Source organism: Burkholderia sp. NRF60-BP8 (genome assembly GCF_001522585.2).
GTDB lineage: Bacteria > Pseudomonadota > Gammaproteobacteria > Burkholderiales > Burkholderiaceae > Burkholderia.
On record NZ_CP013372.1, the window covers coordinates 228,488 to 286,158 of the forward strand.

Here is a 57,671-nt window from a genome sequence, read left to right on the forward strand (position 1 = left end):
ACGTGACCGCGTGCAGTCGCGCCTTCTGGCGGCTCGGATCGGGCGCCTTGTCGACCAGTTCGAGGTTGCCGAGCATCGCGTTCAGCGGCGTGCGGATCTCGTGGCTGATCGTCGTGAGGAACGTCGACTTCGCGCGGTTCGCGCTGTCGAGCGCGCGCTCGGCGTCGGCACGCGTCGTGATGTCGGAGAAGCTGCACAGCAGCGTGTCCTTGCCGCGATAGCGGCCGCGCACGAAGTTGACGACGAGGTCGCGCGCGCGGCCGTCGGCGAGCGTCACGGACAGTTCGACGTCGAGCAGTACCGGCGCGCCGTTCGCCCGTGCGCGGTAGCACGCGAGCAGGCGCTCGTGCAGCGGCGGCGCGCCGGCCTCGCGTTCATACAGTTCGAGCATCCGGTTGCGCAGCATCACGTCGTTCGTGGCGAGCGACATGAGCGCGATGCCGAACGGCGACGTCGCGATGATCGCGCGGCTCAGCTGCTCGCTGTCGTACACGCGGCGCGAGCGGCGGAACAGCGGTGCGAACACCTTCAGGTCGAACGCGACGACGAGCGTCCACAGCACCGCGAGGATCAGCGCGGCCACGCCGAATTCGCGCATGATCGTCGGCCAGATCGCGATCGCGATCGTGCGCCACGAATACGCATACACGATCGCGAGGCCCGAGTCGGAGAGCCGGTCGCTGATCGTGAAGATGCCGTGCAGATAGCTTTCGTCGAACCGGTCGAGGCCGTGTCGCCAGCCGTTTTCGGCGAGCGCGTGGCGCATCAGCGTACCGCCGTCGATCGATGCGCGCGTGCGGTCCGCGCTCAGCAGCACGCGGCCGCTGTCGTCGACGAGCATCACGACCGCGTCCTCGGGCGCGTGCTTCAGTCGGTTCGCGATCACGTCGACATCCAGATCGCTGACGAAGGTGATGAAGTGGCGCTCGCCGGCGAACGCCGGTTCGACGAGCCGGAACACGGTCTTGCCGGTCAGCGGATCGGTTGCTGGCGCCTGCCACGCGACGCGGCGCGTCTCGCGCCAGTAGCGCGCGACGGCCGGGTTCGACCAGTCGGCGATGTCGTAGGCGAGGCGGTGAATCAGCGTGCTCGTGTTCGGCGCGCCGATGCGGGCGAGCAGGTCGCGATAGGGAATCGACGGCGGCGGCGTGATCGCGATCAGGTCTCGATCCGGGCTGTAGGCGTAACCCGACATCGGCAGGCCGGATTGCCGCTCGGCGGCGGCCACCGACACGGTCAGCCGCTCCATCAGCTGCACGTATTCGTCGATTTCGTGGTTGGCGGACGCGGCCGGCGTGGCAGCCACGAAGATCTCGCTCACGTTGCGCAGCGGCGCGAGCACGACGCTGCCGTCGCGCACGAGCGCTTCCGCGGCGTTGTGCGTATGGCGCGGATGACCGTTCCACAGCAGTTCGGCATTGATCACCGCGCGCCGCATCGATGCCTGCTTCGCGTCGATTTCGAGCTGGACCAGCGACTTGTGCGTCGCGAACAGTTCGCGACGCTTCGATACGTAGTCGCGCACCGATCCCGCGAGCAGGATGCTCGTCGCGATGAGGATCACGATCGACAGCACCGCGGCGCCGCCGTACAGCGTGAAGCGCTGATAGCGGTTCAGCAGGCTCAGGTCGCGCGCTTCGCCGTCGATCGACGCGAACGGCGCGCCGGCGTCCGTCTGGGACGCGAAGAGTTTTCGGATGGGCATGGAACGAATACCGTTAAATCAATGCGCTAATCAATGACGCGTGCGGTTCGGGCGGCCGTGGCCGCGTGTTGTCGAAGCGGAACGCGTAGCGATATCCGTGAGCCGTGTGGGAGGGCAGGCGTTGGCACTGCCGGCTCGGGGAACGAGCCAATTATCGGGATGGCAACGCCTTCGGTATGTAGGGCAGTCCGAAGCAATGCGGGCAGGATGGTAGGACCAGTCCTATTTTTGAAGGTCGCCGCGAGTTGCGTTTATACGGCCCGTCGTGTGTTCATGTCAAACGGAACGACGCTGCGAATGGGCGGTATACCCGCAGAATTGTCAGGCATCGTCATATTCAGACCAGTCCTACCAATTTAGTTTCGGGGGCTCCCCGTGTCTGATTATCGAAACCCCGCGCGAAAAATATATTGCCTCAGGTAACTAAAGGTATTTCGTCTCAATCTTTTTTGCTTAGAGGCAATCGATATGAACAAGTCTTATCGGACCGTCTGGAACGCCACGACGGGAACGTGGGCAGCAGCCGAAGAAACGGCGCGCGCACGCGGCAAATCGACTTCGCACGTGAAGTCGGCGATCGCAAGCGCGGTCGCGATGATGGCGGGTGTGGGCGGCGCGATGCCGGCCGATGCATTGGCGCAGGCGGCGAACGGCGCCGGCGGGTTGACCCTGTGCGGTGCGACGGGCGGCGTCAACGGGATGGCCTATGGGTCCGGTACCAGCACGGGCACCGCGCTGACTGCAGCTTGTACCGCGAACTCCAGCCGTCTGAGCCTGAATCATCCGATGGCGTTTCAGCTCTATAACAACACGACGACGACAGGTGGCGGAACCGGTGTGCCGACCGCGGCGACCGAGGTCGGCATCGGCGGCAGCAAGGACGGGCACCTGATGCTGGTGGGTGGGTCGGGCGTGCACATTGCAGGCGCGACGGACTTTGCGAATAACGTCAGCATGACGAACAACCGTATCCAGAACCTCGCGGCAGGTACGGCCGGGACGGATGCGGTCAACGTCAATCAGTTGAATGCGGCGATTTCGGCAGCGGACGATCCGTATGTGGCGTTCCAGACTGGCACGTACGCACCTGGCGTGGCGTCGCAGGCGGTGGGTAGTAGTTCGACCGCTATCGGCCCCGGTGCAACGGCCGGATCGACTTCCGCAGTTGCGCTTGGCGGCGCTGCGAGCGCAGGCTACAACGCCGTGGCGCTCGGCACGATTTCGGCTGCAGGTTACGAAGGAACGGCGGTCGGCGTGCAGGCTAACTCCGGCGGGAATCAATCGGTCGCGGTAGGCCGTGCGGCGAATGCTTCGGCTGCCGGTGCGGTGGCGCTGGGTTCGTTCTCGATTGCCAATCGCGCCAATACCGTTTCCGTGGGCAGTGCCGGCGCAGAGCGCCAGATCGTCAACGTGGCGGCCGGCACGCAGGGCACCGATGCTGTCAACCTCAGCCAGATGAATGCGGCAATCGCGGCAGCGGATCCGTATGTGGCGATCAGCACGGGCTTGTATGGTGCTGCGGCTCCCGCAACTGTGGCGGGTGTCAATAGCGCGGTGGCCGTGGGCGCAAATGCGAGCGCGACCGGTGTATCGGCGGTGGCACTGGGTGGTAATACCGTTGCGAATGCCGATAACGCGATGGCCCTTGGGACGATATCGCGGGCGACTGCTGCCAATACCACCGCGATCGGCGTGGGCAGCAGTGCGACGCAAACGGGCGCGGTGGCGGTTGGGCGTTCCGCGGTCGCCTCGGCTGCCGGCGCAGTCGCGCTGGGGCAGGGTTCCGTTGCGAATCGCGCCAATACCGTTTCTGTCGGCTCTGCCGCCGTTCAGCGCCAGATCACCAACGTCGCCGCAGGCACGGCCACGACGGATGCCGTCAACCTCGGCCAGCTGAACGCCGCCATCGCGGGTGTCGGCGGTACCTCGAACCCGTATGTCAAGGTCAACAGCGGAGGCGCTGCGGCTGCGGCGAACGGCGTGGATTCGATCGCGATCGGCCAGGGCGCCAACACGCGCACCGGATCGACGAACAGCATTGCGATCGGCAATGGCGCCGGGGTGACCAACAACGGCCGGTTTGTCCCCGTCAACGGTATCGCAATCGGTAATAGCGCGCGCGTGGCTGACGGCGATATTTCCGGTGCGACCGGCGCGATTGCGCTGGGTGACTCGGCATTTTCGGTCGGCGGTGGCGGGATCGCGATCGGCGCGAACAGCCGTAACACGAATTCCAATACGGTTGCGCTGGGTAACAATAGTTATGCGACAGGTCCTGGAACCACGGCAATGGGTTCCGGCGCCACAGCGAATTCGGGGTATTCGGTCGCACTGGGCTTGAACGCAACGGCTGCCGGATCGAATGCCGTCGCGTTGGGCGCGAATAGCGTTGCAACGCGCGGTGATGCGGTTTCGATCGGTTCGTCCTCGCTGCAACGCCAGATCACCAACATGGCCGCCGGTACGCAAGCAACCGACGCCGTCAACGTCAGCCAGCTGACGGGCGTGACCCATGCGCTCGGCGGCGGCGCGGCCGTGGGCGCGGATGGCAGCATCACGCAGCCGAAGTATTCGGTCGGCGGCAACGACTACGACAACGTCGGCGACGCACTCGATGCGCTCGCCCAGACGGGCGGCGCGAATGCCGTGAACTACGACGACGCGACGCGCGACACCGTGACGCTGGCCGGCGCGAACGGCACGACGATCACGAACGTGAAGGCGGGCACGCTGTCGGCGACGAGCACCGACGCGGTGAACGGTTCGCAGCTGTTCGCGACGAACCAGAACGTGAGCGACCTGAGCGATGCACTGAAGAATGGCGGCGTGATCGACCCGGTCACGGGTCAATCGCTGGCGGTCGTATACGACGGCGCGGCGAAGGACACGGTGACGCTGGCGGGCGCAAACGGCACGACGCTGACGAACGTGAAGGCCGGCGTGGCCGACATGGACGCGGTGAACGTGAGCCAGCTGAAGGACGCGGGCCTGATCGATCCGACGACGGGCAAGCCGATCGCGGCCGTGACGTACGACCTGAAGGCTGACGGTTCGCCGGACTACGGTTCGGTGACGCTGGGCAACGGCAATGGTCCGGTGAAGGTGACGAACGTGGCTGACGCGACCGGCGACAGCGACGCGCTGAACCTCGGCCAGTTGAAGAAGTCGGGCCTGGTGGGCGACGACGGTCAGGGCAACCTGACGTCGCTGGCGGTGACGTACGACGATGCAACGAAGTCGGGCGTGACGCTGGGCAACGCGGGTACGCCGGTGGCGATCCACAACGTGGCTGACGGCGCGCTGTCGGCGACGAGCAAGGACGCGGTCAACGGTTCGCAGCTGTTCGCGACGAACCAGAACCTGGGCGACCTGAGCGACTCGCTGAAGAATGGCGGCGTGATCGATCCGGCGACGGGTCAGTCGCTGGCCGTGGTGTACGACGGCACGGCAAAGGACACGGTGACGCTGGCCGGCGCAAACGGCACGACGCTGACGAACGTGAAGGCCGGCGTGGCCGACATGGACGCGGTGAACGTGAGCCAGCTGAAGGGCTCGGGCCTGATCGATCCGGTGACGGGTCAGTCGATCGCCGCGGTCACGTACGACCGTAATGCCGACGGCACGCCGAACTACGGCTCGGTGACGCTGGGCCAGGGCAATGCTCCGGTGACGGTGTCGAACGTGGCCGACGGTGCACTGTCGGCGACGAGCAAGGACGCGGTGAACGGCTCGCAGCTGTTCGCGACGAACCAGAACCTGGGCGACCTGAGCGATTCGCTGAAGAACGGCGGCGTGATCGACCCGGCAACGGGCCAGTCGCTGGCCGTGGTCTACGACGACGCGGCGAAGAACCACGTGTCGCTGGGTGGCGCAGGCGCGTCGGCCCCGGTGACGGTGTCGAACGTCGCGGCCGGTGTCGCCGCGACCGACGCGGTCAACGTGCAGCAGATGCAGCAGGCCGTGGCGACGGGCAACCCGTACATCGGCGGCCGCGGCAATGGCGTGGCAGCGCAGGCGACCGGCATCAACGCGGTGGCGCTCGGCCTCGGCTCGCTCGCGAACGAAGTCAACACGATCTCGGTCGGTAACGGCGCGACGGGTCTGCAACGCCGTATCACGAACGTTCAGGACGGTCAGGCCGACAGCGATGCGGCAACCGTCGGCCAGATGAACTCGCTGGTGGGTGCCACGACGTCGTCCGTGCAGACGGCGATCGACGACGCCGGCACGAAGACGCGCTCGGCCATCCAGGCGATGAACGACCGGATCGACGCGATCGGCACGAACGCGGTCGTCGGGACGGATCCGTACGTCAAGGTCGACGGCCAGGGCGACGGCAGCGACAACGCGTTCGTCGGCGCAAACACGGCAGGCGTCGCGATCGGTGCGGAAGCCAGCGCGACCGGTACGACGGCGGTGGCCGTGGGTGCGCAGTCGGTGGCGTCGGGGAATGCGTCACTTGCGTTCGGTGCGGGCGCATCGGCCACGTCTGCGGGCGCGGTTGCCATCGGCGGCGCCAAGGCGACCAGCGCGAACGCGGTCGCACTGGGCAACGGGACGAGCGCGGCGGGCACGGGTGCGGTCGCACTCGGCTTCAACACGGTCGCGGGCGGCAGCAACGCGCTTGCGTTCGGCAACACGGCGCGCGCCAACGGGACGGATTCGGTCGCGTTCGGCCGGCTCGCGCAGGCCAACGTCGCCAACGCCATCGCAATCGGCAGCCAGGCAACGGCCGCGCAGGCGAACTCGATCGCGCTGGGCTCCAGGTCGGTCGCGGACCGCATGGATTCGGTCGCAGTCGGTTCGGCGAATGCGCAGCGCCAGATCATCTACGTGGCAAAGGGTACGGCCGATACGGACGCGGTGAACGTGAGCCAGCTGCGCGATGCGGTGTCCGCGTTCGGCGGCAACGCGTCGGTCCAGCGCGACGGTTCGATCGCGAATCCGACCTACACGGTCGGCGGTACGGCCTATCACAACGTCGGCGATGCGATCGACGCGCTGAGCCAGCTGGGCGGCGGCGGTTCGAATCCGTTTGCCGTGACCTACGCGAAGAACCCGGATGGCTCGGCGAACTTCGAGCTGGTCTCGCTGGCCGGCCCGAACGGCACCAAGATCACGAACGTGCAGGCCGGTGACGTGAGCGCCACCAGCACGGACGCGGTCAACGGCTCGCAGCTGTACAGCACGGCGAAGGGCGTGGCCGATTCGCTCGGCGGCGGCGCGACGGCGAACAGCGACGGCAGCTTTGCTCCGCCGGCGTACACGCTGACCGATCCGGCAGGTACCGGCACGGTTACCTACAACAACGTGGGCGACGCACTGGACAACCTCGACAGCCGGACGGTCGTGAACACCGGCGCCATCGCCGACGTGAAGGACCAGCTGGCGGATAGCGGCCTGGTCGATGCGAACGGCGATACGCGTGCGGTCGTCACGTACGACAAGAACGCGGACGGCTCGCCGAACTACGGTTCGGTGACGCTGGGCGACGGCCATGGTCCGGTGAAGGTGACGAACGTGGCGGACGGCACGCTGTCGGCGACGAGCACGGACGCGGTGAACGGTGCGCAACTGTTCGCGACGAACGAGCAAGTGGGCCAGAACACGACCAACATCACGAACCTGACGAACAACCTGAACAACGGGACGATCGGTCTCGTGCAGCAGGATCAGGCGTCGCGCGACATCACGGTGGCGGCCGCAACGGACGGCACGAAGGTGAACTTCGCCGGTACGGCGGGCAACCGCGTGCTGACGGGCGTGGCGGCGGGCGCCGTGAATGCGACGAGCGTCGACGCGGTGAACGGTGCGCAGCTGCATGGCGTGTCGAGCAGCGTGGCGGCATCGCTGGGCGGCGGTTCGAGCGTGGGCGCGGACGGTTCGCTGGTGCAGCCGTCGTACACGGTCAACGGCAATACGTACAACAACGTGGGCGACGCGATCGACGCGGCAGCACGCTCCGGCTCGACGGATCCGAACTCGGTGCAATACGACGGCGCGGCCCATGACCGGGTGACGCTGGGCGGTACGGCTTCGACGACGCCGGTGACGCTGACGAACGTGGCGGACGGTACGCTGTCGGCGACGAGCACGGATGCTGTCAACGGTTCGCAGCTGTTCGCGACGAACCAGAACGTGAGCGACCTGAGCGATTCGCTGAAGAACGGCGGCGTGATCGATCCGATCACGGGTAAGTCGCTGGCGGTCGTGTACGACGGCGCGGCGAAGGACACGGTGACGCTGGCCGGCGCGAACGGCACGACGCTGACGAACGTGAAGGCCGGCGTGGCCGATATGGACGCGGTGAACGTGAGCCAGCTGAAGGGTTCGGGCCTGATCGATCCGGTGACGGGTCAGCCGATCGCGGCCGTGACGTACGACCAGAAGGCGGACGGCACGCCGGACTACGGTTCGGTGACGCTGGGCAACGGCAATGGTCCGGTGAAGGTGACGAACGTGGCTGACGCGAAGGGCGACAGCGACGCGCTGAACCTCGGCCAGTTGAAGAAGTCGGGCCTGGTGGGCGATGACGGCCAGGGCAACCTGACGTCGCTGGCGGTGACGTACGACGACGCAACGAAGTCGGGCGTGACGCTGGGCAACGCCGGTACGCCGGTGGCGATCCACAACGTGGCCGACGGTGCACTGTCGGCGACGAGCAAGGACGCGGTGAACGGCTCGCAGCTGTTCGCGACGAACCAGAACCTGGGCGACCTGAGCGATTCGCTGAAGAATGGCGGCGTGATCGATCCGGTGACGGGCGAATCGCTGGCGGTCGTCTATGACGGCAAGGCGAAGGACTCGGTGACGCTGGGTAATGCCGGTACGCCGGTGGCGATCCACAACGTGGCGGACGGCGTGCTGTCGGCGACGAGCAAGGACGCGGTGAACGGCTCGCAGCTGTTCGCGACGAACCAGAACCTGGGCGACCTGAGCGACTCGCTGAAGAACGGCGGCGTGATCGATCCGATCACGGGTCAATCGCTGGCCGTGGTGTACGACAACGCGGCGAAGAACCACGTGACGCTGGGCGGTGCGGGTTCGACGGGCCTGGTGACGCTGTCGAACGTGGCGGAAGGCGCGGTGGACACGGATGCGGTCAACTTTGGCCAGTTGAAGGACTACGTTGCCAAGAACCCCGGCGGCCCGGGCAATCCGCTTGCAGTCGCCTACGACGACGCAACGCGCGGCACGGTGACGCTGGGTGGCGGCGCGGCCGGCACGACGGTCACGAACGTGAAGGCGGGCACGCTGTCGGCGACGAGCACCGACGCGGTGAACGGTTCGCAGCTGTTCGCGACGAACCAGAACGTGAGCGACCTGAGCGATGCACTGAAGAATGGCGGCGTGATCGACCCGGTCACGGGTCAATCGCTGGCGGTCGTATACGACGGCGCGGCGAAGGACACGGTGACGCTGGCGGGCGCAAACGGCACGACGCTGACGAACGTGAAGGCCGGCGTGGCCGACATGGACGCGGTGAACGTGAGCCAGCTGAAGGACGCGGGCCTGATCGATCCGACGACGGGCAAGCCGATCGCGGCCGTGACGTACGACCTGAAGGCTGACGGTTCGCCGGACTACGGTTCGGTGACGCTGGGCAACGGCAATGGTCCGGTGAAGGTGACGAACGTGGCTGACGCGACCGGCGACAGCGACGCGATGAACCTCGGCCAGTTGAAGCAGGCCGGCCTGGTGGGCGAAGACGGCCAGGGCAACCTGACGTCGCTGGCCGTGACGTACGACGACGCAACGAAGTCGGGCGTGACGCTGGGCAACGCCGGTACGCCGGTGGCGATCCACAACGTGGCGGACGGCGTGCTGTCGGCGACGAGCAAGGACGCGGTCAACGGCTCGCAGCTGTTCGCGACGAACCAGAACCTGGGCGACCTGAGCGATTCGCTGAAGAACGGCGGCGTGATCGATCCGGTGACGGGTCAGTCGCTGGCAGTCGTGTACGACAGCGCGGCGAAGGACACGGTCACGCTGGGCGGCGCGAACGCATCGGCCCCGGTTCAACTGAAGAACGTGGCAGCCGGCGCGGACGACACCGACGCGGTGAACGTGGCCCAGCTGAAGGACGTGGGCCTTGTCGCGCCGATCGATCCGACGAATCCGGGCGCAGGTCTGGCCTCGCTCGCGGTGACGTACGGCAAGCACGCGGACGGCTCGGCGAACTTCGACGAAGTCAAGCTGGCCGGCGCGAACGGCACGACGATCACGAACGTGAAGGCGGGTGCGGTGACGGAAACGAGCACGGACGCGATCAACGGTGCGCAGCTGCACGGTGTGTCGCAGAGCGTGGCCGATTCGCTGGGCGGCGGCTCGACCGTCGGCGCGGACGGCACCGTGACGAACCCGACGTACTCGCTGGCCGATCCGGCGGACGCATCGCAGAAGCAGGACTACCACAACGTGGGCGACGCGCTGGCGAACCTCGATGGCCGTACCGTGGACAACACGAAGAACATCACGGTCATCAAGAACCAGCTGTCGGACTCGGGCCTGGTGGATCCGGTGACGGGTCAGTCGATCGCGGCGGTGACGTACGACCGCAAGGCGGACGGCACGCCGGACTACGGTTCGGTGACGCTGGGTAACGGCAACGGCCCGGTGAAGTTGTCGAACGTCGCGGACGGCGTGGCGCGCAACGACGCGGTCAACGTCGGCCAGCTTCAGGACGCAGGTCTTGTCGCGCCGATCGATCCGAACAAGCCGGGCACGATGACGTCGCTCGCGGTGACGTACGGCAAGAACACCGACGGTTCGGCAAACTTCGACCAGGTGATGCTGGCCGGCAAGAGCGGCACGACGATCTCGAACGTGAAGGCGGGCGCGGTGACGGCCACCAGCATGGACGCGGTCAACGGCGCACAGCTGCACGGCGTCGCGCAGAGCGTGGCCGATTCGCTGGGCGGCGGTTCGACGGTCGATCCGGACGGCAAGGTGACGAGCCCGACGTACGTGGTCAACAAGCAGACGTTCAACAACGTCGGCGATGCGATCACGAACATCTCGAACAGTCTCGTGGACGGTTCGATCGGTCTGGTCCAGCAGGACGCGACGACGCGCGACATCACGGTCGCGAAGGACACGGACGGTACGACCGTGGACTTCACCGGCACCGCGGGCGACCGCGTGCTGACCGGCGTGGCCGCGGGTGCGGTGAGCGCGACGAGCCACGACGCGATCAACGGATCGCAGCTGTATGGCACCGCGCAGAGCGTCGCGGACACCATCGGCGGCGGCACGACGGTCGGCGCGGACGGCAAGCTCGCGAACACGGCGATCGAAGTGAACGGCAACAAGTACTCGACCGTCGAGCAGGCGGTGCAGGCCGCGGCCGCGTATGGCGCGACCGATTCGCTGGCGGTGCGTTACGACCTGAACCGCGACGGCTCGCCGAACTACGGTTCGGTGACGCTGGGCGGCACGGGTGCGGCACCGGTGATCCTGACCAACGTCGCGGACGGTGTGAACAAGTACGACGCCGTCAACTTCGGGCAGTTGTCCGAGCTGAACGACAAGATCGGCGACATGGACGGCCGCGTCGGTGCGCTCGAGCAGAACCCGGGCAACGGCGGCGGTTCGGGCGACAACCCGTACTTCGCGGGCACGGACGTCACGGCGGGTTCGTCGACGGCGGCCAATGCCGGCACCGGCACGGGCAACACGGCGGCCGGCTCGGGCGCGAACATCGGCAGCGGCGCGAACAACGCGACCGTGATCGGTTCGAACGCGAGCGCCACGCAGGACAGCGGCACGGCGATTGGCTCAGGTGCGAAGAGCACCGCCGAAGGTGCGGTCGCGATCGGTGCCGGGTCGGTGGCGAACGAAGCCAATACCGTCTCGTTCGGCAACGGCACGGATGACGGCAACCGCCGGATCGTCAACATCGCGGACGGTATCAACGCAACCGATGCGGCGTCGAAGGGTCAGCTCGATCGCGCGGTCGGCGGTCTGCAAGGGCAGATCAACGACGTGTCGAAGAACGCGTACTCGGGTATCGCGGCAGCGACTGCGCTGACGATGATTCCGGGCGTCGATGCGGGCAAGACGCTGTCGTTCGGCGTCGGCGGCGCGACCTACAAGGGCTATCAGGCAGTGGCGTTCGGCGGCGAAGCCCGCATCACGCAGAACCTGAAGATGAAGGCCGGCGTGGGTCTGTCGAGCGGCGGCAACACCGTCGGCGTGGGTGCGTCGTACCAGTGGTAAGGCGCCAGGGCGGGGCGTGAGCCCCGCCCGCGCCACACCGCATCGTTCCATTCATTCATAACCATTCTGGCGTCCGCCTCCGGGCGGACGACTCATCATGACCATCAAATCCTTGTTCTTGCGCGCCACGTCGATCGGCGCGATCGCGCTGGCGCTCGGCGCGTGCACGACCCAGTCGGGGCCGACCTACGACATCCGCGCGGTGTCGATGCCGGGCAAACCGGACAACATTTTCCGCGTGAGCTGCGACGGGCTGCTCGGCAGCGCGAATTCGTGCGCACGCGCGGCGGAGGAATTCTGCCGCGGCCAGGGCTTCACGCCGCTCGAGATGATCGACCGCGTGCGCTCGGGCGCACCGATGAAGGACCCGCGCGAGATCACGTTCATGTGCGGCAAGCCGCAGCCGGCCCCACAGCCCGCGCCGCAACCGCAAGCCCAGCCGCAACCCGCGCCGCAGCCGGCGCCGGCGCCGCAGCGCCAGGTGCTGCTGCAGGGCGACGCGAACTTCGCGACCGACAGCGCGGTGCTCACGCCGCAAGCGCGCCGCGATCTCGACCGCTTCCTCGACATCAATCGCGGCGTGACGTTCTCGCGTGTCGCGATCACCGGCTTCACCGATTCGACGGGCAGCGCGGCGCACAACCGCGCGCTGTCGGAAGCGCGTGCGCGCACGGTCGTGAACTACCTGCGCTCGAACGGGCTCCAGGCTCGCGAGTTCGCGGCCGAAGGGCTCGGCGCGGCGGATCCGGTCGCGTCGAACGCGACGCCGGACGGCCGCGCGCAGAACCGCCGCGTCGAGATCCGTCTCGACGTGAAGTAACGCAATACGGAATACGCAGCGCCGGCATGCCGGCGTTGTCGATGCCGGCGCCGGCCACGAACCGGCGCCCGGGCGGCGCGTAACGGATCATGGTGTACGCGCGTTGACGGCAGGCTTCAGGCCGCCGGCTCCAGAAGAGCCGGCGGCCTGTTTCTTTTGGGGCGGGCAAAACGCGCCGGCGGCCGGCCGCGGTCCGCGGATGGAGTCGGCTCTCGGTTTCATGCGAAGATAGCGCCCAATCACGATCCGGAACGGCGCGCACGCGCCGTCACCGGCAACCGGGCGGCCGTTCGGCCGCCGCGCCTCGCGGGGACAACCGGACGACTATGGGAAGCTATCAAATTCGTGTGGTATTGGCCGACGATCATCCGGCGCTGCTCGCCGGCGTCAAGCACGGCCTGTCGTCGGTGCCGACGATTCAGCTCGCCGGCACCGCCGGCAATTCGGACGAACTGGTCGCGCTGCTCGACACCGGCGCGTGCGACGTCGTCGTGTCCGACTATGCGATGCCTGGCGGCGGTCACGGCGACGGCATCGCGCTGTTTTCCTACCTGCAGCGCCGCTATCCGGACGTCAAGCTCGTCGTGCTGACCATGCTCGACAACGCGGCCGTGGTCGGCGCGCTGTTGCGCCTCGGTATCGTGTGCATCGTCAGCAAATCCGACACGACCGACCATTTGATTCCGGCGATTCATGCCGCCGCGACGGGCGGTTCCTACTATTCGCCGTCGGTCGAAACGGTTGTGCGCACGCTGGGCACGCATTCGAGCGCGCGCTTCGCCGACCAGGCGCCGGAACTGAGCAACCGCGAGATCGAGGTCGTGCGGATGTACGCGTCGGGCATGACGGTCAACGAAATCGCGGAGAAACTGAGCCGCAGCAAGAAAACCATCAGCACGCAGAAGGCGCGCGCGATGCAGAAGCTGGGCATCGACAAGGACATCGATCTGCTGCGCTATGCGATCGAGCACGGCATCGTGGCCGCGTCGGGCAGCGAAGGGAAGGGCACGGAAGAAGCGGGCGGGGAGCGGCACGACGGCGCGTGAGCGCCGCCGGCACTTGCGCGCGGTCGGCCGGGCAAGCCGGCGGCCGGCGCGGGCAGGATGGAATCCGGCTCGAAATCAGGGTGCCGGATCGACCGGCAGCATCGCGCTGCCCGGATCGGCCACCAGCCCACACGCGATCGCGTAGCGCACCACGTCGACATCGCGCTCCAGACCGAGCTTCTGCATGGCCGAGCTTTTTTGCGTGCTGATGGTTTTCTTGCTGCGATTGAGCTTGTCCGCGATCTCGTTCACCGACAAACCCGACGCGAACAGGCGCACGACTTCGGCCTCGCGTACCGACAGCGTCGGCGTCTTGTTCGGCGTCGTGCCGATCTGGCGCAGCGCGCGGTCCATCGACGGCGACAGGTAGCGGCCGTTCGTATAAGCGGCATGGATCGCCATCGTCAGGTGATTGGTCATGTCCGACTTGCTGACGAGGCAATGGATGCCGAGGTCGATCAGGCCGCGCAGCGCGACCGCGTTCTCCAGCATCGTCATCACGACGATCTTCAGGTTCGGGTGGCGCTTCAGGACCGCGCTGAACAGCGTGATCCCGTCGCCGTGTTCGGTGCCTGGCATCGCATAGTCGGACACCAGCACGTCGCACGGATGGGCAGCGAGCGCTTCCATCAGCGCGGTCGAGTCGTGCGCGGTCGTGACGACGGACACGGTGTGCGATGCCGACAGTTCGTATTGCGCGCCGACGACGATCGCCGGATGGTCATCGGCAATGATGATGCGGATGGGGAAGCTTCTCATGATGTAGGTCTCGGTTGTCGCGCGGCATAACCCGGCGCGCGTGTATTCATGCCCGATGCATTGCGGGTAAGAACCGGTGCGCATGCGTGACGGAGCCGGCCTCGCGGCCCGGCGCCCGCAGATGCGCCCGACGACCGGTGGCGGCTCGCTGGGAACCGCCACCGGTCGTCGGACGAAGCAGCGGGGGGAATTGCTCCCCCCGCTTGCGTTGCAAGGCGCCGCGGGCAGCGGCGCCGTGCGGTCAGAACTCGTAGCCGACTTGCGCACGCACGCCTGCATCGCCCGTCGACGTGACGGACAGCGCGCCGTTCATCAGCCACTTGCCGTCGCGCGTCCGGTAGGTCGCGCCGGCCGCCACTGCCGAGCCGCTCTTGTAGTTCGCGGCGCCCACGGCCACCACCGTCTTGCCCGGCTGCGACGGCGCCAGGTTCGGCATCGCCATCGCCGCGGCCACACCGGCGTACGCGTTTTTCGCGACGTCGTTGATCATGCGGTTGGTTTCGCCGAAGCGTTGATCCATCTGGCGCACGTTCACGGCGTCGGTCGGCGCGGTGCCGTCCGCGACGTTCGTGATCTGACGTTCGTTGCCGGCCGAACCGACCGACACCGCGTTGTCGCGATCCGCGACCGAACCCTGGCCGATTGCGACCGAGCCGCTGCCGGTCGCGACCGAGCCCTGGCCGATCGCCGTGCTGTCCGAACCCGACGCGACGGAGCCCTGGCCGACGGCGGTGCCGTTCGAACCCGATGCGGCCGACCCTTGCCCGATCGCCGTGCCGTTGCTGCCGGTCGCGGCAGAACCCTGACCGAAGGCCGAGCCGTTGTCGCCGGAAGCAACCGAGCCCTGGCCGACTGCCGAGCTGTTGCTGCCCGACGCGTTCGCGCCGTCGCCGACCACCAGCGAACCGTCGCCGCCCGTGCCCGTGCCGGGGCCCATGCCGCCGCCCGAGCCGCCGCCGTTGCCGGGGTTCTGCTCGAGTGCGCCGACACGGCCGTCCATGGCTGCATACTGCTGCGCGAACTGCTGCTGCAGGTCGTACAGCTGGCCGCCGTTCACCGCGTCCATGCTGCCCGACGCGATCAGCCCCGGCGCGACGTTGTGCAGCGCCGTGCCGCCCGAGCCGCCGAAGGTCACGCTGCCGAGCGTGATGTCGTCGTAGGTCACGGCCGCGATTTCCTTGCCCGTGTAGTCGATCAGGCCCGTCGCCTTCAGCTGCGCGATCGTCACGGCGTCGTCGTCGTTCACGCCGTTGGCGACGCCGCTCAACGTCCGTGCACCGCCGGTGCCGGCGAAGCTGATCGACGAACCGCCCGTCGTCGCGCCGACCGTGATCGCACCCGTTGTCGGGTCCTGCTGCACGAGGCCGATCTGGCCCGCCGCGAGCTGCTGGTTGATGTTCGTGATGTCGCCTTCGTTGATCGTCACGCGGCCGTCGAGGTTCGTCACGGCGTCGCCGACGTTATGAACCGCGGTCGTGCCGCCATTGCCGTCGCCGACCGTGAAGCTCGGTGCCGTGATCGAGCCGTCCGGGTTGACTTGCGAGCCTGCGCCGATCGCATCGGCGACGCTTTGCGACACGCCGTGCAGCTGCGAACCGTTGATGGCTTCGTTGCTCGTCGCCGACACTTCACCCGCGTCCACGCCGGCCAGCTTGCGCACGCCGTCCGTGCCGGTGAAGTCGACAGCCTTGCCGTCGGTGCCCTTCGCGACCGTGATGTCGCGCGTCGTTACGTCCTGCTGGACGAGGCCGACTGTGCCGTTGCCGATCTGGTCGGCGAGGTTCTTGATGTCGCCTTCGTTGACGGTTACGCGGCCGTCGAGGTTCGTCACGACGTCGCCGACGTTATGAACCGTGGTCGTGCCGCCGTTGCCGTCACCGACGGTAAAGCTCGGAGCGGTGATGGAGCCGTCCGCGTTGACTTGCGAACCTGCGCCGATGGCATCGGCGACGCTTTGCGACACACCGTGCAGTTGCGAGCCGTTGATCGCTTCGTTGCTCGTCGCCGACACGTCGCCTGCCGCCACGCCGGCCAGCTTGCGGTCGCCGGCCGTGCCCGTGAAGTTCACCGTCGTGCCGTCGGTGTGCTGAGCGACCGTGATGTCGCGCGTCGTTACGTCCTGCTGGACGAGACCGACAGTGCCGTTGCCGATCTGATCGGCGAGGTTCTTGATGTCGCCTTCGTTGACGGTTACGCGGCCGTCGAGGTTCGTCACGGCGTCGCCGACGTTATGAACCGTGGTCGTGCCGCCGTTGCCGTCGCCGACCGTGAAGCTCGGAGCGGTGATGGTGCCGTCCGGGTTGACCTGCGAGCCGGCGCCGATCGCGTCGGCAACGCTTTGCGACACGCCGTGCAGCTGCGAACCGTTGATGGCTTCGTGGCTCGTCGCCGACACTTCGCCCGCGTCCACGCCAGCCAGCTTGCGCACGCCGTCCGTGCCGGTGAAGTCGACAACCTTGCCGTCCGTGCCCTTCGCAACCGTGATGTCGCGCGTCGTTACGTCCTGCTGGACGAGGCCGACGGTGCCGTTGCCGATCTGGTCGGCGAGGTTCTTGATGTCGCCTTCGTTGACGGTTACGCGGCCGTCGAGGTTCGTCACGACGTCGCCGACGTTATGAACCGTGGTCGTGCCGCCGTTGCCGTCACCGACGGTAAAGCTCGGAGCCGTGATCGAGCCGTCCGCGTTGACCTGCGAGCCTGCGCCGATCGCATCGGCGACGCTTTGCGACACGCCGTGCAGTTGCGAACCGTTGATCGCTTCGTTGCTGGTCGCCGACACGTCGCCCGCGTCCACGCCGGTCAGCTTGCGCACGCCGTCCGTACCGGTGAAGTCGACAGCCTTGCCGTCCGTATCCTTCGCGACCGTGATAGTGCGCGTCGTTGCATCCTGCTGGACGATACCGATCGTGCCGCTCGCCAGGTCGCCGAGCTGGTTGTTGATTTTCGTGATATCGGTCGTGTTCTGCGCGATGTTGCCCTTCGCGGTGGTCAGTTCGCCGTCGAGCGCGCCGAGCGCGCCGCCGACCGTCGTCTGCGTGCCGCCGTTCACGAGCGTGTACGTCGGGCCGGTCACGGCGCCCGTGTTCGGATCGATCGCTGCGCCACCGCCGAGTGCGGTCACGACCGGCGTGAGCTGCGACACGTTCACGGCGTCGGTTGCCTTCGTACCGGCGGCCATGTTGGTGATCTGGCGTTGCAGCGTGCCGTTGCCGACCGATACGCTGTTGTCGCGATCGGTGGTCGAGCTGACGCCGATCGCAACCGATTCGGCATGCCCCGCCGATGCGGCAACGCCAAGCGCGATCGCGTGTTCCGCCGTCGCTTCCGCATAGGCGCCGATTGCGGTGGCTGCGCCGCCCGAAGCCGACGTAAAGAAGCCGAGGGAGGTCGTGTTCCGGGCGGTCGCGACTGCGTCGTTACCGAGAGCCGTTGCGCCGCCGAAGGTGGCTTGCGCGTTGCCGCCGATGGCCATTGCCCCGCCGGTGGCTACCGCGGCGGTGGCTGTGGACGGATTGATCTTGACGTACGTGTCGTCGATCTTGGGCGCGAGCGCGGCGTTCATCTGGCCGAGGTTGACGGCGTCGGTGTCTTGCGTGCCGGCGGCCATGTTGACGATCTGGCGGTTGAAGCTCTTGCCTGTCAGATCGCTACCGACCGATACAGCCGCCGCCCGATTCGTATACGACATGGCGCCAAGTGCCACCGACGCACCGCTTGCATCGATATTGTTCGTCACGCCGACGCCAGCGCCACCACCGATCGCCACGTTGCCGCCACCATTCGTATAGCGGGCAAGCACGAGGTTGGCGGTGGTCGCGCCGGATGCTGACGCATATTCACCGATGGCAATCTGGCCGCTCTCCGCGGCACGTGTCGAGACCCCGGATGCCACGGCACCGATCCCGCCGGCAATCGCGTCACCGCCGAGTGCGATTGCACCGTTACCGGAAGCGGTCGCACCGCCACCCAGGGCGGTAGCGGCGCCACCCGTCGCGCTCGCATTGCCCATTGCCTTGCCGATGGCAGTGGTGCCGTCGGTCGCGGCAGCAGGAACCGCGATCGCCGCCATCGTGCCGATGGCATCGGTGCCGATCGAGCGGGTATCGATGGCAACCGTGCCAACCGTCTTCACTTGGCACACGCCGGCAGCGTCCAGCGTGCCGCTCTTGTCGTCGTCCGTGGTGCACGCGTCGGCCGCAAACGCACCGCCGATCGAAGCACCGCCCAGTGCGAGCGCGACCACGGCCTGACGTGCCGCACGCGCCGAGCCCTTCGAACGCGACTTCGCCGTTTCGGCCACCGCCGTCCACGTGCCCGTCGCCGCGTTCCAGATATTCCGATATGTCTTGTTCATTTCCCTACTCCTTTCAGTTTGTCGGGGTACTGAAAGAATGGTAGGGATTGGGCCTGTCCTAATCTGTCGTCCGAGGCTGAATCGCCGAGCGGTGTTCGTAAGGCGAGTCCTACACGCCAGAACGACGGGACGGCGCGGCGCGCGCAGTGGCTGCCGGATCGAGCCGGCGCACGCGGGCACGCCGCGGCGATGTGAAATGGAACAGGGAGGAGACGGTCGCACCGCACGCATGTCGCGTACTACTCGAAGCGCCGGGGTGACGAAACGCGGATTGACCATTCGAGCGGAAGTTCGATGCAAGGCGGCCGGATCGCCGCGACTCACGAGCGCGCCGGTGCGGCGCGGACAGGCGTGAAAGCGCGTTTGCGTCCGCGTGCACGGAGACGACGGATTGCGGGGCGGGCGCTCGGTGTTCGCATCTGGCAGCGTTTGCGTATCGATACCAACACCCATCTCTGTCATGGCCGCGCCCACCGGCCATCACCGAACGCCCGCGCCGCAATCCGCAGCCGAAACGCGCGTGCCGTGCAACATAGAACGCCGCCGGCATCACGTCAGGACAGCTTACCGGTAACATTCGCGGCAACCAATCAGACTGGGCTGATTCTTGAACCGGATTCGCAGGTGCTTGCGTATCGCGGTATCGATGCGCGAGCGGCCTGCGGACGGCCATAAAAAAGCGAAGGGATTGCTCCCTTCGCTTTTGTCGCGACGATTGCGCGGCCGACCTCGACGCTTACCAGTAGAACCCGCCGCCGACCACCGCGCCGACCGTGCCGCGGCTGCTCGTGTTCGCCGATGCCTTGATCGTCCACTTGCCGTCGCGGGTCATGTACGACACGCCGAGCGCGCTGCCGTACTCGCCGCCGTAGGTGCTGCCCGCCATCGCGACGAACGTGCGTCCCGGCTGCGTCGATTGCGGCAGCCCGGCCACGGCCATCGCCGCGGCCACGCCGCCCATCGCATCCTGGCGCGCGCTGTGCACCGAGTTCTGCATCTGCTGCACGTTGACCGCATCGGTCGGCGCCGTGCCGGCCGCGACGTTCGTGATCTGCCGTTCGTTGCCGGCCGAGCCGACCGACACCGCGTTGTCGCGATCCGCGAGCGAGCCCGCGCCGAGCGCCACCGCGTTGTTGCCCGACGCGTTCGCGCCCTGGCCGACGGCCGTACCGCCGTCGCCGCTCGCGATCGAGCCCTGGCCGATGGCCGTGCCGTTGTTCCCGCTCGCGTTCGATCCGGCGCCGATGGCGGTGGCGTTGCCGCTCGACGCGGCCGCGCCGTTGCCGAGCGCCGTGCCGTTGCTGCCGGATGCATCGGCGCCCGCGCCGAGCTGCACGCTGCCGTCACCGCTGCCGACCGGATCGAAGCTGCCCGAGCCGTTGCCGGGGCCGCCCGGATTGCCCGGCACGCCGCCCGATTCCAGCCCCGTCACGCGATCGTCGATGTCGGAGAAACGGCTCTCGAAATCCTGCTGCATCGCGTACAGCTGGCCGCCGTTCACCGCATCCATGCTGCCTGCCGCGATCAGCCCCGGCGCGACGTTGTGCAGCACCGTGCCGCCCACGCCGCCGAAGGTCGCGCTGCCGAGCGAGAGGTCGTCGTAAGTCACGGCCGCGATTTCCTTGCCGGTGTAGTCGATCAGGCCCGTCGCCTTTAGCTGCGCGATCGTCACCGCATCGTCGTCGTTCACGCCGTTGGCGACGCCGCTCAACGTGCGTGCACCGCCGGTGCCGGCGAAGTTCACCGACGCGCCGCCCGTTGCCGCGCCGACCGTGATCGCGCCCGTTGCCGCGTCCTGCTGGACGAGGCCGATCTGGCCCGCCGCGAGCCGGGCGTCGAGGGTAGCAATGTCGGTCTGGTTGGTCGCGATGTCCGACGCGTTTCGTGCAACGGCCTCGTTCGTCGTGTGAAGCTGGTCGCCCGTGACGGCGTCGGTGCTGCCTGCCGCAACGTCGCCGTTCGACAGACCCGTCAGCTTGCGCGCACCGGCCGTGCCGGCGAAGTTCACCGCCGCGCCGTCGGTGTTCGCGCCGACCGTCAGGTCGGCACCCGCGCCCGCCTGCTGGACGAGGCCGATCGAGCCGCTGTTCATGTCGCTGCGGATCTGCGTGATCGACGTTTCGTTGCTCGTCACGCGTTGATCGAGGCTGGCGACGTTGACGTTCGTCGTGTGCAGCTGGTCGCCCGTGACGGCGTCGGTGCTGCCTGCGGCGATGTCACCGTTCGCGACGCCCGTCAGCTTGCGCGCACCGGCCGTGCCGGTGAAGTTCACCGCCGCGCCGTCGGTATTTGCGCCCACCGTCAGATCGGCACCCGCGCCCGTTTGCTGGACGAGACCGATCGTGCCGCTCGACAGGTCGCCGAGTTGCGTGTTGATCGTGTCGATGTCGGTGGTGTTCTTTGCGATATTCGCTTCGTTTACCGTTACGCGGCTGTCGACTGCCGTCACGCGGCCGTCGACGGCGGTCACACGACCGTCGATGTTCGTCACCTGCGTGCCGAGGCCCGCGATATCGGAAGCGTTCTGTGCCACGTCCTGATTCGTCGCATGAAGCTGGTCACCCGTGACGGCGTCGCTGCTGCCCGCGGCGATGTCGCCGTTTGCAAGGCCCGTCAGCTTGCGCGCGCCGGCCGTGCCGGCGAAATTCACCGCCGCACCGTCGGTGTTCGCGCCCACCGTCAGATCGGCACCCGCGCCCGCTTGCTGGACGAGACCGATCGTGCCGCTCGACAGGTCACTGAGCTGCGTGTTGATCGTGTCGATGTCGGTGGTGTTCTTTGCGATGTTTGCTTGGTTCACCGTTACGCGTCCGTCGACTGCCGTCACGCGACCATCGATGGTCGTCACGCGGTTATCGACGTTCGTCACCTGCGTGCCGAGGCCGGCGATGTCGGAGGCGTTCTGTGCCACGTCCTGATTCGTCGCATGAAGCTGGTCGCCCGTGACGGCGTCGGTGCTGCCCGCGGCGATGTCGCCGTTTGCGAGGCCCGTCAGCTTGCGCGCGCCGGCCGCGCCGGTGAAGTTCACCGCTGCACCGTCGGTGTTCGCGCCGACCGACAGATCGGCGCCTGCGCTTGCCTGCTGGACGAGACCGATCGTGCCGCTCGACAGGTCGCCGAGTTGCGTGTTGATCGCCGTAATGTCGGTGGCGTTCTTCGTGATGTTCGCTTCGTTCACCGTTACGCGGCTGTCGACTGCCGTCACGCGGCCGTCGACGGCGGTCACACGACCGTCGATGTTCGTCACCTGCGTGCCGAGGCCGGCGATGTCGGAGGCGTTCTGTGCCACGTCCTGATTCGTCGCATGAAGCTGATCGCCGGTGACGGCATCGGTGCTGCCCGCGGCGATGTCGCCGTTTGCGAGGCCCGTCAGCTTGCGCGCACCGGCCGTGCCGGCGAAGTTCACCGCCGCACCGTCGGTGTTCGCGCCGACCGCGAGATCGGCATTCGCGCCCGCTTGCTGGACAAGACCGGCCGCGCCGCTCGACAGGTCGCCGATCTGCGTGTTGATCGCCGTAATGTCGGTGGTGTTCTTCGTGATGTTCGCTTCGTTCACGGTCACACGACCGTCGAGATTCGTCACTTGCGTGCCGAGGCCAGCGATGTCGGAAGCGTTTTGCGCCATTCCTTGATTCGTCGCATGAAGCTGGTCGCCCGTGACGGCATCGGTGCTGCCCGCTGCGATATCGCCGTTTGCGAGGCCCGTCAGCTTGCGCGCACCGGCCGTGCCGGCGAAATTCACCGCCGCACCGTCGGTGTTCGCGCCGACCGTCAGATCGGCGCCCGTGCCTGCCTGCTGAACCAGGCCGATCGCACCGCTGTTCAGGTCATTGCTGATCTGCGTGATGGATGCTTCGTTGTTCGTGACACGACGGTCGATGTTCGTGACGTCCGCGCCGAGATTCGCGATGTCCGTCGCGTTCGCGGCGATGTTGCCGTTCGCGGCCGTCAGCGCGCCGTCGAGCGCACCGAGCGCGCCGCCGACGGTCGTCTGCGTGCCGCCGTTCGCGAGGGCGTACGTCGGTCCGGTCACGGCACCTGTATCCGTATCGATCGCCGCGCCGCCGCCCAGCGCCTTCACGACCGGCGCGAGCTGCGACACGTTCACGGCGTCGGTGTCTTTCGTGCCGGCCCCCATGTTGACGATCTGGCGCTGCGTCGTGGCCGAGCCGACCGAGATCGTGTCGTTGCGGGTCGCTGTCGAGTTCGTACCGAGCGCCATGGCATTCGTGACATTGGCGCCGACATTGGCGTTGTTGCCGATCGCGACGGAGTTGGTTGCCCCGGCCGAGACACCGGCGAGGTTGCCCAGTGCAACGGCGCCGCCTGCCCGCGCCGACGCCTGATTGCCCAACGCGGTACTGGAACTTGCCGTGGCGCTTGCCAGACGGCCGAGTGCGACCGAACCGGAACCCGTCGCGGTCGCCGACGAGCCGACAGCCAGGACCGACGTTCCATTTGCCGTTGCGTTGTTTCCGATTGCGGTTGCCCCCGTGCCGCCGGTCGCGGTCGAGTCATTGCCGATCGCGATCGCGCCCGTCGGGCCGGTCGCCATTGCAAGGCGGCCGAAGGCCATCGAACCGGTGCCGGTCGCGGTCGCGCCGGAGCCGAGTGCCAGGACCGACGTGCCGTTTGCGGTGGCGCTGTTGCCGATTGCGATCGCGGCGGTTCCCGAGGCCGATGCAACCGATCCGCCGGTCGTAGCCGGCAGTACCTTGATATAGGTATCGTCCACGGCATCCGCCATCGGCGTGATCGATCGCGATTGCGCGCCGCTCGGCGGCACGATCGTGCATTCGCTCGCGGTACTCGTGTCGCTTGCCTGTTCGCTGTCCGTCGGGCAAACCTCGGCTGCCGTCGCCGCACCGAAGGGAGCACCGAGCGCGACCACTACCGCGACGGCGGAGAGCGCCGCGCGTGCCGAACCCTTGGACTGCGACTTGGCGGTTTCCGCGACGGCGGTCCACGTGCAGGTCGCGGCGTTCCAGATGTTTCGGTAGGTCTTGTTCATGTCCTTACTCCTTTCAGTGTGTTGGGTATCTGAAATCATGGTAAGGATCGGACCCATCCGAATCTGTCGTCCCGGGCTGAATCGCCGCGGCGGTGCTGTAGGACTAGCCCTACGTCCTGATCCTGCGCACCGCGCCTGCGGGTTACGCCACCGCTTCGCCGGCAGCCACCGGCGACTGCATGCGGCCCGCGACCACGCGATGCAGGCGCTCCCAGGCCTGCCGATAGCGATAGCGCGGCACCGCCGCGAGCTGTTCGTCGTACACGATCAGCACGCACTCGACGGCCGCGGCTTCGTGGTCGAGCAGCCGCCACGGCTCGCCGCGCTCCGCGCGCAGGTTGCATTCCGCCAGTGCGTCGTCGGCGTGCCGGTAGAGGTCGATATTTGCGCCCGCGCCGGTCTCGGCGCGCAGAAAGAATGCCATGTAGACCGCCCGCATCAGGCACACTGCCTGGTCGAAGCAACCGTTGCCCGAGCGCAGTAACGCCAGCGCCATGTGAGCTTCCAGCGACACGGCGCGCACCTGTTCCGTCGATAGCGGAAGCAGCATGATCTTCGTCAGCGAGGAATGGCCGCGTTTGCGCGAACCGGCTTTCTTCATCGGGCGATTTCCTTTCGCATCGTTCCGCTGCCGGACGCATCGCGACGGCGGCGGCCGCGCGCGGTCGATGCGGAATCCGCGAGCGTCTTGCCATCCTAGGGATGCGGGCGGGACGCGGCGATCAGCCCAGTCTGATTTTTGAAGCGAGGCGCGCGGCGTTCAGGGCGAGGGCGTCAGCCCGGTGCGTCGTCGCAGCGCGTCGTGCGCGACGCGTTCGGTCGCGGCGAGCAGCGACGCGAGCGACGCGGTGTCGCCGGCCCGCGCGGCGTCCTGCATCGTGCCGACCGCATCGGCCGCCGCATGCTCGTGGATCGTCGCGAACGCGCCGCGCAGCGCATGCAGCTCGTCGCGCAGCGTCCGAAGATCTTCTTTTGCGAGCGCGGCACGGATCGCCGCGAGCGAACGCTCGACGCTGTCGGTCAGCAGCGCCTGGACTTCCGGCGGCAGCGGACCGTCCGCGAGATCGGCCAGCGACGACGCGCGCGGTCGGGCTACGTCGGCGAGATTCGCGAAGCGCCGCACCGTGCGGTCGATCGTGTCGAGCAGCACGGGCTTGACCAGCACGTCGACCATGCCCGCTTCCGCGCACCGTGCCCGCTCTTCCGCGCTCGCATGCGCGGTGCTCGCCACCACCGGCAGATCAGGGTATTGCGCACGCAGCGCCCGCGCCAGCGTGTAGCCGTCCATGCCGGGCATGTTGAGGTCGGTGATGACGAGGTCGTAGCGCGCATCCGCGCAGCGGCGCAGCGCGGACGCACCGTCTTCGGCTGTCTGCGCTTCGTAGCCGAGCGCGACGAGCTGGCTTTGCTGGAGCGTGCGGTTGACCGGATGATCGTCGACCACCAGCACGCGGGCGGCGAGCGCCGGCCGCGCGGCCGCGTCTTGCTCGCGCGTATCGTCCTGCGCGGCTTCGTCGGCGCTGGCCGCCCGCAGCGGCAGCGTGACGACGAAGGTGCTGCCGTCGCCCGGTTCGCTCTTCACGTCGATCGTGCCGTCCATCATCGTTGCGAGCCGCTTCGTCAGCGCGAGGCCGAGCCCGGTGCCGCCGAAGCGGCGCGTGATCGACGTGTCGGCCTGCGTGAACGGCTTGAACAGCGCCGCGCGCTGCGCGTCGGTCATCCCGATGCCGGTATCGCTGACGCCGATCACGACCGGCGACTCAGGATCGGCATCGTCGCGCAGATAGACCTCGAGCGTCACGTCGCCGTCGCTCGTGAACTTGATCGCGTTCGATACGAGGTTCGCGGCAATCTGCCGGATGCGGGTCGGGTCGCCGATGTAGCGCGGCGCAAGCGCATCGTCGACGATCACGTCGAACTGCAGCCCCTTCGCCGCGGCGAGCGGCTCGAACATCGCGCCGGTCTGCCGGATCGTGTCCGCGAGATCGAACGGGATCGCTTCCAGCGACATCTGGCCGGCCTCGATCTTCGACAGGTCGAGGATGTCGTTGATCAGCCCGAGCAGCGTCGACGACGCGCCTTCGACCGTATGCAGCCGCTCGCCCTGCGTCGCCGACAGCGGCTCGCGGCCGATCAGCTCCAGGTTGCCGAGGATCGCGTTCAGCGGCGTGCGGATCTCGTGGCTCATCGTCGCGAGGAACGCGGATTTCGCGTCGTTGGCCGCATCGGCCGCGCGCCGTGCTTCGTCGAGATGGCGTTCGATCGCCTTCTGCGACGTGATGTCGGACACGTTGCACAGCAGCACGTCCGCGTCGCGATAGCGCGTGCGCACGAGCGTGGCGAGCAGGTCGACGGTGTCGCCGTGCGCGGTCGGCAGCGCGACGTGCAGGTCGGGCTGCCACGCGTTCGCGCCGGGCGAGCGGTCGAAGCGTGCGAACAGCCTGGCGGCGAGCGACGGCGCGCCGGCAGCGGCGCGCGCGTCGTACGCGCGCATCGTGTCGTTCTGCAGCAGCACCGCGCCGTCGTCGAGCGACAGCAGCGCGATGCCGGCCGGCGCGGCTTCGACGATCGTGCGGTTCAGTTTCTCGCTGTCGACGATGCGCCGCGTGCGTGCGTCGTCGGGCTTCAGCACGCGGCGGTCGAACAGCACGAGCAGCGTCCACGCGAAGCCGAGCGCGAGCGTCATCAGCGCCGCATACCAGCCGACGCGCGCGGCGAGCGCGGCCAGCATTGAGCGCGTCGAAAACGACTGGACGAGCGTCCAGTCGGTACCGGGGATGCGCTGGCTGACGGTGAAATACCCCGCGCGATGCGTGCGCAGCGGGCCGTCGGCGGGCGCGGCGCGCGCGGCGTCGGCGAGCCGCTCGACCACAGTCGCCGATGCGTCGCCCCGTTCCGCCGCGCCGGCGCGCAGCACCACGCGGCCGGCGGTATCGGCGACGATCGCGGCGTCGTCCTGTTCGATTCCGGCGAGCCGTTCGCACAGCAGGTTCGTGGGCAGCGTCGAGATGAACACGACGCGCGGCTGCCCGGCGTCGTACACGGTGCCGACCAGCCGGAACACGTCGCGCTGCTGGACCGGGTCGTGCGCGGGCGCGTGCCACACGTAGCGGCCGGCCGGCGCGGGCGGGAGGTCCCCGGCGACCTTGCCGAGCAGCGCGGCGACGTCTGCCGCGCCGGTGGCCGCCAGCGGATCGGCGGCGGGCCGGGGAATGATCAGCGCGAAATGGCGGTCGGCGTCGTACGCGTAACCGGCGATCGCGCGATCGGCCTCCTGTTTCGCGACGTACGCGCCGACGCGGTAGGTCATCTCGCTCGACATCGCGAGATCGCGCGCATACGACGCGGCGGGCCGCCCGGCGGACAGGTCGGCGACGGCGAGCACCGGCGTGAAGCGCGGGCTGCCTTGCAGCACGAGCCGGCCGTTACCGGCGGCGAGTTGTGCCGCAAGCGCGGGATCGGTCGCGCGCGTGTTCCAGACCGCTTCCTCGTGCGTGACCAGCGTGTCCATGCCGGTCGTGCGCAGGTTGAACTCGAAGCGAACGAAGAACTGGCGCACCGCGAACTGCGTGTAGCGCTCCTGCACGTAGTCCTTGCCCATCGCGTACAGCAGCGTGCCGCTGGCGGCCAGCGCGGCGAGCGTCACGCCGATGCCGCCCGCATACAGCAGCGTGCGCTGGCGGCGCCCGACGGGCGTGCGGGAGGCGGGGCGGCTGCGGTCGGAGGCGGCGCGATGATCCATCGTGGCACGGGCGGTCGGAAGGTTTCGCCATGATAAGGGAGACCGATCGTGTCGCGGTGTAGTGATTGGGGGCGCGCCGAAGGAGGCACGCCGGGAGCCGGCCTTCAGGCGCCGAGCGCACCCGGCCGGCGATTGGCCGGCGGCGCAATGGCGGCGAGCTGGGCCGGCGCGCGAGCGGCCGCGGCCGGCCGGCGCTTATCCGGCCGGGCGTGGCTCGGGGCCAGGCCTGTTTTCGTGTGCGGATATGGCGTCGTGTTCGCTCCCCGGCTCACATTCGACGAGCCGGTAGCCATATCCGTACACGGTCATCAGCCGCAGCCCATAGCGGCCGTCGAGCTTGAGCCGCCCGCGCAGGTTCGTGATGTGCGTATCGAGGCGGCGGCTCGACACCGCGACGAGCGAGCCCCACACGAGCTGGCTCAGGTGCGGGCGCGACAGCGGCCGGCCCAGGTTCATGAACAGCGCGGTCGCGATCTGGAAATGCTTCTCGGTGAGCACGTGTTCGGTGCCGTCGACGCATATCGTGCGATTGGCGGTGTCGAATTCAAAGCAGCCGATGCGCCAGTGACGCTGGTGCGTCGTCCGGTAGTGCGACCACCGCAGCCACGTGGACATGCTCGACACGATCGTTTCGGCCGGCGATGCGTATGGCAGGTATTCGTTCGCGCCGGCGTCGAACGCGATCGCCCGCGCGCCGTCGTCGTCGTGCTGGCTGGTCACGAGCAACGGCATTGACACGGCGAAGCGCGCGCGCAGCGTGCGGACCGCCTCCGCGGTGCGGTAGCACGGCGTTTCGCATTGCACGACGATGAGGTCGAACGGTCGCATGTCGCACGCAGCGAGCAGGTCGGGCAGGTATTCGAAGCGCACGGGGCGGTAGCCCGCGCGGCGCAGCACGTCGTTGATCCGCAGGCGGTCGTAACCGTGACCCGCGCGCCGCAGGCGATCGTCGAATGCGTGACGCGACGGATGATCGATCGTCAGGATGCCGATCGACAGCGTCGATGCGTCGTTCGTCACGAGCGGCGCGTGCATCGCTCGTGCCGGTGGCGGGTGCGCGTGAGCGGCGCCCCCGGACGGCGTGCGCGGGTGCGTCGACGGGTCGTGGCGGCGCGGCCGCCGCCGGGTGCGGCGCTGTCGCGGCGGTCGTCCGGTGAAGCGGAAGCGGCTTCGACAGGCCCGCTTCGTGCGAACAAGGAAGAGATCATGGACGGGCTCGATGCGCGCATGACATTCGATCGGCGAACGCCGCGCGAAAAAGATCCCGCCACGCGGGCGGGATGAATATCGACTATCTATCTCTGGAAACCACGGCATGCCCGCATTCGGGTCATGACAGGCATACCGTGGAATGATTGTCGTCATGCGCATGCAGCGTGTGAATCAGCCCAGTCTGAAATTGCAACCAACCGCGCGTCGTTGTCGATCGCGCGTGATCCACCCGCCGCGCGCGTATTTGCAAGTTTCAGACCGGGCCGATCGGTTGCGCACGCAGAATCGGACCACGCGCAGCGGCTTCTTGCCGACAATGCCGGACGCGACGCATAACCGGTATCGGACTTGCCGCATGCCGGAGGCGTTGTGCGTCCGGTACGCTGTGCCGTTCCATGGCGGCGGATGTCGCGCGGTATCTTCGCTGTGCGGCCTGCTGTCTCCGGGCTGCGCGCCGCCCTTGCTTGCCATCACCATGAAATCATCCGTTCGCGCCGCGCTGTGTTGCGCATGGCTGGCGCTGAGCGTTGCCGGCACCGCGCTCGTCGTGTCGCGCGCGGCCGGCGACGCGTATGACCGCTTCTTCCAGGATTCGAGCATCGCGATACGCGTGCTCGGCCAGAAGGCCGCGCAGCACGAAGCGATGCTCGCGACGCTCGGCGCGACCGCGTTGTCCGCGCCGCCGCCGCACATGCTCGACACGCTGCGCACGCGGATGCCCCAGCTCGACGGGCTCGAGTTCCGGCCGCCGGGTGCGGGCCGGCACGATGCCAGTCTCGCCGTTCGACGCTCGCCGCCGCGCGATGCCACGATGTTCTCGATCGAATTCGCCGGCGACGGTTACTGGCTCGCCGCCGATTCCGGCTGGGCCGTGCGGATCGACCCGGGGCAACTGCTGGCGCCGGGCGACTGGCCCGATTCGCTGGCATCCGCGGCGCTGCATCTGCAAGGGCGCGCGTTCGAGCTGCTGCATCGCGACGCGCCGGCCACGCCGTTCGGCTGGACGATGCACGTCGAAAAACACCTGCCTGCACGACCGCAGGCGTATGTGCTGACGACGACGCGCACGCTCACGGCGGCCGACCTGCCGTGGCTGTCGATCGCGCTGTGGAATGTCGTGGCCGCGCTGCTGGTGCTGGGCGCGCTCGGCGCGTGGCGGCTGCGCGACGCGCGTCGCCGCGAGCACGCCCGCGCGCGGCTCGACGGCGTGACGCGCCTCGATACGCTCGGCGAAATGGCGGCCGGCCTCGCGCATGAGCTGAACCAGCCGCTGACCGCGATCGTCACGCACACGCGCGCAGCCGAGCGGATGCTCGATACGCCGTCGGAGCGCGACAGCGTGCGCCGTGCGTTGCAGACGAGCGTCGCGCAGGCGAAGCGCGCCGCGGCGATTCTCGACCGCCTGCGCACCGCGATGACGTCGAGCCGCGACGACGCGCGCCGTGCGCTCGATCCGGACGCGCTGATGGCGTCGCTGCTGTTCCTGCACGCGGACGACGCGGCGCGCGAGCACGTCGCGCTGACGTGGCGCAACGCGGCGCCGCGCGCCCGGCCGCTGGCCGATCCGGTCGCGGTCGAGCAGATCCTGCACAACCTGATCCGCAACGCGCGCGACGCGCTGGCAGGTGCGCCGCGCGGCGAGATCCGCGTGAGCGGTGCACGCGACGGCCGGCATTACCGGTTCAGTGTGACCGACACCGGGCCGGGCGTGCCGGACGACGCGCTGCCGCGGCTGTTCGAGCCGTTCTTCACGACGCGCACGGACGGGCTCGGCCTCGGGCTGCCGTTGTGCGACACGCTCGCGCAGCGTCAGGACGGCGCGCTGACCATTCGGAACCTGCCGTCCGGCGGTGCCGAGGCGGTGCTGTTGCTGCCGATGGCGCGGGAGGGGCATGGATGAGCACGCATGAAGCCATGCATCCGCCGGAGGCCGGGTCCGTCGTCGCGATCGTCGACGACGACGAAGCCGTGCGCGACGGCCTCGCGCTGCTGCTGTGGACCGTCGGCTTGCGCACCCGCCGTTTCGCCGATGCGCACGCGTTTCTCGCGGAAGCCGACGACAGCACGCTCGGCTGCGTGCTGCTCGACCTGCGGATGCCGGGGATGAGCGGGCTCGACGCGCTCGATTGTCTCGCCGGCCGGCGCATCCTGCCGGTGATCGTGCTGACCGGCCATGGCAACGTCGATGCGTGCCGGCGTGCGTTCAAGCGCGGCGCGTGCGATTTCCTGCGCAAGCCGGTCGACGACGACGAACTGATCGACGTGGTCCAGCAGGCGCTGCGCGGGCACGCGGACCGGCGCGACGGCGACGCGGCGGAACAGGTCCGCGCGAGCCGGATGGCGACGCTGAGCGCGCGCGAGCGCGACGTGCTCGACGGCATCGTGCGCGGCGGCAGCAACAAGGCAATCGCGCGCGATCTCGGGCTGTCGCCGCGCACGGTCGAGACGTATCGCGCGAACCTGTTCGACAAATTGCAGGTCGCGTCACTCGTCGAGCTGGTGCGCGACTACGCGGCGCTCGCGGGCGTATCGGCGACGTAGCGGCGCGACGATGCCGCGGCGCAGGAGCGGAAGCGGCTCGACACGCGGTGTCCCTACGTCGTGCGATTTCGCAACGCGAGTCGGGTCGCGTCCGGCCTGACTCGCGGCAAGGACCGAATCGCGCGCCCGACCGCGATTCCCGCGCGGAACGAACGTGGGCACGTTGTGCTCCGTGATGACCGCTTACCCCGATTTTTTCCGCCACGCCCGCGCGGCCGGTTTCGACCGACTCGCATCGAGCGTGGCATCGCTTTGTTTTTTCAGTAGAGAGCATTCGAATGAATACGACCCGAATCACGATGATCCGGCTTGCCGCGGCGGCGCTGTTCGCGACGACGGCGATCGCGCCCGGCGCGCATGCGGCCGATGCGCCGGCATCGGCGCCTGCCGCGCCGACCGATCATGGCTTCGACTACGATCACCAGCGCGAGTGGCATCTCGAATCCGGCGACGCGCAGTCGCCGGTCGCGATCGATTCCGCAACGGTCAAGCGCGCGACGCGCTACGAGGACGAGAACGTCGCGATCGACGTGCATATCGCCGACACCCGCGCGAAGGCGATCGACAACGGCCATACGATCCAGATCGTGCTGGCCGGCGGCAGCGCGACGATCCGCGGGCGGCATTTCCGGCTTCAGCAGATTCATTTCCACGCGCCGGCAGAGCATACGCTCGACGGTCGCAGCTATCCGATCGAGGGGCATTTCGTGTTCCGCTCGCAGGACGGGCGGCTGGCCGTCGTCGCGGTGTTTTATCGCACCGGCAGCGAGAACGCGCAGTTCGCGGCGGTGATGGATGCGCTGCGCGGCGCGGATACCGCGAGCGTGCCATCGTTCCACGCAGCCGCGCTGATGCCGAGCAGAGTGAAAACCTACTACCACTACCTCGGTTCGCTCACGACGCCGCCGCTGACCGAGAACGTCGAATGGTACGTGCTGGACGAGCCGGTCGAGTTGTCGGCGGACGACATCACCGCATTCCGGATGCGTTACTCGCACAACGCGCGCGTGGTTCAACCGTTGAACGGCCGGCCGCTGCTGCGTTACGACGCGAAGTAAGCGCCGCGCCTCCGTAGCGCTACGGAGGCGCCACCCGTTCGCGTACGGGTTCAGCGTGCATGACGAATTTCCTACGATGGCGTGATCTCCTCTCATCGTTCAGGAAGTCACGTCATGATCAAGTCTATCGCCCTCCCGTCGTCGCTCGCACTGCTGTTCTCGGGCGCGGCATTCGCCGATACGGTCGCACCGGAAACGAAAAAGCAGGACCCGAGCGACGCGGGTTACTACGCGACCGCGCGCGTCATCGGCGCGTTTGACAACGCCGTGAACATGGAGCTGACGAGCCCGCGTGTGACGAGCCGCATCGGCGGCCCGGACGGGCAGGATCGCGTGACGGGCTCGGTCGCGGGCGGCTACCAGTTCGGTAACGGCTGGCGCGCGGAAGGCGAATACGTGTTCAAGCGCTCCGGCAACTTCGTCAGCTACTGGGCGCCGTTCGACGCGAACGCGAACGAATTCCATGTGTCGTCGCAGCGGCTGATGCTCAACGGCTATCGCGACTTCGACCTGGGGCGTGGTTTATCGGTGTACGGCACGCTCGGCGTCGGTGTCGCGATCGTGTCGGCCGAAGGCTGGCAGGGCAACGACACGCGTCGCTTCGCGTCGAAGACGCAGACCAACCTCGCGTATTCGGCCGGCGCGGGCGTGAGCTATGCGATCAACAAGCGTTTCACGATCGACGTCGGATATCGCTATGTCGACATGGGCAACGTCGAGACGGGCTTCAACACGTTCGTGAACCGCGTGTCGGCGCGCGACGAGCAACTGAAGTCGAAGCTGTCGTCGAACGAAGTGTTCATCGGGCTGCGCGGGCGGTTCTGAGCGCCACGCGGTCTTGTCGCGAACGCGCGGCGTCGCGCGTTCGTTTCCGCAACTGTGAGGCCGCGCATCGGTATCCGGCCGGAACGTGCGATGGCGCATCGTGAAGGGGCCGGAAACGAAATTGCGTCGACGCGCATCGTTGCCGCTCGAATAAGCCCAGTCCGATTTACTCGGGATATCCCCTACGGCGATACTCGAAGCCAATCAATTTACTCACGGGAGCACGGATTGGCGCGGCGGATGTCGGGCGATCCGTCGTCGACATCATGGGCATGCAAGACATCGAAGGACGCTTCGCGTTGCCGCTCGTGCGGCCTTTTTCAGATCTGCCGCCGCCGTTCGGGCGCCGCCGCAGGCCGTTCGTCACAAGCAGGCAGCCGAAGCCGGGCGTGTTCGACCTGAGCGGCACGCGCGAGGCGCCGGTGCCCGCCGCCGTGCGCGCGGCGGATTTCGGTTCGGACAACAAGCCGTGGGTGAAGCCGCGTCCGGCACGCCGGGGATGGCAGCCGACGGTGCTGACGCTGGTGGCCGGTCTCATACTGGGTTCCGTGGGCCTGGCGGGCGCGCACGCGTTTCATGGCGGCAGGCGCGCCCCGGCGCGAAACACCGTTTATCAGGCGGCGATCGCGACGACGCCGGCCCGGAGCGAGACGGCACCCGTGATCGTGCCTGCTGACCCGGACGACGCGCCGGGCACTGCAGCCGCGGCGGCTGCCGCGGTAATCGGCGCACGGGCGGCCGCACGCGATGAAGCCGCGCCGATGCCGGGTGCATCGGCCGCGACGCCTTCCGAGCGGAAATCCGCGAGCACGGCGCGCAGGAAATCGGTGCGCCCGGAAACCGCGCGCGAGCGTCTCGCCGCGGCGGCTCCCGCGTCGGGCGCGGCATCGCGCACGCATGCCGAGCGTCAGGACGACGCATCGTCGGCCGCGTCCCGGCCGGCTCATGCCGCCGTCGGCATGACCGCCTCGGAGTTCAAGCAATGGCTCGCCGAAACGCGCGAGCCGGCGCGTGCGGCATCGGCCGACGTGTCGCCGGGCACGGATCTGCAGGTGGCGTTGCCGAGTCACACCCGTCTCGTCGAAGCCGGTAGCGCAGGTACGCAATGACGTTCGACCGCCTGATCCCCGAAATCCTGTTCGGCTTCATGGGCCTCGTCGGCATCATCAATCCGTTCGGGATGGCATTCGTGTTTCTCGAGCGCACGCAGTCGCTGACCGAGCCCGAACGCGCGCTGCTGTCGAAAAAGCTCGGGCGAAACGTTTTCTTCACGCTGCTCGTGATCTTCTTCGTTGGCGCGCCGATGCTGAACTTCTTCGGCATCTCGATGGAAGCGTTGCGAATCGGCGGCGGCTTCGCGGTGGCCGTGGCCGGCTGGTCGATGCTGAATGCGCCGGATGTCTCGACCGACGCGTCGATGGCGCAGGGCAGCGATTTCCCGAATATGATGTCGCGCGCGTTTTTTCCGATGACGGTGCCGCTCACGATCGGCCCCGGCTCGATCGCGGCCGGTATCGCGCTGCATGCGAACCGTTCGCACGGCGTGAAGGATTATGTGCTGTCCGGCGTGATCTCGGTGGCGGTCGCGGCGCTGGTCGCGTTCGCGATCTGGCAGATCTACAGCCGTGCGACGACGCTGGCGCGCTATCTCGGCAGCGAAGGGACGAAGGTCGCGATGCGCGTCTCCGCGTTCCTGCTGCTGTGCGTGGGCGTGCAGATCATGCTGACGGGATTGGCGGCATTCGCGCAGATGCTGGGCGGGCACGCGGGGTGAGGGATCCCGGCAACGGCCGATCACGCGTCTGAACCGCGTGGGAGCATGAATTTCTCGAGTCGATTGTTGCTGACGTCGGTGTGTTCGTGCGTCAAATCCGATCAGGGGCCGCCATGCGAACCAGCGTGACGAGCGATTGACGACGATCTTGATACGAAAGCCCTCCAGGTAGCCGAACCCGGAATGGACAAGGCTGATTTGTTCCGAGAGGCAATCAAGACGTTCGTGCGTGTCCGGGAGATCTTGCCGATGCTGCCCGTCGCATTACGCCAGCGACGACGGAAGCTACTCGGGACAGGCCTGATTCTTGCCGCGGCTATCGCGCGTGGCGACCTTTGGCGGGCACGCTGCGGTGCGCATGGGTGTCCGGCGCACGTTGCGCGGGAAGCGCGACGCCGCAGTGCGGGCAGCACGGCCCGTTGCCGTCGCTTGACCGCGTGTTCGCCCTGTTGCGCTCCATCGCCGAGGCAACGAGTTCGGCGCCCATGATCCCGGTCGGAAACGCGATGATCCCGTAGCCGAGCAGGATCGCGCAGGACGTGATCAACCGGCCGAGCGGCGTGACGGGTGTCAGGTCGCCGTAGCCGGTCGTGCTCATCGTCACGGCCGCCCAGTAGACGCCTACCGGAATGCTCGTGATCCCGTGCTCGGGCCCTTCGACCAGAAAGATCACGGTGCCGAGAATCACGACGAGCACGAACATCCCGCCGATGAACACGAAGATCTTGCGCCGCGCGCGCGTGAGCGCCCGGATCAGCATCTGCCCTTCCTCGAGATAGATCGACAGCCCGAGGATGCGGAACACGCGCAGCAGACGCAGCAGCCGCACGTCGATCAGCGCGTGCAGGCCGGGGAAGAAGAACGCGAGATAGGTCGGCAGCACCGACACGAGATCGACGATGCCGAAGAAGCTGCGCGCATACGCGACCGGCTTCTTCGCGGTGCAGAGGCGCAGCAGATACTCGGCGGAAAACAGCAGCGTGAACGCCCATTCGGCCGCGTAGAGCGCGTGGCCGTATTGCTGGTGCAGTTCCTGCACGCTGTCGGCCATCACGACGAGCACGCTCGCGACGATGAGCACGAGCACCGCGATGTCGAGCTTGCGCAGGAACGAAGGGCGGCGCGCGACATGCGCGACGGCATCGCGCGCCGTATCGAAGGAGGACTGGATCAGCGAAATCATGTGCCGCAGTGTACGGACGGCATCTGGCCGGGCCAATCGGACCTGTCCGATATGAGCTGTATTAGCCGGCCTCGATCTTATTTCGTGCCCTGTTTCCACGGATGCGCCGGAAACCATCAACGTTGACGCCATGGTGCGTCCCGAGTTGGTGCCGCTCAGCCTATCGGTGCCGTTCTAAGTCTTTAACGCATGTGCTTCGCAAATTTGCACCGAGCCATATCAGTGCTCATCGAGCGTAGTCCCGAGACACTGTGCGCTGTGCCCGCTCAATGCAACTGATATGCCCTGCGCGCACGACATGAGACGGGACAGAAAACCACGCGGTGTCCCTCTAGACCTGTTCGATCAGGAATCGCTCGCGTTTTTTCCCCTTGATCCAGCCGGGTTCGCGACCGCGGCCACTCCACGTCGCGCCTGTTTTCGGATCGCGATACCGGGCCGGGATACGACGTTGGCCGACCTGCGGGGCGGAGGCACTGCGCCGACGCCCAAAGACCTGCTCGGGGGTCAGCGCGTATTCGGCCACACGCGCGCGAACTTCCGCGAGAACGATGTCAAGCTCAGCCAGGCGGGCCTGTTCTGCTTGTTCTCTGAGCTGTTCAGCTTGCGCCTTCAATTCGAGATACGTTGGCATCGAATCGACTCCTATCGGATGAGCTCGCGTCGAAACTGGAAAAGATCGGCGCGTACGACCGATTAAACCGGCTCGCGAAAGCGAGGGTGCGTGCGTTCAAATGAATTGTCGCGGAAAACCTCACGCTTCTGACCTCCATAGTCTCGTAGTTGACGATGCGTGGTTCTGCAGCAAACACTGCATCGGCTGGCCGGTGAACGATATGCGGCGACATCGCAAATCGATTGCGTAGCGATTGAGCGGGTTTTGGCGTGCGGTGTTACCGCTTTTGAGTAGGTTGATCCCGTTGAGGCTCAGTGCCGAGGTGATCATGGTCATGAAGAGGTGGACGCATGGAACGCCCCGAGAAGGCTGACTATACGAACGAGCAGTGTTCGCTGTCGCCCGACGAATGCTCGGCGCTGCAAGCGCGCGTGCGGCGAGCAGAACAGGAAGTCGGTCGATTGCACAATCGCCTTGAGCTGAAAACCCAGGAACTGGCTAACTTGACCCGTGCAATTGTCGATTCTTCCGTCAGCCATTGCGATGTCGAGGCGCGATTGCAACGCGAGCTTCACGCGGTGTGCACGGGCATGGGCGGAACCACAATGCCAATGTCTGGTTTGCCCCTTCAAGCTGATTCGCCCGGCAAGCTTGTCACGGTCGAATTGCCTTATACGACAACGATCTTGGGCGTGTTGTTCGAGAGCATGTTCACGTTTTGGGCCGATTGTGATCCTCGACGCCTGCCCAAATCGTCGACCGTGGCGCGTGCCATCGACGAGCGACTTGGGTTTTCTGCTCAGGCCAATGGCGAAGCGTCACGCAGTGCTCAGGCTTATGCATCTGCGATTCGGCCGGACTGGGTGAAAGACACCGATCGCCGACATCATCGCGCGGGCCCGCGCATGTAGCGCGTTCGCGCCGGGCGGGTGTGTTCAAACCCGGCGCGGCGCGCAATTTCGCCGAAATGCCGCCAGTTTCTGGTCGGAAACGGTGTTTGACACCGGCCAGCGGCCTTTCAATGACCGCTGGTATCGGGCGGGGGCACGGACATCGAAAGTGCGACTCACGTGGGATGGGCGCCGAGCCATGTCACGGCGGCCAAAAGCTCGTGCGCGTCGCACCCCAGATTCGTGAACGTCGATCGCGTGAGTTCGATTGCGCCAATCAGGTAGGCTGGACGACCTGCGGTTTCGACAGTGTTGACGACTTGGAGCGCCAGACCGCAACGCTGGTAAAGTCGTGCCACGGCACGTGTCATGGCACCGATGACGCATGTGGCGCCCAGTGACGCGGCGATTGCGAGAATCGAAGGAAACAGCTGCATTCCAGTTGATGCGCGCATGATCGGGTTTGCCCCGCAGCGGGCGGCAAACCGCGACAGTTCCCAGACCGTGGGTGCGCGTGGCAAGTCTAGAGCCGCTGAAGGCGCGCACAGTGTCTGGAGCAAATACGGCTGTGTGGTCGGTATCAATCGTGCACACCCGCAAATGTGCTGAGCCTGATCGACCGAGACGACGTGAATCGTACGACCCCGATCAAACTGATCCCATTCGGTCAGGCTCGTCGCGTCCGCTCCGGGTAACTGCCAACCCAGTCGACCTACAAAGACGTCGTAGCGGAACACGCCGAGGCGGCGATGCATCATGGTTGGCATGTCGTCGAAACTGCCAGCGAAGATGGATGGCACGATTTTCCCCTCAAACAAAATAGCCGATGCCACGCTATCAAGCGCGTGAGGTGAGGGGAACTAGTTAGGTGGGGAGGTGCGACGCCGATGAAGTTGACAGGACGCCCGTAGCGAGTCGCCCTCGCGACGCATGCGATTGTGCGGGCACGCGCGGGTAAGCCCGAATGTGCTGATGGCGCCACGAGTCCACAATGAGGCCGGTCGATGATGGGGCGGCCGGCAGGAACTGCCGCATACGGTCCTGCTGGCCGCTTACACCTGGATCAAGCCGGTTGTGACGGCATGCACAGCTGCCGCGGTTCGACTGTTGATGCCCAGAATCTTCATCGCTTCGGCGATATGGTAGTCAACGGTATGGGGCGATATGCCAACAATGGAGGCGATCGCCCATGACGATTTACCCCGGGCAACCCACGCAAGGCACTCTTGTTGGCGCGGGGAGAGTTCAAGCGCCGGCTCAGGCCGATGGGGCTTCATCAATCGATGGAGCTCTTGATGAAAGAGCGCGCCTATTAAGCTCGCGAGCCGCATGTGGACTTCTGTCTTGATCTCCGGTGACGGACTGGCGAGATTCACCAGCAGGATGTCGCCGTTGGTCTCGCGAAGCGGGATACTCACGCCACTGGTTAATCCCGCGTCGCGTGCCTCACCGAGCACGCGTTGCTCGATGCGATTCAAGCCTCTGATGTCGGCCCATCGATAGGGTGTGGCACGGGCAAACGCCATCCGATGGACCGGATCGACCGGACCGTAGTCTCGTTGCGCGTAATGGGCGACCCAATGATCCGGATAGCGTGCGCAAAGCGTCTCGACCGCCATCGCGCGGCCGTTTCCCGTGTGTCTTCGTGAGACTCGGCTGATGGCAAAGCGTGGGAAGCCCAACGAAGCGGACACGTCACCGAACAACTTCAGCAAAGACGACAGGTCCACGGTATTGAGAAAGGCGGTGGCCAGCGGTACCCATCGGCCGGCCAGGCCTGATGTTAAAGGCTGCGGTACGGTGGGTGTGTCACCCGCGCCGCGTTGACAGACTCGATCCACTGGAGGCCCTCGGAGGAACTTCGCGCACTGGTGCGCGGCGCGGTGGCCGGATGTGCGTCGTTTTGGATTGAAGCAGCACAATGCGTGGCGATTGCAGGTGGCGCATGTTCTGCTATTGACCAATCGATCGCCATGCAAAAAGCAAGTGTAGTCGCTTGCAGCCGTATCACAGCCATAAAAATGTAATGTTTTGATACATCGACCCGCGCACTCGCGTATATCACGTCGATCCGCGGCTGCATGGCATGAGGCCATGGGCTTCCAGGGGCGATCGGGTGTGGAGTGTGCGCATCTAATGAATCAGCAATGCGGCAGCTGAAAATCCCCCTACGCCCTGCGCATAGAGCACCAAGGGGGCGCCTTGCGCGATTGGGCCGCAGTCAGCCAGGTTGATAAACGGGTCGCTTACGGTAACGTGTGCGATACGGGAAAAATTGTGCGCGAAAAGGCGCTCGGGTGGCAGACCCATCGATTGGACGAGACGCCGCCACGCAGGCTGATTCAGATGAGGCGGCAAGATGCGATCGAGCTCGGAGAGCGCAATGTGTGCATCCTGGGCGACTTTCGTGATGAGCTTTCGCGCGACGAGCTGGTACTGCGCAAGGAAACTCGCTTCGACCTGCCCTAGCATTCCGCGCCAGCCGCGACCGCTCGCATGCGTGGCCAGTGCGACGAGGCGATTGGTGCGCGCGTGGCGCTCGATCAACGCGGCGAATGCGCCGTCGCCGAGCAGCCCTGACGCGCCCATCGCACGTTCGGTCTCCATAGGCATCACGTCCGCCCCGACGAGCAGTACACGATGAACGGCGGGATGAGCGATGAACATTGCACGAATGATGCGCAACGCACCGAGCGAGGACGCACAGTGTTGCTGGGCAAACGGGAACGACGGGACGCCTACAAGGCGGAAATACTCGCATAGCTGCCGCGGCAAAGACACCGGCGGCGGCGTGATGCTACCCTGCAGCGTGTGAGTGTAGACCAGGCAGTCGATTGACTCGCGGGTGATTGGTGCATTGCGCAGCAGCGAGTCGACCGCTTGGATCGCGAGGCTGAAGGCACTTTGCCCGCGTGCCACGTGAAAATTGCGTACGCCGGCCTGCTCGAGCTTTGCCACTACAGCAGCGGGTTGGCCGGTGCGACGTGCCCAGTGGCGAACGGAGTCGACATGTTCCGGAAGATGGTAGGCGACACACGGGATGCCGATTGTGGTGTCTACCATGAGGAGTTCGCGCCAAGGGAGCGCGCGAGCAAAGGCGCACTATGTGCGTCGAGTAGCGCGCAGCCTACGTAGCCGCATGATGCGATATTCCATAGCAAGACGGTGTGCTGTGATGGGAAGGTATGCGTCTGGGCCATGCTCGTCAATTGTTCGATTGAATCCGCTGCACCGAGATTCGCATCGTGCGTGTGCACGCCTGCAAGCGAGGCGATGCCGAGTTCCTGCTGCAGTGCAGCTGCAAGCGCATGCGTGTGGCATTGTCCGACGGCGATGACGTCGCACGGGGCAATCGCGTGTTTTTCGAGCAGCGTGGCGATCAATTGCAGCATCGTTTGAAGTAGACGTGGGTCAGGATGCGCGTGGCGATGCGGCGAGTCGCCGCTTGGTGCCGGACAAGGATGGGTTTGAGCGTCGATGAGGCGCAAGCCGCGCGTGCTCGCACCAAAGCGTTCCAGAAGGAGGGCGGCGGCTGCGTCCCCTTGCAGTGGGCCCGTTCCAGTGTGGCGAGAAAACGGTGCCACCCACTTCTCTGCGGCAGCAATCAGGATCGTACGTAGGTCGCGTTCGGCGACGAACAGGTCCTGCGCCAGTCGTAAGGCCGTGAATGGGGCAGTGCTGCCCTGCTGCGAGATCGAGAACGAAAAACACGGGCTGCGCGGGGCGCCTACAACGCTTGCCAGACGCCCCGCGGTTGTTGTCGAGATATGTTCGTCAACACTGCTGTGGCAAAAAATGACGACGTCAACCGAGGCGGCAGCGCGAGGCCGAGCGGCACAGATCGCCCGCGTGACATATGCCGCAAGCCCAGACAGATCGGTGGTGTGGGCGATCGGCGCACGCAGGGACCTCTCCCTCGGACCGATACGAGGCATTGCTGTCGGCCCGAACGGTGTGCATTCGGTGCGCCACAAGGCCATCCATGCATCCCAGCCGGTAAGCGGCCTCGTCGTGGTGGGCTCCATGGCCGATACCTGTTCGTCGAGCTTCACGACGGGCGGCACGTAGGAGCACAGTGCGGTGACGACCGGGGGCATCATATTGGCGTCGGAAAGCTTAGGTCCTGCGGGAGCAGGTCGTAGAGCAGACGTCCCATGCGTTGGCCGTCGATGACATGGCAATCGCGTTGCAAACCGATAAGGCGAAACCCCAAACGTGCGAGCAGTCGCTGTGATCGAATATTGCGTTGCGCCGCCCACGCGCTAATGCAATGCAGTTTATCGCGCTCGAAACCTTCTCGAAGCACCTGTCCCGAAGCTGCGAGTGTTATGTTCGCGCATGCGGCGCGAGTGGGGTCGCGCAGCACCCAGAAGGAGCCGAGACCAAACCGGTGAGTAACATCGCTGATCGCGACCAGTCCGCTTGGGCGGTTCGTGCCGCGTACGCCAAATACGCGTAGCCGATGTCGATCACTTTGCGCCATCGCCTGGACCGCCAGTAAGGAAAGCGATTGTCGACCGAGGCCAAAGTCAAACCACTGCGCAATGGCCGGACGCGCAAGCCAATCGGCGATATCGCGCATATCGTCACAATTTGCTTCGCGCAGCCAGCACTCACGTGGCGACGTCGCGGATCTAACCGAATGGGGTTCGCACGCGCGGCGATGGCGGGAGCATTGGTGCGCATTCATGTCGATGCGCCGCTGTTGGAGTCGGACGTATGTCGATCCGTGAGCTGAGCGAGCGCCGTATCGACACGCATGAGCAACATCGCGAACCAATGACATGTCGTCAGGCGCGCCGCGGGCGGTAACCCTGAGACATAGCCGTGTGCGCCGCAAAGTTGAACTAGCTCATGGGTGAGCTCCATGGATTCGGCTGCAATGTGACGGACCAGCTGGCGCACGAGTGCGGTTGATATGTTCGGCTCGGCAAGCGTGAGCGCACGCAAGAAGAGATGCGTGCCTTGCGTTGCAATGAGCATGTCGGCCAGCCGCGTGGCCACGCGCTGATGCAGCATGATCGGCTTGCGAAATGCGCGTCGCTCGGCTCCGTAGCGCAGTGCAAATGCAACGTCGTGCTGCATGGCGCCGCTGAGCAAGGCCGACACGTACAGGGCGATGTTGGTGAGCCATATCTGGGACGGAGAATCACTTTGCGCGCCACACTGATCGATCGAGGCGAGTGGGGCGGCACACAGTGTGCCGTTGCAGCGCCATTGCTCAAGAGAAAGAGCGCCAAGCACAACGAGGCGGCGGCGGCATGCCTCAGCATCCCCGTGGGCCGAGTCGATGAGGGCGAGACCGCGGGCGTGCGGTGCGAGCATCAGCGTTGCAACGAGCGCGCAATCTTGATCGTGCAGATGCCAGAGCGTGGCGGCGTGAAAATCCGGCACCGTAAGCGCGATCGCGCACGTGCCGTTAAAGTAGTCACCGATGGGATGAGGCGCGAGCGCATCGAGCATGTCGTATGCGCGCAGCGTCATGAGCGCCGGAATGCTCTGAGTGAGTTGCGCGGCGCGTTCAATCGGGCCACAGGCCAACGTGCTTACAATACCGCACAGATCGTGCTGGCCAATAGCCATACCGCCCAGGGCCGTCGGCAAAATCATGGTTCCCAGATCCAGCGAGCTTGCATGCGTGACGATATCGCGCCAGCCCGCTTGCGACGGCGGAGCAGCGAGCAAAGGCTCGAGCTGGTCTCGAGCGAAGCGTTGGCAGGCGGTGACGAGTGCGCGCTGATCGTCAGATATGGCCCATGTCGGCGGCACCAGATCGGACGATGATGGTATAGGGTTGCGCATCATGGCTCTCTCCGTATTGGGTGTGAGTCATCGGTGTCAGACGAGCATCTCGATTGCTTCGGGATGGCTGAGGAAATCCCTGGGACTTGCCGAGCGCGCGTAGGCACCCGATTGCAGAACGACAACGAAGTCACCAATCTGAGCTTTGGGGAGCAGCACGTCGTCGACGATGCGATCAAGCGGAGTGCACGAGCAGCCGACGATGTGACATCGCTCAGTTGGTGTATCGCCGAGCCGATTGCCGAGTACCACGGGGAAATTGCGGCGCAGTATCTGCCCGAAGTTGCCCGAGGCCGCGAGGTGGTGGTGCAGGCCGCCGTCGGTGACAAGGAAGGTGGTGCCGCGTGAAACTTTTCGATCGATGACGCGGCATACATAGGCACCGGCCTCGCCGACCAGGTAGCGCCCGAATTCGAGCACGGGGCGCACACCGGGCAAAGCGCGTTGCATGCGCGAGAGCCAAGTGTGCATTGGCTGGGCGACGGCATCGAGATCGAGCGGCACTTCGCCTTCGAAATAGGGAATGCCAAAACCGCCGCCCAGATTCACGTACCGGGGCGGCAGTGGCAAATCGGATGCGAGCTTCATGACGAGCTCGGCACTGCGCCGCTGTGCTTCGACGATGGTAGCCGGGTGCAGGCACTGCGAACCCCAGAAGACGTGAAAGCCCGCCAGTGTCAGGTCACATGTGCCCAGTTCTTGCAGTAGTGCCGGGACCTGTTCGGTGTCGATGCCGAATTGAGTTGCTCCCCCACCCATGCGCATGCCGGCATGCGTTATCTGAAAATCCGGGTTCACGCGAATTGTCACGTTCGGGCGCAGGCCCAGCTCCCAGCCAAGGGCTGCCACCAGATGCAGTTGGGTGAGCGATTCGATGTGCACGTTCACGCCGCTGGCCACTGCACACCGTAGCTCCTCACGTGTTTTGCCCGGACCTGCAAAGCCGATCTGATCAGGCGGCATGCCTGCGTTGAGTGCCGATGCCAACTCGGCGCCGGAGGCCACGTCAAAGCCGTCGATTCGCGTGGCCAGATGGTGTACGACAGCAGGCATTGGGTTGGCCTTGATCGAGTAATGCAACTGTATCGACGCTGGCAGTTTTGCACGCAACTGGCACACGCGGGCATCGATTGCGGCGCGCGCATAGACGAAAAACGGTGTGGAACCTGCACGATTGGCAAGCCGTGTGACATCGATACTGTCGGCGAACAGGACGTCATGGCGGCGGGTCAATGATCGATTCATATTGGCCTCGCTTCGTTGTTCGGCGCGCTCACGAGTGTGTCTCGCAAGGCTACGCGATCGAATTTGCCGTTGGCATTGCGCGGGATGTCCGTCTGAACGATGATGCGATGCGGCACCATGTAGCTGGGCAGGCGTTGCTTGCACCACGACAGCAGCGTTCGGGCGAGAAACGGCGTGACTGCCGGCACGACGACCAGCGTGATCGTCTCGCCGAGCGCATCATCGGGTACACCCACGGCAGCGACTTCGGAAACAAGACCACTTTCGTGGATGATTTCCTCGATTTCTTCCGGGCTAATCCGGTAGCCGGAACTCTTGATTTGCGCGTCGTTGCGCGCAATGAAATACAGAAAGCCGTGCGCATCGCGTCGCACGAGGTCCCCAGACCAGACTGCGGTATCTGGCGCAGCCCCGCCAGGTTTATGCTCGGGCGAGGGACGATAGCGTTCAGAGGTTCGCGCTGCATCACCCCAGTAGCCCATCGTGACGCACGCGCCGACGTGTACAAGTTCGCCGGGTTCGTCAGGCGCACACGGCGAACCATCGGGGCGCACGACCAAGATGCGTGCATTGGGCACGGCCTTGCCGATCGAGTCAGGGCGGTGATCGACTTCGGCGGGGTCGAGGTAGGTCGAGCGGAACGCCTCGGTTAGACCATACATGAGGTAGGGTTTGGCATGTGGAAACAGCGCACGCAGGCCTTGCAGTACTGCCCTGGGCATGCGGCCACCGGTATTGGCAAAGTAGCGCAGCGTGGCGCGCGCGGCATCGGGCCAGCAAGCATGGGCCAGTTGCATCCACAATGGGGGCACGCCCGTGATCGCGGTGATGTGCTCACGCGCGCAGGCCTCTATCACGTCTTGTGGGCAGAGGTAATTGACAAGGACAACGGTGGCGCCGCTTGCCCAGGCCGACGTGAGTTGGCTCAGGCCTGCATCGAAGCTAAGCGGTAGTACGGCCAGGATTCGATCGGCGTGCGTATGGTTCAGATAATGAGCGACGCTCCATGCCCCCTCGAGCAGGTTGCGGTGACTGAGCATGACGCCCTTGGGTCGTCCCGTCGAGCCGGATGTATAGAGAATGGCCGCGAGGTCCGTGTCAATGCCTGATGTCGGGACATCGGATGCTTTTCGTTGCGTGTCGATAGCCGCCCGAGCGAAGCATTCGCTCCAACGATGGACCCGTGCAGTCCCGTCGTATGTAGGTGCCATTTCATCGGGAGCATCTGTGAGGATCGTATGGGTGAGGGCGGGCGGCCCGTTCTCGGCTAGCAAGCGTGCACGCGTTGCGCTGGTAATCAGGCAGATCGCGCCGCAGTCGTGCAGGATATGTGCGACCTGTTGCGGTTTGAGCAGCGGATTGATCGGCACAAAAACGCAGCCTGCGGCGGCAATACCCAGCAGCGACACGACGGTTTCGATGCGCTTTTCCAGAAAGATGCCGATACGTGCGCCAGGCGCGATGCCGAGCGAGGCGATCGCGTCGCCAAGTGCACATGCGCGCTCGGCAAGTTCCTGGTAGCTCAGGCGGATATCCCCGAATACGACCGCGTGCGAATCGGGTGCCTGATGTGCGGTTGCCAGCACGAGGTCAAGTATGTTTCGCATGGTGTGGAATGGCGTCGTCGGGTTGAGGAAGTTGCTCGGTGTTCGTCAATGACGAATCACCAGGGCGCCGAAGCAGCCGGCCATACCACTAGAAAAAAGCAACGACCATTCACCGGCCTGCTGGTTGCGACAGGTCTCGAAATTGATGAACGGATCCGCACCGAATGCGTGGCCGACCGTGCCGAAATTCGCGATGAATAGCCGCGCCTCGGGAATGGTGAGCATTCCCATCAACCGTGCCCAGCCGGGGAGATTGACGTGGTGAGGCAATACGTGCGCGATGTCATCCGGTGCGATGTTTGCCTGACGAATAGCTGCGCGCATGGTGGTAAAGGCCGACCAGTAGTACCGATCGTCGGGAATCGGCTGCAAAGTGTCGTCCGTCCCGCGAAAGAAGCGCGCATCGGTATATAGATGCAAGCTGGCGATGACGTTGTGTCCGGCCCCTCGTTCAAGTAGCAACGCGCATGCGCCGTCGCTATGCAGCGCCAGGTCCCCAATCGCACGAAGTCGATCGCAGCCCGAACCAATGACGTCCGCACACACGATGATGGCGCGCTCGATAGTGGGGTATCGCGCCGCAAGCGCAAGCAGTATCCGGATGGCTGCCATCGGAGACACGCACTGCTGCTGCGTGACGGAGAACGTCAATGCCCGGTTCAGTCCGCAATGGCGTTGAATGTAATGGGCTGTACTGGCAGGTGGCGCGAGCGCGCTCGTCTGTATCGTATGCGTGTGAATGAGGGCATCGACTGTTGAGCGCGGTGTGGCGGTTTCGCGCAAAAGTGTCGTGATAGCACGTACGGCCAGATTTGCTGGGGACCCACCCTCGGCGTCGTGGAACTGCCCCACACCGTGATCGCGTAGCGCACGAGCGCTCGCGTCAGACAGACCGCAACGTTCGACCCACTGATTTACGTGTACGGTTTGAGCCGGCAGACTGTGGGCGACCGCGGAAAGTGAGAAGGGACTCGTTCTCATAATGGTGCTTCGCAGAATTGAAGAATCGCACAGGCGACTTGGCCGTGAAATCCCGTAGACCATACAAGCAGATGTTGGCCATCGCGAGGCGAAACAGCCCGCGTGAGGCTATCAAGACGCGCAGGTGTGTGTGCTGCGCAAAGGTGGCCGGGCGTGTCATCTGCGAGCCAGATGCGCTCAAGCGGCAAGTCACCGTGCGCACAGATACTGCGCAATAGTCGGTTATCCGTCTTCGCTGGGACAATCCAGTCCATTTGTGTGGCCTGACAGGCAGCTCGTGCCAGCGCCTTGTTGATGGCGCCGATAAGCGTGGCGGAATCGACAGGCGTTGCGATGACGCTGGAGCTGCTGGGCGTGGCCGGCGTACAGATGGTCAGGCCGCGCACGCGCCAGCCAGGTGTCGGATGGCGTGTGAGGAGAGCGGCAGCGGCTCCATCGGCGAGGCGCGTGTGTAAGTCAACGTACCGAGAAAAGGGCGGAAGCCAGCGCTCGGCCGCGACAATCAGGACGGTATTGAACTCGGTGTCCGCATCCATCATGGCTAGCGTCAGATCGAGCGCCGTTGCAAACGAGACGTCCTGAAGCTGCCCGATCGCGAATGGCGGGCGACGCGATGCAAGCTCGTGATGCAAACGTCCCGCACAGGACAATGCCAGATCGTGTTCGAAGCTGGTCGAGCAAACGATGATTTGGTCTGGCCGGGGAAGTTGTGAGGCACCGTCATACAACAGGCGTGCCGCGCGTAGTGCCATGTCGGACAGTGAAAGAGTCGACTCGGCTACGACGAGCTCGTCTGAAGGCGTAGGCGGCGAAGGCGCCTTTGGAGCGCGTTGGGGATCACATTCGTTACGCCAGCGCAGTGTATCGCTATAGACCGCTTGCATCACGGAATCAAGCGGGCATTGCCACAGTGGCGAGCTCACGTCGGTGCGTATAGGGTGCGCGCTGCGTGCGAATGGGATGTACTGAGCGGTCGCGACGATCCTGGGCGCCGGAACCCAGGACTCAGTTCGAGGGAACATGGGAGGCGACGAATGTAACCAGGTTTTCGAATCGCAGGAAGAGGTCGCTGCTCAGGTCTTCAGGGTCAAGCACAAACTTGAAGCGCTGCTCCACTTGCAGCAGGAGCTCGGTCATGTTCATCGAATCGACACCAATGTCGAAGAGGTTTGTGTCGTCCTCGATGAGCTCGGTGCTCAGATGCGTGCCGAGCGTTGACAGCAGACAGGATTTGAGCGCGGTAGCAATATCGTCAGGGCGATTTGATACGGAATTGGATGTCATGAACGTCTCCGGTATGAAGGGCAAGTGAGGTCATGCACGCGGCAACGCGGCTGAATGCGCAAGCGCGTCTGAGGTGGATTCCCACGGCAATTGCGGCGCGCGTAGGGCAGCGCTGGCGATCATCAGCCGCTGCATGTCGCCGGTACCTTCCATGATGTCGAACGCCTTGGCGTCTCGGCAGCATTGTTCGAGCGATGGACAATGCGCGATACCGCCGAGTCCAACGAGTGCGAGTGCGGTTCGAGTGACATGGGCTGTCGCGCGTGCGGCGTATGCCTTGGCCATCGAGGCATGCATGGCGCTCGGATGGCCCTGATCTGCGAGCCATGCTGCGTGATGACAGAGCAGGCGCGCGGTCGTGATATGCCGATCGAGATCCAAAAGATGCACGTCGACGTCGCCGGGACTCCATCGCAGGTCGGCCGGATGTGAGCCCGATTCGAAATAGGTTGTGAGTTCGTCACGTACCCGTCGACACGTGCCGACCATCACTGCGGAGAGCAGCGGCCGAAAATAGTCCCATGACCGTTGCGCGCCGGAAAACGCATCGCTCAATGGCGCTTGGTCGTCGCGCGTGAGGCAAGCATCGTCAGGCACTTCGCAATCGCTGTACGACAGCACGGCCAGTTGGCTGGCCCGCAGCCCGGCCATATGTTCGACACGCATGACCGAGAACCCCGGGGCGTTGTGCTCGACGCGAAATGCCCGGATGCCGAAGCGGCCCGCGTTGCGGTTGATCGTTGCGAACGTGATGATCGTGTTCGCGCGCGCGCCGTTCGTGATGAAACATTTGGTGCCATTGAGCACCCAGCCGTGCGCGGTTTTGCGGGCCGACGTCCGCATGGCTGTTGCGTCGGACCCGCAATCGGGCTCCGTAATCGCAAATGCACCCCAGCGTGGCGCGTCGCTGTGAAAGCTCGCGAAGAATGCGGCCTGCTGTCGTTCGTTGGCGAGCGCGATAACCGGGGGCATGGCAAGTCCTGGGCCGGGCAGAGCCAGCGCGAGCGCGGCGTCCGCGTAGCCCAAATATTCCATCAGCATCACGCGTGAGGTGAGCGATTGCACCCCGGGACATCCCCCGTATTGGCTCGGCACGAGATTCAGGTTCAAAGCACGGACCGTATCGCCTTGCCAGAACGTTGCGGGAATTTGTCCGGTACGGTTCGCTTCGTCGCGATGTGCGCGTATTTGCGCGCACAGTCGATCGAGGTCCAGCCCGGCGGCTGCCAGGGCCGCCTTAAGCGTTGCGACTTCATGGCGCGGATGTGGTATTTGCAGAGCGTCTGGCATGTCCGATCGTTCCGAATGGCGCACGCGCGCCGGCCGATGGCTTGGCATGGACGACATGCTCGCGCGGCGTCCATACCGTGTGCCATGCAGCGTAGGCATCTGTGGGAAGGTTTGCTACCTCCCAACCTAGGGAGGGTGACGTCGGGTAAGGCATGCCGCAGATTTTCGCCAGCGGCGACAGGGATGCCCGATAATGGCGCCGATATTGGATGACGCTGGCCAACCACGGACGTAACTAACATGGCAGGACGACAACGGACGACGCGTAAAACGCAATCTATGCCGCCGGACAAACGCGGCCCACGTACGACCAAGCGAGGCGATCAGGTGGCCGAGCTGATCAAGGGCTGGATTAACGACGGGCGGGTGCGTCCGGGCAAGCGCCTGAACAAGGAAGCTGAGCTACAGCAGATGTTCAACGTGAGCCGGGGCTCGATGCGCGATGCGCTCAAGGCGCTGGAAGTGCAGGGACTCGTGAGTCTCAGTACCGGCCCCGAGGGAGGCGCCACAATTACGCGTGTGCCGCTGGCGCGAGCGTTCCAAGCACTGCAGAACTATTTGTTCTTCGAGAACGTCACGCTCGAGGAGCTTTATGCGGTGCGACGCACGCTCGAGCCGATTGTCGCTGCGGGCGCAGTAGAGCACTTGACAGATGCAGATTTCGAAGCACTCGAGCGCAGCATTTCAGTGTGCGAGCCGTTTGTGGCCGGCCACGAGCAGGCGCTCGATCAGCGCTGCGAGGATATTCATTTTCACGACGTGCTGGCCGCGGCTCATCCGAACGCGTTTTTGCGGTGCCTTTGCCGGATCATCAATCAGATGCTGCACTCGCTGGTGATCGTGGCGGGCAACGTCACGCAGCGTGACTATCAGGCGTTCGGCCGTACGACGCTCGCTGCGCACCGGGCAATCCTCGAGGCTGCACGGCGGCGCGACGCTCAGGCAGTGGAGCGCTTGATGGCCGCGCATATGGACGAGGCTGAGGCGCAACTGCGGAAAGTACATGCCGCGTTGAAGCAAAAGCTTGTGCTCGACTCCGAACTTGATACGCAGATGAGCCGCGACGCGTCCTGAGGTGGTATCCACGAACAGCAGGGGCCGCCATCGCATGATCTGCGCATGCCCGCCGAAGTTCACGACATGTCAGTCACAATGCGCCGGTTAATTACAATAAATGAACTAAAAGAGTGTCGAGGTGCTCATCGAGAGGGTACGTAGGCGGGGAGCTTGGAGGGAATTGCCGGGGTAAACGCTGACATTTTGTCGCTTGACCAGGTGAGATATTCGATCGTAAATTTATGATAATAAATAGACGTCAAGATCGAAGCTGCGCGCGTACCGGTCCGACCGATCTCCGTGGCGGTTCATCGCGTCAGGTCGAGGCCGGCGAGGTTCTATTCCAAGGCAGCGGCGATCGTTGGCGGACTGATTGTGAGTAACGACTGGCCGATCGCCGCCGGCGAGAGGCTCATAGTTGTTGTTTGTGTGAGGCCGACGGGATCTGGCGAAGATCTGCTCGAGTCTCTGCTGCTCTAACCAATTGCGAGAGAGAGGTGTCGAGGGCCGCAGCAAGCGCAAGCAGAGCGTCGATCTTGGGGGCTATTTGGGCACGCTCGACCAAAGAGATCGTGTTCGGATGGACGTTGGCCCGCGTCGCGAGGCCCACTTGGGTGAGCCTCTTTGTTTGGCGACGTGTGCGAACTTCGTCTCCGAGGGCCTTGATAAAGTGCGCGGTGGTTGTGCTATTCACCGACGGGAGTGACGGGCTATTCTTGCGCGAGCGATTCTGCCGCGGCGACTAGGGCCCGCTTCTTTTCTTTGCTCAGTCGCCCAGCAATTAAGAGAAGGTTGGCCAGCAAGTCGTCCTCCTCGTACAGGAAGCTTGTCGGAATGAGAAGCGCTCGGGCAAGCCGCTGACTGGTCTGTACGGTTGGAGCATGCTTGCCCTTCTCGTACTGGTTGACGCGAGCGCTGGCGGAAAATTCATCGATGCCAGCCAGAATGCCAAGCTGTTCCTGGGTGAGGTCGGTACGCAACCGTGCCTGCTTCAGGCGTTTCGAAAACACAGAGGTGACGGTCGAGTCGCTGGACATGCATCAAGTGTCCAGGAATCGATTGCCCGGTTTGCTAAGTAAATCTTAGTCATGGCATTGTCGGGAATCAGGAGGCGGCGGTTCGTGACAGTCGCTCGGCGTATTCGAGAAGTGCTTCTAGGCTGTCCTGCGGTAGCGGTGCGGCCACGACGAGAAGCCGCGCAAGGAGGTCATTGCTTTCATATAGGAAGCTGGTCGGGACGTGCAGTACTCGGGCGAGACGGTGGGCCGTCTGGAGCTTGGGTGCGTGTTTGCCGGTCTCGTACTGATTCACGCGTGCGCTCGCCGAGAATTCATCAATCCCGGCTTCGATGCCGAGCTGTTCCTGGCTCAGGCCCGAGCGTAGACGGGCCTCTCTGAGGCGCTTGGGAAAGATCGAGGATGTCGATGAGGTCCGACGCATCCTAAGAGTTTCTTAATTTTTAATGGACTTTTTGCTAAGTATTTCTTAGTCTGCAGGCTAAGCGTTACTTAGTCTGGGTGGCGACATGCGTCAGCTCTGTGTCGTCTTGGTGGGCTTCGCTGTCACGTGCCTAGCGCGGGCTGGGTGGGTTCGGCGGTCATTGAATACAGGATTTGGAGTAATGGCGACGATCTTAAACATTCTTAGTTACGTTAGCGTGCTTACGCTTGTGGCATTGGGTCTTGCGATCGTGTTTGGCCTGATGGATATCGTGAACCTCGCGCATGCCGAGTGGGTGACGATGGGGGCTTACACATTGGCGGTTGCGCAGTCCGTGGGAGGTCAACACGCATTCTGGGCTGGGCTGCTCGCCGCGCCGATTGTCGGCGCGGGGCTCGGGTGGTGTCTCGAGCGCTTCGTCATCCGACTGCTCTATGACCGTCCACTGGATACGCTACTGGCGACCTACGCGGTCAGCCTGATCGTTCAGAGGGCGATCGAGTTGATCTTCGGCACTCAGCCGATGCTGGTCTATGCGCCGTTCAACGCAACCGTTGACGTACCGGGCGGCAGCTATCCTGCTTATCGGATGTTCGTGATCGGTGTGGCACTGGCTGCTACCGCTGGATGCTGGGTGCTGTTCACTCGGACGCGTTTTGGTACGAAGCTGCGTGCGGTCATTCAACATCCGGCGATGGCCGAAGCTGTCGGCATCAATACCAGAAGGCTGAATCGGGTGGCCTTTTGTGGTGGCGCCGCGCTCGCTTCGCTCGCCGGTGTTCTGGTGGCGCCCATGGTGTCGGTGGAGTCCCATCTCGGGGTGTCCTATCTTGCCAAGGCGTTCTTCGTGATCGTGCTGGGGGGGATCGGTTCGGTGGCCGGCAGCATACTCGGCAGCGCTTTTGTCGGCACGATCGAGACCTTGCTCAGCTATCGCGTCGATCCGTCACTCGCGTCGGCGATTGTCCTGATTGTATCCATTGTCCTGATTCGTTTCCGGCCACAGGGTCTGCTCCCCGGTTTTAGTGCGGCGCATCAGCTTCTCGGAAAGGGGTAAGGCAATGTTCGACCGTTATTTTTCTCGTGCACGGACTTGGTTGTCACAGCCCGCCTTGAGCGGCAGCGATCTGTCTCCGGTTATGACCGGTTTTGCGATCGTTGTGGCCGGCGCAATTCTGCCGTTTGTCGTTGGGGCGTATCAACTCACCGTGATACGCGATGCACTCGTTCTGGCGATATTGGCGCTCAGTTATGACCTGCTGTGGGGGCGTGCCGGTGTACTGACGCTGGGTCACACGACCTTCTTCGGCATTGGAGCATACGGCTTCGCCGTGACTACGGTCCAGTTTGGGCAGACGCCGTTAGTCGGATTTCTCGCTGGCCTTGCCTGTGCTGCGGTCGCAGCGGCCGTTCTCGGTTACTTCTTGCTGTATGCAGGGGTGAGGCTGCATTTCTTTGCCATTCTCAGTATGGCGGTGTTGATTATCGCGCAGCAGCTTGCAACGAGCTGGCAGTCGGTAACAGGCGGTGACACGGGCTTGCTCGGTATTCCGGGGCTGTCCTTCCAGCTTGCGGGGCACACACTCGATTTGAGCGGTCCAGTCGCGTCCTGGTATGCCGTCGCGATAATCCTCGTTGCGCTGCTTGGGGTGGTGTGGCTGCTTTGTCGCAGCCGATACGGGAAGGTGCTCGCGGCGATCTCGACGAACGAATGGCGCGCGCTGGCGTGTGGATATCACACGTCCTGGCATCTCCTGTTGATGTTCATGGCCTCGGCGGTGTTGGCCGCGGTGGCGGGTTGCTTGATGGCAGCAACCGCCGGCGTTGTTGCGCCCGATGTGTTTTCACCGGTATTGGCCACCGAAGTCATCCTCTGGGTTGCCATAGGCGGACGTGGCTCGCTGGGCGGTCCCGTGCTCGCCGCTGTCGGCCTGACGCTACTCAAGCATGGTGCGTCCAGTCTGAGCACACAGTGGTGGCCGCTTATTCTCGGCGCAGTTTTTCTTGCGTGCGTGCTTTGCCTGCCGAACGGTGTGCGTCTGGGGGACATGCTCAAGGGACTGCGTCAATTCACTGGAATATCGCTCAAGCGCATGCCGCGCTCTGGTGCGCGGCGCGTCGAAGGAGGGTCGTGATGGACGCGCCGATCATCAAAGGTGTCGGACTGTACCGTGCATTTGGCGGCATTAACGCGATTGCGGGCGTTGACGTAGAAATTGGCGCGCGAGACCTGCTTTGCGTCATCGGCCCGAACGGTGCTGGAAAAAGCACGCTGGTCGGGCTGATGTCGGGCGCGATTGTGCCTGGGGCTGGCGAACTGTATCTCGCAGGTGAGCGAATGACCGGCCGACCGATGTATCAATACTGCCGGCGCGGCGTCGTACGGAAATTCCAGGGAACAAATGTCTTCCAGATGATGAGCGTACGCGAGAACCTCGAAGTGGCTGCGCTCGGTGTGTCGAATCGACAGGCGTTTTCGATGCGGCACCTCGATGGCGTTCTCGAGCAAATCGGACTTGCCGCGCAAGCCGACATGTTGGCGATGCATCTGCCACACGGCGAGCGCCAGTGGTTGGAAATCGGCATGGCGATGATGTGTCGCCCCGCATTGTTGCTGCTCGACGAGCCTGCTGCGGGTTTATCCGCCACTGATGCTCAGCGGCTTGTGCATCTCATCCACCGCCTGCGTGAGCAGTGTGCGGTACTTGCCATCGAACATGACCTGCGTTTCGTGCAATCGCTTAATTGCGAGACGTGGGTTATGCACCGCGGGCAAATCGTTCGCCAAGGGCGCTACGACGACATTGCGAAGGACGAGGAAGTCCGACGCATTTATCTGGGGCAGGGGGCAAGTCATGCTGCACATTGAAAATCTGTCGGCCGGATACGGCGACATCGCTGTCTTGCACCAGATCACGCTTGCCGTTCAGCCCAACGAAGTGGTCGGGGTGCTCGGATGCAATGGAGCGGGAAAAACGACGCTTGTGAAGGCGATTATGGGCTTTTTGCCGCACGTGAGCGGAGCGGTTCGCTTTGGCGAGCACGTCATCAACGGCATGCGCGCGCATGAAATCGCTCGGCTGGGCATCGGGCTGGTGCCGCAGGGGCGATGGATTTTTCCGAAGCTCACGGTACGCGAGAATCTGATGATGGGAACCGCGGCGGCCGGCGACGCCGAGATTCTGGATGAGGTGTTCGAGTACTTCCCGATATTGAAAACGCGGCTCTCGCAACATGGCGGGACGTTGTCGGGCGGCGAGCAACAGGTACTGGCTATCGCGCGTGCGTTGTGTGGTCGACCGAAACTGTTGTTGCTGGACGAGCCTTCTGACGGCGTGCAACCCAATCTTGTCGAGCTGATCGGCGATGTAATCCCAGTGCTGTGCCGTCGTTCGAAGCTGGCGGTGCTGCTTGTCGAACAGAATCTTGACCTCGTGTTGCACTGCGCGCAGCGATGCATTGTGCTCAAGAACGGGCGGCTCGCCCATGCGGGAAAGATCGAACCGCACCGCGGCACGGACAGCGCGCACCAGTTGGCCCAATTCTTGTCACCTGCTGCTGAACGAACGGCTGATTCGCAAGCGGCGTTCATTGAAAGAGAACCTACATGAATCGACGTGACTTTTCGCGATCTGCCCTGTGGGGCGCGCTTGGGGCGTTCAGCGCCGCCGTTTGTCCGAACCTTGTCCGAGCAGCGGCGCCGATCAAGATCGGATTGCTTGCGCCGTTGAGCGGCCCACTTACCCGGGTCGGGGAAACCAATCGGCACTGTGCGATGCTCGCCGTTGAAGAAATCAACGCTGCTGGCGGACTGCTTGGGCGGCCGCTCGAACTGGCCGTCGAAGATACGCAGATGTCGACGGCTGTGACGCTCGAGAAAGCCAGGCAGCTATTGATGCGTGACGAAGTGGCGATGCTCACAGGCATGGTGCTGCCGTCCGAGCGCGAGGCGGCGCTGCAGGCCGCTAAGACGGCCGCGCGTCTTGTCGTCTATCCGAATTTCGACGAGGGTCGCTGTGATCCGCTGTTGTTAAGTACTGGTCTGAGTGTTGCTCAGCGGGTCGAACCGCTCATTACGTGGCTCATGCGTGGTGGTGGAAAGAGTGTCAGCGCGGTCGTCTCGGACGTCGGCAGCAACCGCAAGGTGCTGGTGCCCGCGCTGGAGGCGGCCGTATCTCGCCACGGTGGCCGCTTGTTGAACGTGTACTGGTTGCCGTTCGGCACGCGCGATTATGGTGCCGTGCTTCAACGAATTGCAGCACAGCAGCCGCAACTGGTATGGCACAGCATCGGCGATGATCCGGTCACGTTTGTCAAACAGTATCGGTCGTTTGCGATGAGGCCGCAGTTGGTCACGGACATCGCGCACGAATCGCTATCGATTGCAACTGCGGGCGCATCAACGGGCGCCATCGGTGTGTCATCGTACTTTATGAGCATCGATAGCGCTGAAAATCATCGCTTTCTTGCGCGCTACACCGCGCGCGTGGCCAACACCCGTGCGCCGCGGTTAGGCCCCTATGCGGTGATGCTGCCTCACGGGGAATGCACGTACGCGGGTATTCGACTCTTTGCGCAGGCCGCGCAAGACGCTGGCAGCGTCGAGGTCATGCATGTCAAGGCGGCATTGTCGGGCATTTCGCTGAATTTGCCGCGCGGTAAGACGGGCGTGAGCCGAGTGGGCGATCACGTCACATGCATGACGCGCATCGCTCAGGCGCAGGCGGATAACAGCTTTGCGCTTTTGGATTTGGTCGGACCGATTTTACCGACGTGCCGGGGATAAAGCGGTCACGACATCCCGTCATTACTTTGTCTATATCACTAAGGAGTGCGATATGAATGATATATCCATGATGAGTGCAGAGACGTTGCTTGTCGAGTATCGACGTCATGCACTGTCGCCACGTGAGTGTATGGAGGCAGTGCTGGAGCGCATCCAGCGGTTTGATCCGCTCGTGAATTGCATGTGCAGCTTCCATGCAGATATGGCGCTGCAGGCAGCGCGCGAATCGGAGCAGCGCTGGATGCGCGGCGAGCCGCTCGGGCTACTCGATGGCGTGCCGGTATCGGTCAAGGATCTCATCGATGTACAAGGATTTCCGACGCGGTATGGCTCATTGACGAGCCCGGACACACTGCAACGTAGCGATGCGCCTGCGGTTTCGCGCCTGCGCCGTGCCGGGGCATTGTTGTTCGGAAAAACGACGAC

Annotated in this window: 41 protein-coding genes and 2 pseudogenes (2 of these 43 running past the window's edge); 18 read left to right on the top strand and 25 right to left on the bottom strand. The window is 65.1% G+C overall.

What is annotated here, in order from left to right; all coding sequences use genetic code 11:
- Window positions 1–1,705, bottom strand: the 5' portion of a protein-coding gene (locus WS54_RS01045) for a hybrid sensor histidine kinase/response regulator (protein ID WP_059786601.1). The gene continues 1,331 nt to the left of window position 1, outside the view; the window shows 1,705 of its 3,036 coding nt (coding positions 1–1,705); it begins with the start codon at window positions 1,703–1,705; its stop codon lies off the left edge, out of view.
- 468 nt (window positions 1,706–2,173) lie between these two features.
- Between WS54_RS01045 and WS54_RS01050 the strand changes: the two genes are divergently transcribed.
- The 3 genes from WS54_RS01050 (at window position 2,174) to WS54_RS01060 (ending at window position 13,789) form a co-directional block, all read left to right on the top strand.
- Window positions 2,174–11,923, top strand: a complete 9,750-nt coding sequence (locus tag WS54_RS01050) for a YadA-like family protein (protein ID WP_236872730.1) — start codon at window positions 2,174–2,176, stop codon at window positions 11,921–11,923.
- Window positions 11,924–12,020: 97 nt separating this feature from the next.
- Window positions 12,021–12,743: an OmpA family protein gene (locus tag WS54_RS01055; RefSeq protein ID WP_059781650.1), complete on the top strand. Its 723-nt coding sequence runs from the start codon at window positions 12,021–12,023 to the stop codon at window positions 12,741–12,743.
- A gap of 326 nt (window positions 12,744–13,069) precedes the next feature.
- Window positions 13,070–13,789 carry a response regulator transcription factor gene (locus WS54_RS01060; protein WP_059781649.1) on the top strand — a complete coding sequence of 240 codons (720 nt, stop codon included), beginning with the start codon at window positions 13,070–13,072 and terminating at the stop codon, window positions 13,787–13,789.
- A 75-nt stretch (window positions 13,790–13,864) separates the two neighbouring features.
- Here the strand turns inward: WS54_RS01060 and WS54_RS01065 are convergent, their stop codons facing one another.
- The 7 genes and pseudogenes from WS54_RS01065 to WS54_RS01090 form a co-directional block, all read right to left on the bottom strand.
- Window positions 13,865–14,551 (bottom strand): response regulator, encoded by a 687-nt coding sequence (locus WS54_RS01065; protein ID WP_082725095.1) that lies wholly within the window; start codon window positions 14,549–14,551, stop codon window positions 13,865–13,867.
- A gap of 238 nt (window positions 14,552–14,789) precedes the next feature.
- A complete protein-coding gene (locus tag WS54_RS01070) occupies window positions 14,790–19,364 on the bottom strand; it encodes an ESPR-type extended signal peptide-containing protein (protein WP_236872731.1) in 4,575 nt (1,524 codons plus the stop codon).
- 274 nt (window positions 19,365–19,638) lie between these two features.
- A complete protein-coding gene (locus WS54_RS01075; protein ID WP_335671251.1) occupies window positions 19,639–23,256 on the bottom strand; it encodes a YadA family autotransporter adhesin in 3,618 nt (1,205 codons plus the stop codon).
- A gap of 144 nt (window positions 23,257–23,400) precedes the next feature.
- Window positions 23,401–23,970: pseudogene (locus tag WS54_RS34495) on the bottom strand (ESPR-type extended signal peptide-containing protein); the annotation flags it as partial.
- A gap of 85 nt (window positions 23,971–24,055) precedes the next feature.
- Window positions 24,056–24,514 (bottom strand): hypothetical protein, encoded by a 459-nt coding sequence (locus WS54_RS01080; protein ID WP_059781645.1) that lies wholly within the window; start codon window positions 24,512–24,514, stop codon window positions 24,056–24,058.
- A 159-nt stretch (window positions 24,515–24,673) separates the two neighbouring features.
- Window positions 24,674–27,655 (bottom strand): sensor histidine kinase, encoded by a 2,982-nt coding sequence (locus WS54_RS01085; RefSeq protein WP_059781644.1) that lies wholly within the window; start codon window positions 27,653–27,655, stop codon window positions 24,674–24,676.
- A 195-nt stretch (window positions 27,656–27,850) separates the two neighbouring features.
- Entirely contained in the window at window positions 27,851–29,020 is a 1,170-nt protein-coding gene (locus WS54_RS01090) for a response regulator transcription factor (RefSeq protein WP_236872735.1), read from the bottom strand.
- A gap of 322 nt (window positions 29,021–29,342) precedes the next feature.
- On the opposite strand from WS54_RS01090, the gene WS54_RS01095 reads away from it, so the two are divergent.
- The 7 genes and pseudogenes from WS54_RS01095 to WS54_RS34105 all read left to right on the top strand — a co-directional run.
- On the top strand, window positions 29,343–30,767 hold the full coding sequence (locus tag WS54_RS01095; RefSeq protein WP_059781642.1) for a sensor histidine kinase: 1,425 nt from the start codon (window positions 29,343–29,345) through the stop codon (window positions 30,765–30,767).
- Window positions 30,764–31,408: a response regulator transcription factor gene (locus tag WS54_RS01100; RefSeq protein WP_082725089.1), complete on the top strand. Its 645-nt coding sequence runs from the start codon at window positions 30,764–30,766 to the stop codon at window positions 31,406–31,408. The genes WS54_RS01095 and WS54_RS01100 overlap by 4 nt, the downstream gene beginning before the upstream one ends.
- A 278-nt stretch (window positions 31,409–31,686) precedes the next feature.
- Window positions 31,687–32,466: a carbonic anhydrase family protein gene (locus WS54_RS01105; RefSeq protein ID WP_059781640.1), complete on the top strand. Its 780-nt coding sequence runs from the start codon at window positions 31,687–31,689 to the stop codon at window positions 32,464–32,466.
- 114 nt (window positions 32,467–32,580) lie between these two features.
- A complete protein-coding gene (locus tag WS54_RS01110; RefSeq protein ID WP_059781638.1) occupies window positions 32,581–33,291 on the top strand; it encodes an outer membrane protein in 711 nt (236 codons plus the stop codon).
- Between the two features lie 389 nt (window positions 33,292–33,680).
- The gene (locus WS54_RS01115; RefSeq protein WP_236872736.1) at window positions 33,681–34,400 is read left to right on the top strand and encodes a hypothetical protein; all 720 of its coding nucleotides are present in this window, start codon (window positions 33,681–33,683) and stop codon (window positions 34,398–34,400) included.
- Window positions 34,397–35,065, top strand: coding sequence for a MarC family protein (locus WS54_RS01120; RefSeq protein ID WP_059781636.1), 669 nt, complete (start codon window positions 34,397–34,399; stop codon window positions 35,063–35,065). Before WS54_RS01115 ends, WS54_RS01120 begins: the two co-directional genes overlap by 4 nt.
- 135 nt (window positions 35,066–35,200) lie before the next feature.
- A pseudogene (locus tag WS54_RS34105) lies at window positions 35,201–35,302 on the top strand (type II toxin-antitoxin system VapB family antitoxin); the annotation flags it as partial.
- Between the two features lie 79 nt (window positions 35,303–35,381).
- Here WS54_RS34105 and WS54_RS01130 read toward each other — a convergent pair.
- The gene (locus WS54_RS01130; RefSeq protein WP_059781634.1) at window positions 35,382–36,248 is read right to left on the bottom strand and encodes an ion transporter; all 867 of its coding nucleotides are present in this window, start codon (window positions 36,246–36,248) and stop codon (window positions 35,382–35,384) included.
- A gap of 331 nt (window positions 36,249–36,579) precedes the next feature.
- Complete coding sequence (locus WS54_RS01135) at window positions 36,580–36,882, bottom strand: H-NS histone family protein (RefSeq protein WP_059781631.1); 303 nt, start codon at window positions 36,880–36,882, stop codon at window positions 36,580–36,582.
- 332 nt (window positions 36,883–37,214) lie between these two features.
- Here WS54_RS01135 and WS54_RS01140 point away from each other — a divergent pair, with 332 nt between their 5' ends.
- Window positions 37,215–37,775, top strand: coding sequence for a hypothetical protein (locus WS54_RS01140; RefSeq protein WP_077178144.1), 561 nt, complete (start codon window positions 37,215–37,217; stop codon window positions 37,773–37,775).
- 155 nt (window positions 37,776–37,930) lie between these two features.
- Here the strand turns inward: WS54_RS01140 and WS54_RS01145 are convergent, their stop codons facing one another.
- The 12 genes from WS54_RS01145 to WS54_RS01200 all read right to left on the bottom strand — a co-directional run bounded on the left by WS54_RS01145 (window position 37,931) and on the right by WS54_RS01200 (window position 49,963).
- The gene (locus WS54_RS01145) at window positions 37,931–38,587 is read right to left on the bottom strand and encodes an acyl-homoserine-lactone synthase (protein ID WP_230463086.1); all 657 of its coding nucleotides are present in this window, start codon (window positions 38,585–38,587) and stop codon (window positions 37,931–37,933) included.
- Between the two features lie 219 nt (window positions 38,588–38,806).
- Window positions 38,807–39,469 carry a LuxR family transcriptional regulator gene (locus WS54_RS01150; protein WP_230391290.1) on the bottom strand — a complete coding sequence of 221 codons (663 nt, stop codon included), beginning with the start codon at window positions 39,467–39,469 and terminating at the stop codon, window positions 38,807–38,809.
- A 418-nt stretch (window positions 39,470–39,887) separates the two neighbouring features.
- Window positions 39,888–40,817 (bottom strand): 3-oxoacyl-[acyl-carrier-protein] synthase III C-terminal domain-containing protein, encoded by a 930-nt coding sequence (locus tag WS54_RS01155; protein ID WP_059781626.1) that lies wholly within the window; start codon window positions 40,815–40,817, stop codon window positions 39,888–39,890.
- Window positions 40,811–41,806 carry a 3-oxoacyl-ACP synthase gene (locus tag WS54_RS34110; protein WP_227745910.1) on the bottom strand — a complete coding sequence of 332 codons (996 nt, stop codon included), beginning with the start codon at window positions 41,804–41,806 and terminating at the stop codon, window positions 40,811–40,813. Before WS54_RS34110 ends, WS54_RS01155 begins: the two co-directional genes overlap by 7 nt.
- Before the next feature lie 44 nt (window positions 41,807–41,850).
- On the bottom strand, window positions 41,851–42,444 hold the full coding sequence (locus WS54_RS01165; protein ID WP_082409426.1) for a GNAT family N-acetyltransferase: 594 nt from the start codon (window positions 42,442–42,444) through the stop codon (window positions 41,851–41,853).
- Entirely contained in the window at window positions 42,441–43,559 is a 1,119-nt protein-coding gene (locus WS54_RS01170; RefSeq protein WP_054928414.1) for an acyl-CoA dehydrogenase family protein, read from the bottom strand. The genes WS54_RS01165 and WS54_RS01170 overlap by 4 nt, the downstream gene beginning before the upstream one ends.
- A gap of 33 nt (window positions 43,560–43,592) precedes the next feature.
- Complete coding sequence (locus WS54_RS01175) at window positions 43,593–44,801, bottom strand: pyridoxal-dependent decarboxylase, exosortase A system-associated (protein ID WP_059781623.1); 1,209 nt, start codon at window positions 44,799–44,801, stop codon at window positions 43,593–43,595.
- On the bottom strand, window positions 44,798–46,408 hold the full coding sequence (locus WS54_RS01180) for an acyl-CoA ligase (AMP-forming), exosortase A system-associated (protein ID WP_059781621.1): 1,611 nt from the start codon (window positions 46,406–46,408) through the stop codon (window positions 44,798–44,800). The genes WS54_RS01175 and WS54_RS01180 overlap by 4 nt, the downstream gene beginning before the upstream one ends.
- A gap of 45 nt (window positions 46,409–46,453) precedes the next feature.
- Window positions 46,454–47,389 carry a 3-oxoacyl-[acyl-carrier-protein] synthase III C-terminal domain-containing protein gene (locus WS54_RS01185; RefSeq protein ID WP_059781619.1) on the bottom strand — a complete coding sequence of 312 codons (936 nt, stop codon included), beginning with the start codon at window positions 47,387–47,389 and terminating at the stop codon, window positions 46,454–46,456.
- Complete coding sequence (locus WS54_RS01190; RefSeq protein WP_236872737.1) at window positions 47,386–48,273, bottom strand: 3-oxoacyl-[acyl-carrier-protein] synthase III C-terminal domain-containing protein; 888 nt, start codon at window positions 48,271–48,273, stop codon at window positions 47,386–47,388. The genes WS54_RS01185 and WS54_RS01190 overlap by 4 nt, the downstream gene beginning before the upstream one ends.
- A gap of 121 nt (window positions 48,274–48,394) precedes the next feature.
- A complete protein-coding gene (locus tag WS54_RS01195; RefSeq protein ID WP_059781662.1) occupies window positions 48,395–48,673 on the bottom strand; it encodes an acyl carrier protein in 279 nt (92 codons plus the stop codon).
- Window positions 48,674–48,703: 30 nt separating this feature from the next.
- On the bottom strand, window positions 48,704–49,963 hold the full coding sequence (locus WS54_RS01200; RefSeq protein WP_059781616.1) for an acyl-CoA dehydrogenase family protein: 1,260 nt from the start codon (window positions 49,961–49,963) through the stop codon (window positions 48,704–48,706).
- A gap of 240 nt (window positions 49,964–50,203) precedes the next feature.
- Between WS54_RS01200 and WS54_RS01205 the strand changes: the two genes are divergently transcribed.
- On the top strand, window positions 50,204–51,037 hold the full coding sequence (locus WS54_RS01205; RefSeq protein ID WP_059781614.1) for a FadR/GntR family transcriptional regulator: 834 nt from the start codon (window positions 50,204–50,206) through the stop codon (window positions 51,035–51,037).
- A gap of 394 nt (window positions 51,038–51,431) precedes the next feature.
- Here WS54_RS01205 and WS54_RS01210 read toward each other — a convergent pair whose 3' ends face one another.
- From WS54_RS01210 to WS54_RS01220, 3 genes are all read right to left on the bottom strand, one after another.
- Window positions 51,432–51,713 (bottom strand): helix-turn-helix domain-containing protein, encoded by a 282-nt coding sequence (locus tag WS54_RS01210; protein ID WP_082725087.1) that lies wholly within the window; start codon window positions 51,711–51,713, stop codon window positions 51,432–51,434.
- A 16-nt stretch (window positions 51,714–51,729) separates the two neighbouring features.
- Window positions 51,730–52,056 carry a helix-turn-helix transcriptional regulator gene (locus tag WS54_RS01215; protein ID WP_012338904.1) on the bottom strand — a complete coding sequence of 109 codons (327 nt, stop codon included), beginning with the start codon at window positions 52,054–52,056 and terminating at the stop codon, window positions 51,730–51,732.
- 67 nt (window positions 52,057–52,123) lie between these two features.
- Window positions 52,124–52,459 carry a helix-turn-helix transcriptional regulator gene (locus tag WS54_RS01220; protein WP_027811697.1) on the bottom strand — a complete coding sequence of 112 codons (336 nt, stop codon included), beginning with the start codon at window positions 52,457–52,459 and terminating at the stop codon, window positions 52,124–52,126.
- A 181-nt stretch (window positions 52,460–52,640) separates the two neighbouring features.
- Here WS54_RS01220 and WS54_RS01225 point away from each other — a divergent pair, with 181 nt between their 5' ends.
- The 6 genes in view from WS54_RS01225 to WS54_RS01250 are tightly spaced (at most 52 nt apart) and all read left to right on the top strand, a layout consistent with a single transcriptional unit that may run on beyond the window.
- Window positions 52,641–53,516: a branched-chain amino acid ABC transporter permease gene (locus WS54_RS01225; RefSeq protein ID WP_054928408.1), complete on the top strand. Its 876-nt coding sequence runs from the start codon at window positions 52,641–52,643 to the stop codon at window positions 53,514–53,516.
- 4 nt (window positions 53,517–53,520) lie between these two features.
- Window positions 53,521–54,594 (top strand): branched-chain amino acid ABC transporter permease, encoded by a 1,074-nt coding sequence (locus WS54_RS01230; RefSeq protein ID WP_059781612.1) that lies wholly within the window; start codon window positions 53,521–53,523, stop codon window positions 54,592–54,594.
- The gene (locus tag WS54_RS01235) at window positions 54,594–55,328 is read left to right on the top strand and encodes an ABC transporter ATP-binding protein (protein ID WP_059781610.1); all 735 of its coding nucleotides are present in this window, start codon (window positions 54,594–54,596) and stop codon (window positions 55,326–55,328) included. Before WS54_RS01230 ends, WS54_RS01235 begins: the two co-directional genes overlap by 1 nt.
- Entirely contained in the window at window positions 55,315–56,070 is a 756-nt protein-coding gene (locus tag WS54_RS01240; protein ID WP_059781608.1) for an ABC transporter ATP-binding protein, read from the top strand. Before WS54_RS01235 ends, WS54_RS01240 begins: the two co-directional genes overlap by 14 nt.
- Window positions 56,067–57,245 (top strand): ABC transporter substrate-binding protein, encoded by a 1,179-nt coding sequence (locus WS54_RS01245; protein ID WP_059781606.1) that lies wholly within the window; start codon window positions 56,067–56,069, stop codon window positions 57,243–57,245. Before WS54_RS01240 ends, WS54_RS01245 begins: the two co-directional genes overlap by 4 nt.
- 52 nt (window positions 57,246–57,297) lie before the next feature.
- Window positions 57,298–57,671: the beginning of an amidase family protein gene (locus tag WS54_RS01250; RefSeq protein ID WP_059781603.1), read on the top strand. Its footprint extends 1,045 nt past the window's final position; the window shows 374 of its 1,419 coding nt (coding positions 1–374); it begins with the start codon at window positions 57,298–57,300; its stop codon lies beyond the right edge, outside the window.

Excerpts from the sequence above, each read along its gene's own strand:
- WS54_RS01050 (WP_236872730.1), top strand. The coding sequence starts at position 2,174 with ATGAACAAGTCTTATCGGACCGTCTGGAACGCCACGACGGGAACGTGG.
- WS54_RS01055 (WP_059781650.1), top strand. The coding sequence starts at position 12,021 with ATGACCATCAAATCCTTGTTCTTGCGCGCCACGTCGATCGGCGCGATC.
- WS54_RS01060 (WP_059781649.1), top strand. The coding sequence starts at position 13,070 with ATGGGAAGCTATCAAATTCGTGTGGTATTGGCCGACGATCATCCGGCG.
- WS54_RS01070 (WP_236872731.1), bottom strand. The coding sequence starts at position 19,364 with ATGACAGAGATGGGTGTTGGTATCGATACGCAAACGCTGCCAGATGCG.
- WS54_RS01080 (WP_059781645.1), bottom strand. The coding sequence starts at position 24,514 with ATGAAGAAAGCCGGTTCGCGCAAACGCGGCCATTCCTCGCTGACGAAG.
- WS54_RS01085 (WP_059781644.1), bottom strand. The coding sequence starts at position 27,655 with ATGGATCATCGCGCCGCCTCCGACCGCAGCCGCCCCGCCTCCCGCACG.
- WS54_RS01090 (WP_236872735.1), bottom strand. The coding sequence starts at position 29,020 with ATGACGACAATCATTCCACGGTATGCCTGTCATGACCCGAATGCGGGC.
- WS54_RS01095 (WP_059781642.1), top strand. The coding sequence starts at position 29,343 with ATGAAATCATCCGTTCGCGCCGCGCTGTGTTGCGCATGGCTGGCGCTG.
- WS54_RS01100 (WP_082725089.1), top strand. The coding sequence starts at position 30,764 with ATGAGCACGCATGAAGCCATGCATCCGCCGGAGGCCGGGTCCGTCGTC.
- WS54_RS01105 (WP_059781640.1), top strand. The coding sequence starts at position 31,687 with ATGAATACGACCCGAATCACGATGATCCGGCTTGCCGCGGCGGCGCTG.
- WS54_RS01110 (WP_059781638.1), top strand. The coding sequence starts at position 32,581 with ATGATCAAGTCTATCGCCCTCCCGTCGTCGCTCGCACTGCTGTTCTCG.
- WS54_RS01120 (WP_059781636.1), top strand. The coding sequence starts at position 34,397 with ATGACGTTCGACCGCCTGATCCCCGAAATCCTGTTCGGCTTCATGGGC.
- WS54_RS01130 (WP_059781634.1), bottom strand. The coding sequence starts at position 36,248 with ATGATTTCGCTGATCCAGTCCTCCTTCGATACGGCGCGCGATGCCGTC.
- WS54_RS01135 (WP_059781631.1), bottom strand. The coding sequence starts at position 36,882 with ATGCCAACGTATCTCGAATTGAAGGCGCAAGCTGAACAGCTCAGAGAA.
- WS54_RS01140 (WP_077178144.1), top strand. The coding sequence starts at position 37,215 with ATGGAACGCCCCGAGAAGGCTGACTATACGAACGAGCAGTGTTCGCTG.
- WS54_RS01155 (WP_059781626.1), bottom strand. The coding sequence starts at position 40,817 with ATGGTAGACACCACAATCGGCATCCCGTGTGTCGCCTACCATCTTCCG.
- WS54_RS01165 (WP_082409426.1), bottom strand. The coding sequence starts at position 42,444 with ATGAATGCGCACCAATGCTCCCGCCATCGCCGCGCGTGCGAACCCCAT.
- WS54_RS01170 (WP_054928414.1), bottom strand. The coding sequence starts at position 43,559 with ATGATGCGCAACCCTATACCATCATCGTCCGATCTGGTGCCGCCGACA.
- WS54_RS01175 (WP_059781623.1), bottom strand. The coding sequence starts at position 44,801 with ATGAATCGATCATTGACCCGCCGCCATGACGTCCTGTTCGCCGACAGT.
- WS54_RS01180 (WP_059781621.1), bottom strand. The coding sequence starts at position 46,408 with ATGCGAAACATACTTGACCTCGTGCTGGCAACCGCACATCAGGCACCC.
- WS54_RS01185 (WP_059781619.1), bottom strand. The coding sequence starts at position 47,389 with ATGAGAACGAGTCCCTTCTCACTTTCCGCGGTCGCCCACAGTCTGCCG.
- WS54_RS01190 (WP_236872737.1), bottom strand. The coding sequence starts at position 48,273 with ATGCAAGCGGTCTATAGCGATACACTGCGCTGGCGTAACGAATGTGAT.
- WS54_RS01195 (WP_059781662.1), bottom strand. The coding sequence starts at position 48,673 with ATGACATCCAATTCCGTATCAAATCGCCCTGACGATATTGCTACCGCG.
- WS54_RS01200 (WP_059781616.1), bottom strand. The coding sequence starts at position 49,963 with ATGCCAGACGCTCTGCAAATACCACATCCGCGCCATGAAGTCGCAACG.
- WS54_RS01205 (WP_059781614.1), top strand. The coding sequence starts at position 50,204 with ATGGCAGGACGACAACGGACGACGCGTAAAACGCAATCTATGCCGCCG.
- WS54_RS01215 (WP_012338904.1), bottom strand. The coding sequence starts at position 52,056 with ATGTCCAGCGACTCGACCGTCACCTCTGTGTTTTCGAAACGCCTGAAG.
- WS54_RS01220 (WP_027811697.1), bottom strand. The coding sequence starts at position 52,459 with ATGCGTCGGACCTCATCGACATCCTCGATCTTTCCCAAGCGCCTCAGA.
- WS54_RS01225 (WP_054928408.1), top strand. The coding sequence starts at position 52,641 with ATGGCGACGATCTTAAACATTCTTAGTTACGTTAGCGTGCTTACGCTT.
- WS54_RS01230 (WP_059781612.1), top strand. The coding sequence starts at position 53,521 with ATGTTCGACCGTTATTTTTCTCGTGCACGGACTTGGTTGTCACAGCCC.
- WS54_RS01235 (WP_059781610.1), top strand. The coding sequence starts at position 54,594 with ATGGACGCGCCGATCATCAAAGGTGTCGGACTGTACCGTGCATTTGGC.
- WS54_RS01240 (WP_059781608.1), top strand. The coding sequence starts at position 55,315 with ATGCTGCACATTGAAAATCTGTCGGCCGGATACGGCGACATCGCTGTC.
- WS54_RS01245 (WP_059781606.1), top strand. The coding sequence starts at position 56,067 with ATGAATCGACGTGACTTTTCGCGATCTGCCCTGTGGGGCGCGCTTGGG.